This window comes from Paraconexibacter sp. AEG42_29 (assembly GCF_040581415.1).
In the GTDB taxonomy this organism is placed as follows: Bacteria; Actinomycetota; Thermoleophilia; order Solirubrobacterales; family Solirubrobacteraceae; genus Paraconexibacter.
Window position 1 is genome coordinate 3,247,371 of record NZ_CP114014.1, and the last position, 57,197, is coordinate 3,304,567.

The 57,197-nt window shown below is 72.0% G+C and carries 52 protein-coding genes (2 of these 52 cut by a window edge); 13 read left to right on the forward strand and 39 right to left on the reverse strand.

The window, feature by feature from the left end; translation table 11 throughout:
- The 13 genes from DSM112329_RS15830 to DSM112329_RS15890 form a co-directional block, all read right to left on the reverse strand.
- On the reverse strand, positions 1-130 hold the beginning of the coding sequence (locus DSM112329_RS15830) for an amino acid permease (protein ID WP_354697519.1). The gene continues 1,913 nt to the left of window position 1, outside the view; 130 of the gene's 2,043 nt are visible here — the first part of the coding sequence; its start codon is at positions 128-130; the stop codon falls past the left edge of the window.
- A gap of 5 nt (positions 131-135) precedes the next feature.
- On the reverse strand, positions 136-333 hold the full coding sequence (locus DSM112329_RS15835) for a hypothetical protein (RefSeq protein ID WP_354697520.1): 198 nt from the start codon (positions 331-333) through the stop codon (positions 136-138).
- A complete protein-coding gene (locus DSM112329_RS15840; RefSeq protein ID WP_354697521.1) occupies positions 333-2,267 on the reverse strand; it encodes a universal stress protein in 1,935 nt (644 codons plus the stop codon). Before DSM112329_RS15840 ends, DSM112329_RS15835 begins: the two co-directional genes overlap by 1 nt.
- Positions 2,268-2,355: 88 nt before the next feature.
- Positions 2,356-5,667 (reverse strand): MMPL family transporter, encoded by a 3,312-nt coding sequence (locus DSM112329_RS15845; protein ID WP_354697522.1) that lies wholly within the window; start codon positions 5,665-5,667, stop codon positions 2,356-2,358.
- Positions 5,668-5,809: 142 nt separating this feature from the next.
- On the reverse strand, positions 5,810-6,280 hold the full coding sequence (locus DSM112329_RS15850) for a hypothetical protein (RefSeq protein WP_354697523.1): 471 nt from the start codon (positions 6,278-6,280) through the stop codon (positions 5,810-5,812).
- Positions 6,277-7,428, reverse strand: coding sequence for a YbdK family carboxylate-amine ligase (locus DSM112329_RS15855; RefSeq protein WP_354697524.1), 1,152 nt, complete (start codon positions 7,426-7,428; stop codon positions 6,277-6,279). Before DSM112329_RS15855 ends, DSM112329_RS15850 begins: the two co-directional genes overlap by 4 nt.
- A 10-nt stretch (positions 7,429-7,438) precedes the next feature.
- Entirely contained in the window at positions 7,439-8,101 is a 663-nt protein-coding gene (locus DSM112329_RS15860; RefSeq protein WP_354697525.1) for a redox-sensing transcriptional repressor Rex, read from the reverse strand.
- Positions 8,098-8,355, reverse strand: a complete 258-nt coding sequence (locus tag DSM112329_RS15865) for a glutaredoxin family protein (protein WP_354697526.1) — start codon at positions 8,353-8,355, stop codon at positions 8,098-8,100. Before DSM112329_RS15865 ends, DSM112329_RS15860 begins: the two co-directional genes overlap by 4 nt.
- A gap of 5 nt (positions 8,356-8,360) precedes the next feature.
- A complete protein-coding gene (gene tsaD / locus DSM112329_RS15870) occupies positions 8,361-9,368 on the reverse strand; it encodes a tRNA (adenosine(37)-N6)-threonylcarbamoyltransferase complex transferase subunit TsaD (RefSeq protein WP_354697527.1) in 1,008 nt (335 codons plus the stop codon).
- Positions 9,365-9,919, reverse strand: coding sequence for a GNAT family N-acetyltransferase (locus DSM112329_RS15875; RefSeq protein WP_354697528.1), 555 nt, complete (start codon positions 9,917-9,919; stop codon positions 9,365-9,367). Before DSM112329_RS15875 ends, tsaD begins: the two co-directional genes overlap by 4 nt.
- A 13-nt stretch (positions 9,920-9,932) precedes the next feature.
- Positions 9,933-10,700, reverse strand: coding sequence for a tRNA (adenosine(37)-N6)-threonylcarbamoyltransferase complex dimerization subunit type 1 TsaB (gene tsaB, locus DSM112329_RS15880; RefSeq protein ID WP_354697529.1), 768 nt, complete (start codon positions 10,698-10,700; stop codon positions 9,933-9,935).
- The gene (gene tsaE / locus DSM112329_RS15885; RefSeq protein WP_354697530.1) at positions 10,697-11,140 is read right to left on the reverse strand and encodes a tRNA (adenosine(37)-N6)-threonylcarbamoyltransferase complex ATPase subunit type 1 TsaE; all 444 of its coding nucleotides are present in this window, start codon (positions 11,138-11,140) and stop codon (positions 10,697-10,699) included. The genes tsaB and tsaE overlap by 4 nt, the downstream gene beginning before the upstream one ends.
- Positions 11,141-11,152: 12 nt before the next feature.
- Complete coding sequence (locus DSM112329_RS15890) at positions 11,153-11,551, reverse strand: hypothetical protein (protein WP_354697531.1); 399 nt, start codon at positions 11,549-11,551, stop codon at positions 11,153-11,155.
- A 96-nt stretch (positions 11,552-11,647) separates the two neighbouring features.
- On the opposite strand from DSM112329_RS15890, the gene DSM112329_RS15895 reads away from it, so the two are divergent.
- On the forward strand, positions 11,648-12,961 hold the full coding sequence (locus DSM112329_RS15895) for a lipopolysaccharide biosynthesis protein (protein WP_354697532.1): 1,314 nt from the start codon (positions 11,648-11,650) through the stop codon (positions 12,959-12,961).
- 10 nt (positions 12,962-12,971) lie between these two features.
- Positions 12,972-13,850, forward strand: coding sequence for an MYG1 family protein (locus DSM112329_RS15900; RefSeq protein WP_354697533.1), 879 nt, complete (start codon positions 12,972-12,974; stop codon positions 13,848-13,850).
- A 457-nt stretch (positions 13,851-14,307) separates the two neighbouring features.
- On the opposite strand, the gene DSM112329_RS15905 is transcribed toward DSM112329_RS15900, so the two are convergent.
- Positions 14,308-15,525, reverse strand: coding sequence for an MFS transporter (locus tag DSM112329_RS15905; RefSeq protein ID WP_354697534.1), 1,218 nt, complete (start codon positions 15,523-15,525; stop codon positions 14,308-14,310).
- A 56-nt stretch (positions 15,526-15,581) separates the two neighbouring features.
- Here DSM112329_RS15905 and DSM112329_RS15910 point away from each other — a divergent pair, with 56 nt between their 5' ends.
- Positions 15,582-16,580, forward strand: a complete 999-nt coding sequence (locus DSM112329_RS15910; RefSeq protein ID WP_354697535.1) for a DUF5937 family protein — start codon at positions 15,582-15,584, stop codon at positions 16,578-16,580.
- A 59-nt stretch (positions 16,581-16,639) separates the two neighbouring features.
- Here DSM112329_RS15910 and DSM112329_RS15915 read toward each other — a convergent pair whose 3' ends face one another.
- Positions 16,640-17,488, reverse strand: a complete 849-nt coding sequence (locus DSM112329_RS15915) for a uracil-DNA glycosylase (protein WP_354697536.1) — start codon at positions 17,486-17,488, stop codon at positions 16,640-16,642.
- Between the two features lie 204 nt (positions 17,489-17,692).
- Between DSM112329_RS15915 and DSM112329_RS15920 the strand changes: the two genes are divergently transcribed.
- From DSM112329_RS15920 to panB, 4 genes are read left to right on the forward strand one after another with little or no spacing between them, the layout of a single operon-like run.
- Positions 17,693-18,442 (forward strand): DUF2520 domain-containing protein, encoded by a 750-nt coding sequence (locus DSM112329_RS15920; protein ID WP_354697537.1) that lies wholly within the window; start codon positions 17,693-17,695, stop codon positions 18,440-18,442.
- Between the two features lie 3 nt (positions 18,443-18,445).
- Positions 18,446-19,321: a pantoate--beta-alanine ligase gene (gene panC / locus DSM112329_RS15925; protein WP_354697538.1), complete on the forward strand. Its 876-nt coding sequence runs from the start codon at positions 18,446-18,448 to the stop codon at positions 19,319-19,321.
- Positions 19,321-19,713: an aspartate 1-decarboxylase gene (gene panD / locus DSM112329_RS15930; RefSeq protein WP_354697539.1), complete on the forward strand. Its 393-nt coding sequence runs from the start codon at positions 19,321-19,323 to the stop codon at positions 19,711-19,713. The genes panC and panD overlap by 1 nt, the downstream gene beginning before the upstream one ends.
- A gap of 35 nt (positions 19,714-19,748) precedes the next feature.
- Complete coding sequence (gene panB / locus DSM112329_RS15935; RefSeq protein WP_354697540.1) at positions 19,749-20,669, forward strand: 3-methyl-2-oxobutanoate hydroxymethyltransferase; 921 nt, start codon at positions 19,749-19,751, stop codon at positions 20,667-20,669.
- Between the two features lie 6 nt (positions 20,670-20,675).
- Here panB and DSM112329_RS15940 read toward each other — a convergent pair whose 3' ends face one another.
- A complete protein-coding gene (locus DSM112329_RS15940) occupies positions 20,676-22,295 on the reverse strand; it encodes a hypothetical protein (protein WP_354697541.1) in 1,620 nt (539 codons plus the stop codon).
- A gap of 206 nt (positions 22,296-22,501) precedes the next feature.
- Here DSM112329_RS15940 and DSM112329_RS15945 point away from each other — a divergent pair, with 206 nt between their 5' ends.
- Genes DSM112329_RS15945 through DSM112329_RS15955 form a run of 3 tightly spaced genes read left to right on the forward strand, consistent with a single transcriptional unit; the run spans position 22,502 to position 24,533 of the window.
- The gene (locus tag DSM112329_RS15945) at positions 22,502-23,128 is read left to right on the forward strand and encodes a DUF47 family protein (RefSeq protein ID WP_354697542.1); all 627 of its coding nucleotides are present in this window, start codon (positions 22,502-22,504) and stop codon (positions 23,126-23,128) included.
- A gap of 49 nt (positions 23,129-23,177) precedes the next feature.
- Entirely contained in the window at positions 23,178-24,284 is a 1,107-nt protein-coding gene (locus tag DSM112329_RS15950; protein ID WP_354697543.1) for an inorganic phosphate transporter, read from the forward strand.
- A gap of 3 nt (positions 24,285-24,287) precedes the next feature.
- On the forward strand, positions 24,288-24,533 hold the full coding sequence (locus tag DSM112329_RS15955) for a hypothetical protein (protein ID WP_354697544.1): 246 nt from the start codon (positions 24,288-24,290) through the stop codon (positions 24,531-24,533).
- On the opposite strand, the gene DSM112329_RS15960 is transcribed toward DSM112329_RS15955, so the two are convergent.
- The 8 genes from DSM112329_RS15960 to rpsA all read right to left on the reverse strand — a co-directional run bounded on the left by DSM112329_RS15960 (position 24,526) and on the right by rpsA (position 35,664).
- On the reverse strand, positions 24,526-25,122 hold the full coding sequence (locus tag DSM112329_RS15960) for an acyltransferase (RefSeq protein ID WP_354697545.1): 597 nt from the start codon (positions 25,120-25,122) through the stop codon (positions 24,526-24,528). The two genes, DSM112329_RS15955 and DSM112329_RS15960, sit on opposite strands and share 8 nt — an antisense overlap.
- A 421-nt stretch (positions 25,123-25,543) precedes the next feature.
- The gene (uvrA, locus tag DSM112329_RS15965) at positions 25,544-28,468 is read right to left on the reverse strand and encodes an excinuclease ABC subunit UvrA (RefSeq protein WP_354697546.1); all 2,925 of its coding nucleotides are present in this window, start codon (positions 28,466-28,468) and stop codon (positions 25,544-25,546) included.
- A gap of 67 nt (positions 28,469-28,535) precedes the next feature.
- Entirely contained in the window at positions 28,536-29,564 is a 1,029-nt protein-coding gene (locus DSM112329_RS15970; protein WP_354697547.1) for a DivIVA domain-containing protein, read from the reverse strand.
- A 182-nt stretch (positions 29,565-29,746) separates the two neighbouring features.
- Complete coding sequence (locus DSM112329_RS15975) at positions 29,747-30,544, reverse strand: A/G-specific adenine glycosylase (RefSeq protein ID WP_354697548.1); 798 nt, start codon at positions 30,542-30,544, stop codon at positions 29,747-29,749.
- 6 nt (positions 30,545-30,550) lie between these two features.
- A complete protein-coding gene (gene uvrB, locus DSM112329_RS15980) occupies positions 30,551-32,578 on the reverse strand; it encodes an excinuclease ABC subunit UvrB (protein WP_354697549.1) in 2,028 nt (675 codons plus the stop codon).
- Between the two features lie 68 nt (positions 32,579-32,646).
- A complete protein-coding gene (locus tag DSM112329_RS15985; RefSeq protein WP_354697550.1) occupies positions 32,647-33,210 on the reverse strand; it encodes a lytic transglycosylase domain-containing protein in 564 nt (187 codons plus the stop codon).
- Positions 33,211-33,447: 237 nt separating this feature from the next.
- Positions 33,448-34,065, reverse strand: a complete 618-nt coding sequence (coaE, locus tag DSM112329_RS15990) for a dephospho-CoA kinase (protein WP_354697551.1) — start codon at positions 34,063-34,065, stop codon at positions 33,448-33,450.
- Between the two features lie 87 nt (positions 34,066-34,152).
- Positions 34,153-35,664, reverse strand: coding sequence for a 30S ribosomal protein S1 (rpsA, locus tag DSM112329_RS15995; protein ID WP_354697552.1), 1,512 nt, complete (start codon positions 35,662-35,664; stop codon positions 34,153-34,155).
- 71 nt (positions 35,665-35,735) lie between these two features.
- Between rpsA and DSM112329_RS16000 the strand changes: the two genes are divergently transcribed.
- Positions 35,736-36,974: an FAD-dependent monooxygenase gene (locus DSM112329_RS16000; protein WP_354697553.1), complete on the forward strand. Its 1,239-nt coding sequence runs from the start codon at positions 35,736-35,738 to the stop codon at positions 36,972-36,974.
- Positions 36,975-37,235: 261 nt separating this feature from the next.
- Here DSM112329_RS16000 and DSM112329_RS16005 read toward each other — a convergent pair whose 3' ends face one another.
- The 4 genes from DSM112329_RS16005 to DSM112329_RS16020 all read right to left on the reverse strand — a co-directional run bounded on the left by DSM112329_RS16005 (position 37,236) and on the right by DSM112329_RS16020 (position 42,824).
- A complete protein-coding gene (locus DSM112329_RS16005; protein WP_354697554.1) occupies positions 37,236-37,847 on the reverse strand; it encodes a hypothetical protein in 612 nt (203 codons plus the stop codon).
- An 18-nt stretch (positions 37,848-37,865) separates the two neighbouring features.
- Positions 37,866-40,484, reverse strand: a complete 2,619-nt coding sequence (polA, locus tag DSM112329_RS16010) for a DNA polymerase I (protein ID WP_354697555.1) — start codon at positions 40,482-40,484, stop codon at positions 37,866-37,868.
- Positions 40,485-40,550: 66 nt separating this feature from the next.
- Positions 40,551-41,795, reverse strand: coding sequence for a hypothetical protein (locus DSM112329_RS16015; protein ID WP_354697556.1), 1,245 nt, complete (start codon positions 41,793-41,795; stop codon positions 40,551-40,553).
- A gap of 129 nt (positions 41,796-41,924) precedes the next feature.
- Positions 41,925-42,824, reverse strand: coding sequence for an oxidoreductase (locus DSM112329_RS16020; protein ID WP_354697557.1), 900 nt, complete (start codon positions 42,822-42,824; stop codon positions 41,925-41,927).
- Positions 42,825-42,916: 92 nt separating this feature from the next.
- Between DSM112329_RS16020 and DSM112329_RS16025 the strand changes: the two genes are divergently transcribed.
- The gene (locus DSM112329_RS16025; protein ID WP_354697558.1) at positions 42,917-44,383 is read left to right on the forward strand and encodes an NAD-dependent malic enzyme; all 1,467 of its coding nucleotides are present in this window, start codon (positions 42,917-42,919) and stop codon (positions 44,381-44,383) included.
- Positions 44,384-44,482: 99 nt separating this feature from the next.
- Entirely contained in the window at positions 44,483-45,385 is a 903-nt protein-coding gene (locus DSM112329_RS16030; protein WP_354697559.1) for a TIGR01777 family oxidoreductase, read from the forward strand.
- A gap of 26 nt (positions 45,386-45,411) precedes the next feature.
- Here DSM112329_RS16030 and DSM112329_RS16035 read toward each other — a convergent pair whose 3' ends face one another.
- The 11 genes from DSM112329_RS16035 to trpA all read right to left on the reverse strand — a co-directional run.
- Positions 45,412-47,043 (reverse strand): S8 family serine peptidase, encoded by a 1,632-nt coding sequence (locus tag DSM112329_RS16035; protein WP_354697560.1) that lies wholly within the window; start codon positions 47,041-47,043, stop codon positions 45,412-45,414.
- A gap of 386 nt (positions 47,044-47,429) precedes the next feature.
- Entirely contained in the window at positions 47,430-49,340 is a 1,911-nt protein-coding gene (ftsH, locus tag DSM112329_RS16040) for an ATP-dependent zinc metalloprotease FtsH (protein ID WP_354702485.1), read from the reverse strand.
- 224 nt (positions 49,341-49,564) lie between these two features.
- Positions 49,565-49,801, reverse strand: a complete 237-nt coding sequence (locus tag DSM112329_RS16045) for a hypothetical protein (RefSeq protein WP_354697561.1) — start codon at positions 49,799-49,801, stop codon at positions 49,565-49,567.
- Entirely contained in the window at positions 49,798-50,508 is a 711-nt protein-coding gene (locus DSM112329_RS16050) for an ABC transporter ATP-binding protein (protein ID WP_354697562.1), read from the reverse strand. The genes DSM112329_RS16045 and DSM112329_RS16050 overlap by 4 nt, the downstream gene beginning before the upstream one ends.
- Before the next feature lie 3 nt (positions 50,509-50,511).
- Entirely contained in the window at positions 50,512-51,270 is a 759-nt protein-coding gene (locus tag DSM112329_RS16055) for an ABC transporter ATP-binding protein (protein ID WP_354702486.1), read from the reverse strand.
- 95 nt (positions 51,271-51,365) lie between these two features.
- Entirely contained in the window at positions 51,366-52,583 is a 1,218-nt protein-coding gene (locus tag DSM112329_RS16060; protein ID WP_354697563.1) for a branched-chain amino acid ABC transporter permease, read from the reverse strand.
- Positions 52,583-53,662, reverse strand: a complete 1,080-nt coding sequence (locus tag DSM112329_RS16065; RefSeq protein ID WP_354697564.1) for a branched-chain amino acid ABC transporter permease — start codon at positions 53,660-53,662, stop codon at positions 52,583-52,585. The genes DSM112329_RS16060 and DSM112329_RS16065 overlap by 1 nt, the downstream gene beginning before the upstream one ends.
- A gap of 90 nt (positions 53,663-53,752) precedes the next feature.
- On the reverse strand, positions 53,753-55,060 hold the full coding sequence (locus tag DSM112329_RS16070) for a branched-chain amino acid ABC transporter substrate-binding protein (RefSeq protein WP_354697565.1): 1,308 nt from the start codon (positions 55,058-55,060) through the stop codon (positions 53,753-53,755).
- Between the two features lie 244 nt (positions 55,061-55,304).
- Positions 55,305-56,540: a branched-chain amino acid ABC transporter substrate-binding protein gene (locus DSM112329_RS16075; protein WP_354697566.1), complete on the reverse strand. Its 1,236-nt coding sequence runs from the start codon at positions 56,538-56,540 to the stop codon at positions 55,305-55,307.
- A gap of 108 nt (positions 56,541-56,648) precedes the next feature.
- Entirely contained in the window at positions 56,649-56,825 is a 177-nt protein-coding gene (locus tag DSM112329_RS16080; protein ID WP_354697567.1) for a hypothetical protein, read from the reverse strand.
- 22 nt (positions 56,826-56,847) lie between these two features.
- Positions 56,848-57,197, reverse strand: partial view of a tryptophan synthase subunit alpha gene (trpA, locus tag DSM112329_RS16085; protein ID WP_354697568.1) — the final stretch only. The gene runs 463 nt beyond the window's last position; only the last 350 of its 813 coding nucleotides appear in the window; its start codon lies beyond the right edge, outside the window; its stop codon occupies positions 56,848-56,850.

Genomic DNA, 57,197 nt, shown 5'->3' on the forward strand with positions numbered 1-57,197 from the left:
AGACCACCGCGAAGAGGACCGGCGAGCCGACCGTCCCGCGGACGCGGTCGATCGCCGCGTCCGCGACGCCGGCCGCCGCGTCCGCGGCCTCGCGCGCTGCCTCGGTCGCGCGTTCCTGGGCGTCGGGCATGGCGGCTACCCGCTCCGCAGGGACACGTAGAGCCGCCCGCCGCCGGCGCCGACGAACAGCACGCCCATCACCAGCCCGATCGCGAGGGCGCCGCCCCCGCGCACGAGTGTGGACACGATCATCGCGACGCCGAGCACGAGCATCAGCGCGGACAGCAGGCGCGTGCTGGAGCGGTGCAGGTTGCGGGACTCGGGCTCGGGCATCAGGTGCGCTCGGCGGCGGTCGGAGCGGGCTCGGACTGGATGATCACGCGGCAGGGACGCTTGGCCAGGACGGTCTCGAGGGTGCGGCCGAAGACCGTGTTGGCGGTCGTCCGCGGCGGCAGCGGCATGACGATCGCCCGGGCGTGGATCGCGGTGGCCGCCTCCACGATGACGGTCCCGGCGGCGCCGGCGCGGACCCGCTGGGTCCGACCGGTGACGCGACGCCCGCCCTGCAGCCTCGCCTGCTCGATCATCGCCTGCGCCGCGGCCTCCATCTCGGGCAGGTCGGCGTCCAGGGGCGAGGAGGTCGGCACCGGGATCGTCACCAGGACGTAGATGCCGCGGCGGCGGATCGCCGCGACCTTCACCGCGGTGGCGAGCGCGCCCGGGGCGTACGGCCTGGAGGAGTCCAGGGCGACCAGCACGGACTCGTACTCGGCCTCGCGGTCGGTGACCGGGAGCGGGATCGCGATCTTCGTGGTCGTGGTCAGGTCGAGCCCCTGCCGGCGCCGGTACACCGGGTAGAGCAGCATCCCGAGGCCGATCCAGGCGACGCCGGCCGCGGCCACGTCCAGGTGCAGGAACGTCACGACGAGGAACGCGAGGCCGGTGAAGGCGCCGCCGAAGACCGCGAACAGCGGCAGCGAGCGCCCGCGGAACGGGATGTTGCCCGGCCCGCGATACGGACGGTGGACGTCCGGCTTGGACATTCGCAGCCAGACGACGGACACGTGGGCGATCGTGAACGAGAGCATCGCGCCGAACGCGTACATGTTGCCCAGGAACTCGGCCTTGCCCGGGATCATCGCCACGCAGGCGATCGCGCCGAACAGCAGGATCCCGATCCACGGGGTGCCGTACTTCGGGTGCAGCTGGCGCAGCCCGTCGGGGACCTGCCGGTGCAGGCCCATCGAGTAGACCAGCCGCGAGACGCCGATGATGCCGGCGTTCGTCGCGATGAACAGGATCGTCGCCGCGAGCAGGCCGACGTAGATCTCCCCGGGGGCCTGCAGGAACCCGAGGTTCATCGCCTTGACCACGCCGAGGATCGGGTCCCCGGCGTACCCGCCCGCCGCCTCCGTCAGCCCCAGCAGCGTCACCTGGTCCCCGACCTGCGCCTCGCCGGACGCCACGGCCTCGCTGCCGGCGGTCGCCGTGAAGACGGGCAGCGCGCTGAGGGCGACCGCGGGCAGCGCCGCGTAGATCGCGAAGACGGCGATCACGACGCGGTTGATCGCGGCGGGGATCGTCTTCGTCTCGTCCTTGGCCTCCTCGGCCATGTTCGAGATCGTCTCGATGCCGGTGTAGGCGATCATCCCGACCGGGATCGCGAGGAAGAAGTCCTTCCAGCTGGGGGTGACGCCGAGGTCGACGTTGTCGATCAGGGTGTCGGGGCTGAGGACGAGGACGAAGCCGACGATGACGAGCAGCAGCTGCGTCAGGAAGTCGGTGACGGCGAGCGCGATGTTGACGCCGGCGGACTCCTCGGCGCCGCGGACGTTCACGAACGCGAGCAGCCCGACGACGGCGATCCCGACGAAGATGTCGGCCGGGCTGCTGCGGAAGGCGTCGATGCCGAGGACGCCGCCGAGGTAGTGCGGCACGAAGAACGCGGAGATCGCGATCGTGATCGTGTAGTTCAGCATCTGCGCCCAGGCGGCGAAGAAGCTCCAGAACTCGTTGAAGGCGTGGCGGGCGAAGGACGAGGACCCGCCGGCCTCCGGGTACATCGCGGTCGCCTCGGCGTACGTGGCGGCCGTCAGGTAGAAGATGAAGCCGGTGATGATGAACACCACCGGCGTGAGGCCGAGCGCGAAGCTCGCGACGAGCCCCAGCGCGTAGTAGATCGACGACCCGACGTTCCCGTAGGCGGTGGAGAAGAGCGCGTTGACCCCCAGCACGCGCTGCAGGCCGTGGAGGCGGCGTTCGGCCATGGGCGGTGCGGGAGTCTATGGCCCGTCCCGCTCGGCCGGAGTCTGCGACGCGCCAGATGTGCGGACCCTCATCCGCCGGGCGCGGACCTCACCCCTCGGAAGGGCGCAGGCGGGGCCCGACGCGCACGGCCGGCTCCTCCCGCACACGGCGCGGCGGATCCGGGCTGGTCGGTCCCGGCGGCAGGTTCATTCCCGGCCACCACGCGGCACGGCCGCACAGCGCCAGGACGGCAGGGAGCAGCACCAGCCGGATCAGCGTGGCGTCGAGGGCGACCGCGACTGCGAGGCCGACGCCGAACTGCTTCAGGCTCGCGACGTCCGCCGTGGCGAACGCGAGGAATACGGCGACCATCGAGAGCGCCGCGCCGGTCACCACGCGGGCGGTGCTGGCGAGCCCGGCGGCGACCGCGTCGCGCGGGCTGCGGCCGGCGACGACCTCCTCCCGGATCCGGGTGACGACGAACACCTGGTAGTCCGTCGCGAGCGCGAACATCACCGCGAAGACCGCTGTGAGCGCCGTCGCGTCGAGCTGGCCGGGGCCGCCCAGGATCGGGTCCGAGCCGGTGAACAGCTTGTCCATGATGCCGAGCGTCGCGCCGACGGCCAGCAGGCCGAGCGCGACGCCGAGCACCGCGACGAGCAGGGACCGCAGCACGACCGCGAGCAGCAGGGCGGTCGCGAGGGCGAGGACCAGGACGATGGTGAGCAGCCGGTCGCTCGTCGCCTGCTGGTAGTCGGCGAGCACCTGGGCCGGGCCGCCGACCGCGGTCTCGGTCTTCGTCGCGGCGGCGAAGTCCTTCGAGAGCGACGCCAGGCGGTCGCCGAGGGCACGGGTCTTCGGGTCGTTCGGGCCGGTCTTCGGGATGACGACGATGTGGCCGGCCTGGCCACCGCTCTCGACGTTCAGCCCGCTCCGCGCCCCGGAGACGCCCTGGGCGTCGAGGGCCGCGAGCAGGAAGTACCCGGAGGTGATGGCGCCGCTGGCGGTCGCCGACGAGTCGTCCTTCTTGCCCTTGCCGCCCGACTGCTGCACGCCGGACAGCGCCTCGCGGGCGCCTTCGAGGCCCTTTGCGAGCTCCTCGGTCTGGGCCTTGCCCTCCTTCGCGCCGCCGCGCAGGCTGGCGATGCCCTCGTCGAGGGCCTTCAGCCCACCGGTCAGGGTCTCGGTCCCGCCCCCGAGGCGCTCGAGCGCGGCACGCAGCGTCCCGATCGAGCCGGTCAGCTGCGAGATGCCCTTGTCGAGGTTGCCCTGCTGGGACTCGGCGGCGCCGAGGATGGCGGACAGCGCCCGGGCCTTGGCCGCCAGGTCGCCGAACTTGATCCCCGCGAGCACGCCGGCGATCTGACCGGCCGTCCGGGCGTCGGAGTCGAGCGTGTCGGCCACCTGCGTCAGGGGTGTCGTCGGGTCGCTCTGCAGGCGGTTGCGGGCGCGCTGCAGCGCGGCCAGGGCGGCGATCGTGCCGACGGTCTGCCGCTGGGTCAGCAGCGCCTGCCGGGCGGTGTTGATCGCGGTCAGCGTGTCCGAGCGCTGCCCGCCGGACTCCGAGATCACGCTCTTGATGGTGTCGCGGGACGCGGCGTTGTTGTCCTGCATCTTCCGGATCGCCGGCGGGATCGCGGCCGAGCCGCGCCCGAGCGTCGACAGGGCGCTGGCCAGGTCGGACGCGTCGTTCTTTGACTTCTTGACGGTGGCGGCGATCGCGCCGGTGTTCGCCGTGGCCGAGTTGACGGTCTTGTCGAGGTCCTTGGCGCCGTTCGTCGCCGACAGCAGGCCGCTGCTGAGCTTGCCGACGCCGCTCTTCAGGTTGCTGCCGCCGCTCGAGAGCTTGTCGGCCGACGTGGAGGCGCTGTCGAACGCGCCGGACAGCTGCTTCGCGCCGCCGGTCGCCGAGCCGACCTGGCTGCCGAGCTTCTTGATCTGGCCCTGCTGCTTGGGGATCGCCGCCTCGAGCGCCTTCTGCGTCTTCAGCAGGTCCCGCCCGGACTTGCGGAGCTTGGCCGCCTTCTTGGCGAGCTGCCCGGGGCCGAGGACGACCGCGACGTCGGGGTCGCGCTCGATCTGGCGCTGCAGCTTCTCGAGCGCGGCCAGGCGCTTGGGCGTCGTCATCGTCCCCGACGGTGCGACGGCGACGATGTCGAAGCCGGCACCCCAACCGGGGCCGACCGCGGCGCTGATGGCCTCGTAGTCGGCGCGGGCCGGGCTGGACTCGGGAAGCTGCGCGACGTCGGGCGCGCTCGGGTCCGGGGACAGCGCGGGAATGGCCAGGACGAGCAGGCCGACCGCGGTCACGGTCGCGGCGAGCGCGGGACGGCGCAGCACGGCGGCGACGAGCACGGGGGCGCGGCTGGGACGATGCGCGTCGGCGTCCGCGTCGTCCTGCGCCTGCACGCCGGCGGCGACCGGCACGGCCAGCCGGTCGCCGGCCAGGCGGAGCACGGCCGGCAGTGCCAGCGCCGCACCGGCCATCGCCAGCAGCCCGGCGCAGGCCACACCCAGCGCCGCCGACGCGACGGCCTGGCCGGCGGCCAGCGCGGCGGCAAGGCCCATCGCGACGACCACGGCCGCCCCCGCGACGGCCACCGCATGCGCGGACGTCCGGGTGGCGACGGCGATCGCGGTGTCGTTGTCGGCCCCTCGCCGCCGCTCGTCGCGGTAGCGGGACACGATCAGCAGGGAGTAGTCGACGGCGAGCGCGAGCCCCATCATCGAGGCCAGACCGGTCGCGAACGCGTCGACGGTGGTCATCTCCGTCAGCAGGCGGATGACCCCGCCGGACGCGAGAACCGTCGCGCCGCCGAAGGCGACCGGGATCGCGGCGGCCGCGAACGAGCGGAAGACGAGCAGCAGGACGATCAGTAGCAGCGGCAGCGCGATCAGGTCGGCCTTGCCGGCGGCGTCGATCGAGGCGGTGCGCAGGTCGCGGGCGACCAGCGGCACGCCGGTGACGTGGACGTCGACCGGCCCGGAGACGTTCTGCTGGGCGGTGGTGCGGACGAGCTCCGACACGCGCTGCTGGTCGCGTTCGGCGCCGGCGACCGAGGCGAGGATGAGCACCTGATCGGCGCGGGGTCGCAGCAGTTTCAGGTGGACGCGGTCGTTCCACGGGGAGAGGACGCTGACGCCCTCGAGCTTGTCCAGGCGGGTGCCGAGCGCCTTGCCCTGGGAGCGGACCTGCTTCGACGGGCCGGTCAGCAGGATGGGGAGCGTCGCGGAGTCGGCGAAGTGCGCCGCGGTGAGCGCACCCGCCGTGGCGGAGGTGCTCCCGTCGATCCTGGCGCTCGTCGGCTGCAGGTGACGGCCGACGTCGTGGCCGTAGATCGCCAGCACGGCGACCAGCACGAGCCAACTGCCGAGGGCAGCGCGAGGGCGTCCCGCCGCCCATATCGATATGCGCTGCATGTCCGACAACCTCCCGATGGGCCTTCAGTCAGCGGCGCCGAAATGCTCCCCAGCCACGGCGCCTGCAGCGTCTATCGGTCGCTTGCTCCCCGGTCTTGAGCGGGGGAGCATACGCGGGGGATCGGGCCCCGGCCAGCGGTCGCTACTGACCGGGCACCCAGAGCTTGCCCGCGCCGGGGGGCGCGAGGGGGGACTCCTTGGGCGGCGCGGGCTGCGCGGGGCCGCCGGGGCCGGGACCGGGACCGCCCGGCCCGCCCTCGACCTGCCCGCCGAGCTGCACGTAGGCCATCTGCAGCTGGGAGATCGCGTCCTTCAGCTGGCCGGCGTCCTCGCCGAGCGCGGGCTCGACGAGCGGGAACAGGCGCATCGCCGCTTCGATCGCCAGGCCGAGCTGGCCCAGATCGCGCTCGTCCTCGGTGCCGGGGACGAGGCCCGCCTTGCGGCCGGCGAGGTTCAGCAGCGAGACGACGGTCTGCAGCACGACGTCCTCGACGCGGAGCGCCTTGACCTGCGCCTCGTAGGCCGCGGCGAGCTGCTCCTCGGTCATCGGGGTGCCGTCCTCGTTGAGGGGCATCTCGGGGTTCTGGGGATCCTGCTGGGGCTGGTCGCTCATGGGGCCGTGGCCTCCTGGCCGTAGGTCTGCTGGGTCTCCTGCACGGTCTGGGCAAAGACCTCCTGCATCGATGCGCCCTCCTGCAGTGCCCGGCGCTGGCGCTGCGCGCCGTTGACGTCCGGGAGCTCCGGCTCGCCGAGGCCGAGCTCGCTGCGGACGGGAGCGGTCCACGTCAGCAGGCGCTCGATGGCGGCCTTCGTCGGCACTTCCCGCAGGGAGTCGAGGTCAATCATCCGCTCGTCCTGGCCGAACCGGATCGCGCGCCAGAAGTTCTCCTCCAGCAGCCGCCGCGAATGGTCCGGCAGCGCGACGCCCTCGTCCTCGTCGCGGGCGGCCTGGGCGACGCAGGCGACGATCAGGGCGGCCAGCGCGTCGCCCTCGGCGGCGGTGCTCTGGGCGTCGCAGATCCGGACCTCGACCGTCCCGAACGCGAAGTGCGGGCGGACCGACCACCACACCTGCGTGTACTCGACGATCGAGTTCGTCGCGACGAGCAGTTCGATGTAGCGGCGGTACTCGGCCCACGAGCCGTAGGCGTCGGGGATGCCGCAGCGCGGGAACGACTTCGTGAACGACTGCGAACGCGCGGAGTGCAGGCCGCTGTTGCGCGCGTCCAGGAACGGCGAGCTCGCGCTCAGCGCCAGGAGCTCCGGCAGCACCGAGCGCAGCCGGTCGCAGACGCGGATCGCGCGGTCGGCACCCTGGACGCCGACGTGCACGTGGAGGCTGAAGGTGTTGTTGCGGCGGGCCGGGTACTGCAGGCCCTCGACGACGCGGCGGTAGTGCTCGGTGTCGATGTTCGGCTGCTCACGGTAGTCGGCCCACGGGTGGGTGCCGGTGCTGGCGAGCGTGAGGTCGTGGGCGCGCGCGAGGGCGAACAGGCGGACGCGGGCGTCGCGCTGGCTGGCGACCGCGTCGGCCAGGGTCTCCCCCCGGCCCGACCGGATCTCGATCTCGCTGCTGATGAGCTCGCCGGCGACCGCGACCTGCAGCACCTCGTCGTCCTGAGCGGCGGCGTGGAGGTCCTCGTAGCGGGGGACGAGGTCGAGCGTCGCCGGATCGACGATCGCGAACTCCTCCTCCAGCCCGACGGTGAAGTCCGTCGACGTCGCGAAGATCTCGTCGACGCCGTCGCAGGTGAACGTCATCGGCCTTGGATCACGTGAGGTAGAAGTACAGGGCGTACAGGAGGTCGACCGCGGGGCTCGAGGTGTGCACCGTGACCTCGGGCGGGACCTTCAGCAGCGCCTCGGAGTAGTTGAAGATGATCTTCACACCGGCGTCGACGAGGACGTTCGCAAGCTCCTGGGCGGCGTGGTTGGGGACGGCGAGGACGCCGACGACGATGTCCTCCTCCTCCACGGCCGCCGCCAGGTCGCTGACCGGGCGGACCGTGAGGTGCCCGACGGCGCTGCCGATCTTGTCCGGCGCGCTGTCGAAGACGGCCACGACGCTGAAGCCGTGGTCGGCGAAGATGTCCGAGCTCGCGATCGCGCGGCCCAGGTGGCCGGCGCCGAAGAGCGCGATGTTGTGCGGGCCGGCGGTCCGCAGGATCTTGCGGATCTGGCCGACGAGCGCGTCGACGTTGTAGCCCACGCCGCGCTTGCCGAACTTCCCGAAGCCCGATAGGTCGCGGCGGATCTGCGTGGAGTTGACCTTTGTCCACGTCGACAGCTCCTGGGAGCTGACGGTCTCCTTGCCCTCGCGCTTGGCCTGGGTCAGGACCTGCAGGTAGCGGGCCAGGCGCGCCGCCACCCCCATCGACAGCCGTTCCGGGGTGGGTGTGGCCGCACCCGCGCTCGTGAGGTCTCCGACGCTCATCCGAGGCCAGGACTGTAGTGGTTCGGGGCGGTGGACAGCCGTGCGCGCAGGTCGGCCTCGTCCACGAAGAAGTCGTACAGCTCCTCCCCGTCGAGCACCAGCACGGGAATGCGCTCGAGATACCGCTTGTGCAGGGCGTCGTCCGACTCGATGTCGACGTCTTGCAGGTGGAAAGGGACCTCGGCGTGGATGCGCCGCACAATGTCGCGCGCGTCGTCGCACAGGTGGCAGCCGGGGCGGCCGTACAGCGTCACGGTCCTCACAGCGAGCGCCGGTCGGTCGCGTAGACGTCGAGGCCGGGGACGTCCGCCGGGTCTGCGGCGGGCTGGTGCAGGGCGGCGGCGCCGATCATCGCCGCGTTGTCGGTGCACAGCGCCCGGCCGGGGATGTGGACCGTCCCGGCCGCATCCTGCAGCCGGGCCCGGAGCGGCCCGTTCGCCGCGACGCCGCCGCCGATCGCCAGGCGGTCCAGGCCGGTCTGCTCGAGCGCGCGGACGGTACGGCGCGCGAGCTGGTCGACGACGGCGTGCTGGTAGGACGCGGCGAGGTCGGCGCTGCGGGCTGCAGCGCCGCCGTCGTGCGCCGCGTCGAGGTCCCGGACGGTGTAGAGCAGCGACGTCTTCAGCCCCGCGAACGACATGTCCAGGCCGGGGACGCCGTGGGCGACCGGGAAGCTGAACGCCGCCGCATCGCCGCCCGCCGCCAGGCGCTCGACGTGCGGTCCGCCGGGGAACGGCAGCCCGAGCAGGCGCGCGCCCTTGTCCAGCGCCTCCCCCGCTGCATCGTCGAGCGTCCGGCCCAGCACGGTGAACGACGCGTGGTCGTCGACGCGCGCGACGAACGAGTGCCCGCCGCTGGCGACCAGGCAGACGAACGGCGGCTCGAGGCCGGGGGCGCCGTCCTCCCCGACGAGGAAGTTGGCGGCGACGTGGCCCTGCAGGTGGTCGACCGGGATCAGGGGCAGCCCGCGGGCGACGGCGATCGCCTTCGCGGTCGCGAGGCCGACGAGCAGCGCCCCGGTCAGCCCCGGGCCGCGGGTGACAGCGACGGCGCGGAGGTCGTCGAGCGTCACGCCGGCCTGCTTCAGCGCGTCGTCGACGACGAGGTTCATCAACTGCAGGTGCTGGCGCGAGGCGATCTCCGGCACCACGCCCCCGTAGGCGTCGTGGACCTCCTGCGAGGAGATGACGTTCGACAGGAGCCGCCCGTCGTCGGTCACGACCGCTGCGCAGGTGTCGTCGCAGCTCGTCTCCAGCGCGAGGATCATGTGCGCGGCATCGAGCTGGTCGGCGGGACCGGCCAGGCGTTCGGGACGTCGTCCAACCGGCCCTGGAGGGTGGACGGCGTCCGCCACATGATGAGCGCGTCCTCGCCGTTGTCCTGGTAGTAGCGGCGTCGCATGCCGGCCGTGATGAACGAGAAGCGCTCGTACATGGCGATCGCCCCGCCGTTCGACGGCCGGACCTCGAGCGTGTACTGGCCGAGCGGGTCGTCGACGCGCTCCAGCAGCCCGTTGATGAGCGACGTGGCGACGTGCTGCCGGCGGACGTCCGGGTCCACCGAGACGTTCATCACGTGCCAGACCGTGTCGTACTTGCTGCAGATGAGGTAGCCGCAGATGCGCTCGCGCGGCTCGCCGTCACCGCCGGCGATGGCCGGCCGGTGCCAGGCCGCGAGGCAGATGCCGCTCGGCTTGGAGAGCTCCAGGACGAACATGGCCAGCGACCACGGCGTCGGGAACGCGCGCCGCTCGATCGCGATGACCTGCGGCAGGTCGGCGTAGGTGAGGCGGCGGATGTCGAAGCCGGGCGGGGTCATGGCACGTGCGCCCTCAGATCCTCGCGGCCGCAGCGGCGGCAGCGGCCGTGGCGGCGTTGGCGGCAGCGGCGCGGTCCGCGGTCGTCACGGCGTCGGGGGCGCGGACGTAGTCGGGCAGCAGCGCGTCCCGGTCGGCCGCCGGGGCGTAACGGGCCAGGCGGCAGAGCGCGAGGCCGTCGACGTGGTGCCGCGTGTCCGCGTCGGCCGGGACGTCGGCGACTGCGGTCAGGTGCTCGCGGTAGCGGATGGCGCCGTCCCCGACCGCGACCGGTGACCGGCCGTCCACGGCCAGCGGCGCCAGGAGGTCGGCGAGGGCGGTCGGCGGCACGGCCCGGGTCTCGAGGACCTGCTCGCCGGCGAGCCAGGCGCCGACGAAGACCTCGCCGCGGCGGGCGTCGATGCAGGCGACGGCGGCCCGCTGGGCGGTCTGTCTGTCCGTGGCGGCGGCGTGGAGTCCGTCGGCCAGCACGGCGAGCGTGGACACGGCGGCCAGCTGGCACCCCGAGGCCTGGGCGAGGGCGCGGGCGGTCGACACGCCGATGCGCAGGCCGGTGAACGTGCCGGGGCCGACGCCGACGGCGATGCGGTCGACGGCTCCCCAGGTCAGCGACGCCTCGTGCAGGACGTCGCCGGCCAGCGCGAGGAGCTGCTCCGCGTGGCCGGGGCGCTCCCCGGTTGCCGGCTCGTGGCGCCGCGTCAGGGCCAGCGGCAGCCCGTCGGTGTCGCTGAGCAGTCCGACGCAGGTGTCCGCCGTGGCCGTGTCCAGGCCGAGGACGATCACGCCACGATCCTCACCGAGCGCTGCTCGGGCGACACGTGCTCGAGCCGGACCCGGGCGGCGACCCGCACGCCACGGACGTCGCTCAGGAGGCCGTCGTCGTCGGCGATCTCGGGCCACTCGACGAAGGCGATGCCGTCCGGGCGCAGGTGGTCCGCGAGCAGGCCGGGGTCCTCGTCGGCGAGCGAGGTCAGTCGGTGCAGGTCCAGGTGCGCGACCGGGAGGCGTGCGTCGTAGTGCCGGGCGATCGTGTAGGTCGGGCTCGTCACCGGCCCGTCGTGGCCGAGGGCGCGCAGCGCACCCCGGACGAACGTGGTCTTGCCTGCCCCCATCTCGCCGTACAGCAGGACGACGTCCCCGCCGTGGAGCTCCCCGGCGAGCGCGGCGCCGAGCGCCTCGGTCTGCCCGGGCGAGGCACTGTCGTGGGTGACGGGCGTGCTCACGCTGCCGACAGACTAGAAGCGCTCGCGCGCGGTCCGCAGCCGCAGGCCGATCCCGCACAGCAGCAGCCCGATGCCGACGGCGCCGAGCACGCGGCCGTCGAGGCCGGTGTCGGCCAGCGCCGACGGCTGCGCCTGTTGCGGCGCGGGGGTCGTCTCCGCTGGGGCGGGTGGCGTGACCGGCGCCGGGGTCGACGTGGTGGTCGTCGGCGTCGTGGTGGTCGTCGGCGTCGTGGTGGTCGTCGGCGTCGTGGTCGTGGTAGTCGTCGGCGGCGACGTGGCGGTCGTCGTCCCGGGCGTCAGCTGCGGAAAGTCCTCCGGCGCCGTCTGGGCCGTGGCCAGGCCGGGAAGCGACAGTGCCAGGAGTGCGACGAGAAGGGCAGCGAGGGCCTGGCGATGGGCGCGGACGATCACGGGCGGGCCATTCTACGGCTCGGCCGTGCGCGGTGACCCGTCCCCGAGGGCGGCCGCGGCGGGCCGGAAAGCGGACCTCCGGTACCTTCGCGGGGCGTGCCCGGGAGCCCAGACCACTCGCCGGCGGCCCGGTTGCGTGCCGGTCTGCAGGGCCTTCGCGGCTCGGATACAGGCACCGCCGGCGCCCTGGCCGGCGCGAGCCTGGCCAGCAACGCCATCCAGCTCGTCTTCACCGTCGCAGTCACCCGGATCCTAGGGACTGACGACTACGGCGCCCTCGCCGCGCTCGTCTCGGGCTTCCTCGTGCTGTTCGTCGCCGGGCAGTCGCTGCAGGCGGCGGCGGCGCGCGAGGTCGCCCTCGGCCGGCTCGGCACCGGGGCGGAGCTGGCGGCCACGGTCCGCGGCTGGACGCGGACGACGCTCCTGGCCACGGTCGCGCTCGCGGTGTTCGGGGTGGCGGTGAGCGCCCCGCTCGCGGACCTGGTCGGCACGCCCGAACATCGCTGGGGTGCCGCGGCACTGCCGGCCACCGGTGCGCTGTGGCTGCTGGTCTGCGTCCAGCGCGGCGTGCTGCAGGGCCTGCACGCGCTGCGGCCGGTCGGGATCAGCATCATCTGGGAGGCGGGCGTGCGCCTTCCGGTCGGCCTCGGCCTGGCGGCGGTGGCGGGCGTCACCGGCGCGTTCGCGGCGTCCCTCGTGTGCTTCGCGGCGGTCGCGATCGGGCTGGCGCGGGCGCTCGAGCACCGGCTCGGCGGCGAGCGCCCGCCGGCGTCGTCGCGCCCCCTGCCGACGCTGCGCGGCCTGGTCGGCAACGGGTGGATGGCGATCGTCGGGCTGTTGCTGCTGGCCGTGCTGCAGAACGTGGACGTGATCATCGCGCGGCACCAGCTGGGCCACGACCGTGCCGGGTCCTACGCGGTGGCCGCCGTCGCCGCGAAGTCCATCGTCTGGGTCGCGGTCGGGGTCGGGCTGCAGCTCCTCCCCCAGGCGACGACGCGGGCGGCCGCCGGCGAGGACCCGCGTCCCGTGCTCTTCCGCGCGCTCGGCGTCCTGGTGGTGGTGGCCCTGCCGGCCCTGCTGATCTTCGCCGCCGTCCCCGAACCGCTGCTGCGGACCGCGTTCGGGCCGGACACGGTCGACGCCGCGCCGGCCCTGATCCTGCTGGGTCTCGCGATGACGCTGCTCGCCGTCGCGTACCTGACCGTGCAGTTCCTGATCGCGCTCGGCCGGATCCGGTTCCTGGGCGTGCTGACCGTCATCATCGCCGCCGAGCTGACGGTGCTGTTCGGCACGGACCTCGGGATCACCGCGTTCGCGGCGGTGGTCGCCGGAGTGCAGGGGACTGCGGCGGCCGCGTTGCTGGTGCTCGCGCTGCTGGCCGCGCCGAGCCGTGCCCGCGCCGACCGATAGCTTGCGGCCGATGAAGGTCGGCACCCATCCGGGCAACTTCCACGCGGACGACGTCTTCGCCGTCGCGGTCCTTGGCCTTGCGGCCGGGCCGGTCGAGGTGGTCAGGACGCGCGATCGCGACACGCTCGCGGCGTGCGACGTCCGTGTCGACGTCGGCGGGCGATCGGACCCGGCGAGCGGCGACTTCGACCACCACCAGCGCGGCGGCGCGGGCGAGCGCGCGAACGGCATCCGCTACGCGTCGTTCGGCCTCGTCTGGCGCGAGCACGGTCCGGCGCTGGCCGGCGACGACGCAGCGGCGGCCTCGATCGACGAGCGCCTGGTGCAGGGCGTCGACGCGAACGACACCGGTCAGACGATCATCGAGTCGCTCGTCGACGGCGTGCGGCCGATGGCGGTCAGCGGGGTGATCGCCGGGCTGAACCCGGCGTGGGACGAGTCGCTGACGGCCGCGGAGGAGGACGCGCTGTTCGCCCAGGCCGTCGCGCTCGCGACCGGGATCGTCGAGCGGGAGCTTGCGGGCGCCGCCGCGTTCGGCCGGGCGCGCGACCTCGTCACGGCGGCGATGGCCCGGGCCACCGACCCGCGCCTGATCGAGCTGGACCGCAACATGCCTTGGCGCGAAGCGGTGATCAACGGTGCGCCGGACGCGCTGCTCGTCGTCTACCCGAAGTCCGACGGCTGGGGCATGCAGGCGGTCCCGCAGGCCCTGGGCGGCTTCGCGAACCGCCGCGACTTGCCGGCCGAGTGGGCCGGCCTCGAGGGCGACGCCCTGATCGCAGTGACCGGGGTCCCGGACGCGGTCTTCGCCCACAGCTCGCGCTTCTACGCGTCGGCCGCGTCCCGCGACGGGATCCTGGCGCTGGCGGCACTGTCGCTCGCGGACTGACGCCGTCCCGCGCGGGCGGGACTGACGCCGTCCCGCGGGGGCGGGCCCGCGGCTCGCCGTGTCGCGGTGGCTGGGACGGCCCGGACGCGCGCCTTGGCGACGACGGCCGCTGCGGGCCGAACGTCGGTTCTCCCACATCACACGACGGGGAAACCGACGCTCGAAAACGGAGGCGCCGGGTCCTCGCCCGCCATCCGATGGCCGTCCCGCGGCCGAACGTCGGTTCCCCCACGCGACACGACGGGAAAACCGACGCTCGATCCCGCTCAGCCACCCCGCCACCTCGCACGTCGGTTCCCCCACACCACACGATGGGGAAACCGACGCTCGAAGGCGGAGGCGCCGGTCGTCGTCACCCGCCATCCGATGGCCGTCCCGCCGGCCGAACGTCGGTCCTCCCACGCCAAACGACGGGGAAACCGACGCTCGATTTTCCCAGGTGTCCGGCCGGCCGGGATCAGGCCAGGGCCAGGCCCGCCGGCTCCGTCATGCCGTCCGGGCCGAGCGTCCTTACCCGCACCTGCGCGGACAACGCTGCCGCGACGACCGCCGCGGCGCCGACCGCGAAGCACGCCGACGGCCCGAGGTCGGTCGACGCGAGCGCGCCCGCGACCGCAGACCCGGCCGCCACACCGGCGCTGATCCCAGTGCCCAGCCAGGTGAACGCCTCTGTGACCGTTCCCGGCAGCGCCAGGTCCCCGGCCAGGCCGTAGACGATGGTGAAGAGCGGGGCGATCGCCGCACCGCACAGGACCAGGACGGCGCCGATCGCCCAGACGGACGACGCGGCGCCCACCAGCAGTGCGTCGCAGGCGCTGAGGACCGCGAGCAGCAGGACCACGGCCGCCGCACGATCGGCGGGCGCGCCGTGACGGGCGGCGGCGATGCCGCCGAGGATCGAGCCGACGCCCCACACGGCCAGCAGCGCACCAGTCGCCGCGCGGCTCCCGGCGGCTTCGGCGCTCGCCGCGATGCCGACCTCGATCGCGCCGAACGACGCGCCCATGCCGCCGCCCACGATCAACAGCGTCCGGACGCCCGGGGCGCTCAGGGCCCGGACACGCACGGCGCCCGGTGCCGGCGGTGTGCCCCGCCAGTCCCGCGACGCCTGCGCGCCCACGAACAACGTGGTGCCCACCACGAGGATGACGGCGGCGACGACCAGGGCCGCAGCCGGGTCGTGCACGGCCAGGAGGCTCACGAGCACCAGCGGGCCGAAGATGAAGCAGAGCTCCTGCGAGGAGGCCTCCAGCGCGAACGCCGCGTGGCGCGCGTCCGCGTCCGGCAGCACGGTCCCCCAGAGCGTCCGCAGGCAGGCCGACAGCGGCGGGTGGGTGGCGCCGATCACGAACGCCAGCGCCATGACGGGCCACAGCGGCCAGTCGTGCGGCAGCAGCGCGACGGCGACCAGCGCGGCGCCCGACGTCCAGGCACCGAAGCGCAGGACGCCCGTCTGACCGCGGGCGTCGATCGCCCGGCCCAGGAGCGGTGAGCTGGCCGCCAGGCCGAGCGAGAAGACCCCGGCCGCCAGGCCGCCCGCCGCGTACGACCCGCCGAGGTCGCGCACCTGCAGCAGGAGCAGCAGGCCGATCGCGGTCGCCGGCACGCGGCCGAGCAGCGACGCGCCCAGGAGGCGGGCGACACCGTGGGTGCGGAGGACGGCGACCGGGGACACGCCGACGATGATGCGGCCGGCGACGTCCAGACCTGCAACGATTCGGTCCCACCCGAATGATTGAGTACCGCTTCTCCAGCCACGACCTGCTGCGCACGCGCTTCGCTATCTCGCCGCTGTGCGAGGTGTGCTGGTCGACCAACGCGCTCCTGCACCCCGAGAAGCACGCCCTGCACGCGCCGTGGGCCCGCCGCGCCCAGGACCGGCTCCGTGGCCTGGACGGGCTCGAGCTCCTGCAGGAGTTGAACGTCAGCCGCGGCGGCTACGTCCCGGATTTCGGCGCGCCCCCACCGACGACGCCGGTGGCCGACCTGCGCGAGGAGCTCGAGCGCGTCCGCTCTACCCCGCACGACCGGGTCGCGCAGGAGGTCGCCTGGCGCTACGCCGGGCTCGGCAGCGAGATCCCCGCCGTCGTGCGGACGTTCCTCGCCGACCTCGATCGCGGGCTCGCGGGCCTCGTGGAAACGGTGGCGCACTACTTCGACCGGGCGATCGCACCGTGGTGGCCCGAGATGCGCCGTGTCCTCGAGGACGACATCTCCCACCGGGCCGAGCGGCTGACGACCGGCGGGACGGGCGACGTCTTCGCCGACCTGCACCCGGACATCGTGTGGCGCGACGGCTCACTGCGGGTTCGCCGCCGGCACGAGGCGACGGTGGACCTCGGCGGGCGCGGGCTGCTCCTGGTCCCGGCCGTCTTCGCCTGGCCGGAGGCGTTCACGCTGATCGACGAGCCGTGGCAGCCGACGGTCGTCTACACGCCGCGCGGGGTCGGGGACCTGTGGGCACCTCGCGCACCGCGCGACGGCCGCGCGCTGGCCGCTCTGCTCGGGTCGCGGCGCGCCCAGATCCTGACGGCGCTCGACCGTCCGGCCACGACGTCGGCGCTGGCCGCGGCGCAGCGGCTGCCGCCGTCTAGCGTGTCCGAGCACGTCGCCGTGCTGCGGGCCGCCGGCCTGGTCCGCTCCCGCCGCAGCGGACGGCTGGTGCAGCACGCGCGGACGACCGCCGGGGACGTGGTCGTCGAGGGCGCCGCGCCCTCCGGCACCACGTGAGTGGCTGCGAACCCCACGTATTTCGTGGGGTTCGCAGCCACTCGGCGCCGGCGTCCAGCTCAGAACAGGCCGAGCTGGTGGTGCTCTGGGGCATCGTCCGCGACGTCCGCCGGCGCGCCCTCGTCCGCGGGTGGATCGGCCGCCCGCGGGTTGGCCGGGGACTTCTCGTCCGGCTGCTGCGGCGACGGCGGTGCCTCCACTCCGGTCCTCCCGGCGCCCGCGCTCGGCAGCCGCGTGCCGGCGTCGTCGATCGGGTTCGCGTCCTCGTCCCCGGCTTCGACGTCGACCACGACCTCCGGCTGCGGCGGCGGACCGAGCCGCAGCAGGCCCGGCAGCGCCGCGATGTCACCCCGGAACTGGTCCACGCTCGCGGGCGTGTACAGCGCCGCGGCCGGATGCAGGACCGGGTAGAGCCGGACCGCGCGCGCCCCGAGTGTCCGGACCTCCGGCGTCCCGCGCAGCGTCCGCAGCGGGACGGCGTCCCCGCGCAGCACCCGTGTGGCGAAGCTCCCGAGCGGACAGACGACGACCGGGGCGATCAGCGCGATCTGCTCCAGCAGGTACTCGCGGCAGTGGTCGATCTCCGAGCGCAGCGGACTGCGGTTCTCCGGGGTCCGGCACTTGACGACGGTGACGATCGCGACATCCGCCCGCGACCGGCCGATCGCGGCCAGCGCGTCGTCCAGGAGTTGCCCCGACGGACCGATCACCAGGACGCCGTCCCGGTCCTCGACCAGACCGGGTGCCTCGCCCACCAGCAGCAGGTCGGCGTCGGCCGGGCCGGTCGCGAACACGACCTGCGACCGTGCCCGCACGAGCTCGGGACAGCGCGTGCAGCCGGTCGCCCGGGTGCGGAGCGCCGCCAGGGCGCACGCGCGCTCGGCCGGGCTGGGTGCGGCGGACGACACCGCTCCGAGCCTATCCATAAACACGGTGGGTTCTTCGTCGCACCGCCCGCCGAACTCCACCCGTCCGGGTGTTGCGTTCCGCCCTCGGCGGAGTATCTTGTTGACGAGGCCGTCACCTTCGCCGGGACGGACCTCCCCCAAGCCGCCACACCTGTCCCACGCCACACGTCGCGCCGGCATCCGTCAGGAGCTGGACCCGAAACCATGACCACTTCCCCTGTCCCGGGCTGCGCCATCGTCGGCGCCGGCCGCCTCGGCACCGCGCTCGCCGCGGCACTGCCTGCTGCGGGCATCGCCGTGGCCGGCCCGTTCGGCCGCGGCTTCGACGGGGCCGGACACGACATCGTGCTGCTGTGCGTCCCCGACGCGCAGATCGCCGCCGCGGCGGCGGCCATCGCCCCGCGGGACGGCCGCCTGGTCGGTCATACCTCGGGTGCGACCGGACTCGCTGTGCTCGCCCCCCACGCGGCTTTCGGCCTGCACCCGCTGATGACGGTGCCCGCCGCGGGGGCCGTTTTCGCCGGCGCCGGGTGTGCCACCGCGGGGACCACCGACCGTGCACGGCAGGTCGCGGCCGACCTGGCCGCCGCCCTGCACATGGTCCCCGCCGAGATCGCCGACGCCGACCGTGCTGCGTACCACGCGGCCGCGTCGATCGCCTCGAACTTCCTGGTCACGCTCGAGGACGCCGCCGAGCAGCTGCTGGCGACCGCCGGCCCTGACCGAGCCGTCCTCGTCCCGCTCGTCCGCGCCGCCGTCGAGAACTGGGCCGCCCACGGCGGGTCACAGGCGCTGACCGGCCCGATCGCCCGAGGCGACGAGGCCACGGTCGACCGTCAGCGCGCGGCCGTCGCCGAGCGCACCCCGGACCTGGTCCCGCTGTTCGACGTCCTCGCCGACCGCACCCGCGCGCTTGCCGCGCGTACCCCCCGCACGCCGGCCGGGGTCGCCTGAGCCATGCGCACCCTGCGGACCGTCAGCGAGCTGCGCACCGCCGTCCGGGCCGCCCGCCGGCAGGACCCGCAGGCCCAGATCGGCCTCGTGCCGACGATGGGCGCGCTCCACGACGGTCACCTCGAGCTGATGCGCCAGGCGCGGCTCGAGTGCGAGCACGTCGTCGTCTCGCTGTTCGTGAACCCGTCGCAGTTCAACGCGGAGGCTGACCTCGCCGCCTACCCCAGGGATGAGCTCACCGACGCGGGGCTGGTCACCGACGCCGGGGCCGACTTCCTCTTCGCCCCCGCCCTGGAGACGGTCTACCCGCCCGGGTTCGCGACCAGCGTGCAGCTGTCCGGCCCGCTCGTGGACTCGCTCGAGGGTGCGCACCGCGGCGCCGCACACTTCCACGGCGTCACCACGGTCGTCACGAAGCTGCTGAACATGGTCCAGCCGGACGTCGCCTTCTTCGGGGCCAAGGACGCGCAGCAGGTGCTGGTCATCCGCAAGCTCGTCGCCGACCTCGACCTGCCGGTCCGCATCGAGGCGGTGTCCACCGTCCGTGAGCCGGACGGCCTGGCGCGCAGCTCGCGCAACGTCCGGTTGACCCCGGACGACCGCCCGCAGGCGATCGCCCTCCACGCCGCACTGACGGCCGCCGAGCAGGCGTACGCCGCGGGCGAGCGCGACGCCGCCGTCGTGCGCGCCGCCGCGGCGACGGAGATGACCCGTCGCGGGATCGCACCCGAGTACCTGGCGCTCGTCGACCCCACCACCCTTTCCCCCGTCACCACCGTCGCCGACGGCACCCTGGTCGCCGTCGCCGCCCACGTCGGCGGCGTCCGCCTGATCGACAACACCACCCTCCAAAGCCCCTCACCCAACGGGAGACGCTGATGCAGCGCACGATGCTGAAGTCCAAGATCCACCGCGCCACGGTCACCGACTGCGACCTGCACTACGTGGGGTCGATCACGATTGATCCGGACCTCCTGGAGGCCGCGGACATCCTCGAGCACGAGCAGGTCGCCATCGTCGACGTCGACAACGGCCAGCGCTTCGAGACCTACACCATCGCCGGCGAGCGCGGCACGGGCTGCATGAAGGTCAACGGCGCCGCCGCTCGCCTCGTGCACCACGGCGACACGATCATCGTCATTTCCTACGGCCAGTACGACCGGCAGGACATGGAGACCTACGAGCCCCGCGTCGTGCACGTGGAGGCCAAGACCAACCGGATCATCACCGTGGACGACGCGGTGGCGACCCTCCTCTCCGAGCCGCGTTAGCGCGCCCGCACCCTCATCACGTCAGGAGCCCTCTGATGTCCACGATGCCTACGACCATGCACCTGCCGCAGGACGCCTCGCGCCTGCCGATGACGCTCCCCCGCCTGCTCGAGAAGCGCGAGCTCGGCGAGCCGATCGTCATGGTCACCGCCTACGACTACCCGAGCGCCCGCGCCGCCGACCGTGCCGGTGTCGACCTCGTCCTGATGGGCGACTCCGGCGCCATGACGGTGCTCGGCTACGACTCCACGGTCGCGGTCACGCTCGACGAGCTGCTGGTGCTGGCCCGCGCCACCCGCCGCGGCCTGCAGACGCCGTTCCTCGTCGGCGACCTGCCGTTCGGCAGCTACGAGGTCTCCGACGAGCAGGCGGTCATCACCGCCTTCCGCTTCGTGAAGGAGGCCGGGTGCGACGCGGTCAAGCTCGAGGGCGGCGGCGAGACGTCCGTCCGGCGTGCCCGCGCGATCGTCAACGCCGGCATCCCGGTGATGGGCCACGTCGGCCTCACGCCGCAGACGGCGACCGCGCTCGGTGGCTACAAGGCGCAGGGCAAGAACGCGGGCGCCGCGGCGAAGATCGCTCGTGAGGCCCTCGCCCTGCAGGAGGCGGGCTGTTTCTCGATCGTCTTCGAGGCGATCCCCAGCGCCGTGACCGAGGCGATCATGCCCCGGATGGGCATCCCGGTGATCGGGATCGGCGCCGGCCCCGCGACCGACGGTCAGGTCCTGGTGTTCCACGACCTGCTCGGCATCCGCGAGGGACGCGGGGCGAAGTTCGTCCAGCGCTACGCGGACCTGCTCGACGACATGGCGGGCGGCGTCGCCGCCTACGCGGACGACGTGCGGACGCGGCGCTACCCCGGCCCGGAGCACGGCTACGCGATGGACGTCGCGGAGCTCGCGGCATTCCGCGACGAGCTGAACCACAGCATCGCCGTCGAGGGCGCCCCCGTCTGACCGCCGTCAGGACTTGCTGTCGGTCCCGGCGGCCTCGCCCGGACCGGCGTCCTGCAGGATGCGCACGACCTGCGCGGCGATCGCGGTCGCGGTCGCGTCGAGGTCCGGTGTCTCGGCGCGATGGCGAGCCTGCACCGACTGCAGCGAGGTGCGCTCGCTGATCTGCCGCTGCGCCTGGGTGACGTCGGCCTCGAGGCGGCGGCCCAGGTCGCGGAGGCGATCGGTCAGCGCCTTCACGGTCTTGCCGAGCTCGGCGCTGTCGGCCTGGGCCGTGTCGGACTCGGCACGTGCGATCGACAGCAGCGCGGCGGCCTGCTCGCGGGCGGTGCGGATCTGCTCGCGGACCTCGGCGCGGGCGGCGGCGAGCTCGGCTTCGGCCTGGCGGCGGACCTCGGAGGCCTTGGTCCGGCCGGCCTCGACCAGCAGCGCCGCTTCGACGTTCGCCTCGTCGAGCTTGGCCTGGACGCCCGTCAGCGCTTCCTCCTCGCGCTCGGCCAGACGGCTGGCGACCTCGGACTCGAGCTGCTCGCGGGCCTGCTCGATCTCCTCGCGCGCCTGCCGGCGCTCGCCCTCGATCGTCGCCCGCAGCGCCTTCGCGGCGGCCTCGGCCTGGGCCTGCAGCTCACCGCGCTCGCGATCGAGCCGCGCCTGGGCCTGTTCGCGGTCCCGTGCGCGGCGCTCCTGGAGCTCGAGGCGCTGTCCGTCCAGCTCGGTCCGTAGGTCGGCGCGCTCCTGCGCGGCCTCGCGCTCCAGCTCGGCGCGCTGGCGCTCGAGCTCGGCGGCATGCGCCTCCACGGTCTCTTCGGCGCGGGTCTGCGCCTCGTCGGCCACGCGGGTGGCCTCCGCCCGGGCCGCGGCGATCTTCGCGTCGGCCTCCGCCGCCAGGTCGTTGCGCAGCGACTCCGCCTCGGTGTCGAGGTCACGGCGGGCACGGGCCGTCTCGGCTTCGAGGTCGGCCCGCAGCGCGGCGACCTCCGCCTGCGCTGCCTGGCTCGCGGACGACGCGGCCTGCGCCTGGTCGCGAGCAGCGTCGGCTTCGTTGCGCAGCGCCTCGGTCTGCTCGCCGGTGGCGGCGACCTCGGCCCGCAGGGCGTTCGTCTGGCGCCGGAGCGCCTCGGCCTCGCGGCGGGCGGCGTCGGCCTCCGCGCGCGCGGCACGCGTCTCGGCCTGCGCGGCCTGGAGCTGGGCACGGACGGCCTCGACCTCCCCGCGCTCGCGCGCTGCCGCCTGCTGACTGGCTGCGGCCGCGGCGGCTTCCTCGGCTCGCTGCGCGGCCTCGGTCTCGGCGGCGCGGCGGTCGTCAGCGGCCTGGGCGGCCGCCTGCTCGGCGGCTGCACGCTCTGCGGCGACGCGCTCGGCCTCGAGCGCAGCGGCCTCGGCGCTCTCGCGCGCGGCGATCTGGGCGGCCGACGGACCCACCGGCTCCACCGGCTCGGGGGCCGGCGGGGGCGCCGGTGCCGGCGGCGCGATCGGCTGTGCGGCCGGGGTCGGCGAAGGCGCAGCAGGCTGAGCCCGCGCCGACGGCGTCGACGAGAGGTTGCTCACGAACGGCCGGTGCTCGACGGTCAGCTCCCAGCCGCTGCCGCCCCCGGGGAGCGTCACCTGCCGCTCGGAAACGACCTCCACCCGGCCGAAGCGCACGGTGAGATTCGCCAGCAGAGCACCTCGGTCAGGCCCGGTGACGGTGACGGTAGACGGCGAGGCGCTCACAGACGCAAGACCGTACCGGCATCCGGTGGAGCATGGTGGGACGGGGATTGCGGAGGCCTCGGCACCACCACCCGCGACCCCACGATCTTTCACACGGCTTTCACAGTAGGCTGGCCCGCGCCATGGCTCGCCTCTCCCAGGTCTTCGCCCCCAAGGACCGTGAGTTCTTCGACCTCTTCGAGGAGGCGGCGGGGAACACCGTCCGTGCTTCCGATCTGCTCGACCAGATGCTCCGTTCGTGGCCCGACAAGCCGGAGCTCGCGCGGGAGATCCTGATCTGCGAGCAGGACGGCGACCGGATCACGCACGACATCATCAAGCGGCTGAACAACACGTTCGTGACGCCGATCGACCGCGAGGACATCCTCGGGCTCGCGAGCGCGCTCGACGACATCGTCGACTTCACCGAAGAGGTCGCCGACTACCTCGGCCTCTACAAGATCGAGGCTCCGATGGAACAGGCGCAGCGGCTGGCACACGTGCTGCTGCAGGCCTGCCGGCAGCTGGCCGAGGCGATGCCGCGCCTGCGCGACTTCCGCGACCTCAGCCACTACACGGTCGAGATCAACCGACTCGAGAACGACGGCGACCGCATCGTCCGCGAGGCGATCGCCTCGCTGTTCGACAACGGCATCGACCCCATGGTCGTGATCCGCTGGAAGGACATCTTCGAGCGGCTCGAGGACGCGATCGACGCCACCGAGCACGCGGCCAACGTGCTCGAGGCGATCGTGATCAAGAACGCCTAGCCGCGACCCCGCGCCGCGCCGCCCCGCCTCCCCCGACGCACCCAGCACCTTGGAATCGGACATCATCCTCGTCATCGTCGTCGCGACAGCGCTCGGCTTCGACTTCACCAACGGCTTCCACGACACCGCGAACGTCGTGGCGACCGGCATCTCGACCCGGGCGCTGCCGCCCAAGCTGGCCGTCACGCTTGCCGCGATCCTGAACTTCATCGGGGCGTTCCTGTCGCTGAAGGTCGCCGCGACGGTCGCGAAGGACATCGTCGACCCGTCGACGATCACGATGACGATCGTCTTCGCCGGCCTCATAGGCGCGATCGCGTGGAACCTCATCACCTGGTACTTCGGCCTGCCGTCGAGCTCGTCCCATGCCCTCGTCGGCGGCCTGGTGGGCGCGTCGTTCGTCGCTCACGGGTTCAGCTCGATCTCCGGCGAAGGGCTGCTCGGGAAGGTCATGGTGCCCGCCGTGATCGCGCCGGTCCTCGCGTTCCTGGTCGCCGGGGTCTCGATCATCGTCATCTACCGCATCGTCGGCCGGCTCCGGCCGGGCCCGGTCAACCGCGGCTTCCGCGTCGGGCAGTGGGCCTCGAGCGGCCTGCTCGCGGTGTCGCACGGCACGAACGACGCACAGAAGACCATGGGCATCATCACGCTGGCGCTCGTGGCCCACGGGTCGCTGGACGCCGACAACTTCGAGGTCCCGACGTGGGTCATCTTCGCGTCGGCCAGCGCCATCGCCCTCGGCACCTACTCGGGCGGTTGGCGCATCATCAAGACGATGGGCAGCCGGATCATCAAGATGGACCCGGCGCAGGGCTTCGCCGCCCAGGGCGCCGGCGCCTCGGCGATCCTCGCCGCGTCCCACGCCGGGTTCCCGCTGTCGACCACGCACACCATCTCGGGCGCCGTCATGGGCGCCGGCGCGGCCAAGCGCCTCAGCGCCGTCCGCTGGGGTGTCGCCGGCAACATGATGATCGCCTGGCTGCTCACGATCCCGTGCGCGGCGGCCATCGGCGGCATCGTGTACGGCTTCACGTCGATCTTCGGCGACGGGGCCGCCGGACCGCTGATCGTGTCGGTCGTGTCCGTCGGCCTGCTCCTCGCCGTCTATCTGCGCCGGCTGCAGCGCGGCTCCGTCCTGACCGCCGCGGAGGCCTGAGCGATGCCCGTCCTGCTGGGCTTCATCGACGGCCAAGCGCTGTGGCAGACCATCTGGACCGGTGCGGTCGCCGGCATCGGGGTCTGCATCATCTTCGCCTTCACCATCCTCGGCGCGGCGCGGTCCACGGACATGCGCCTCGAAGACCGCGCCGTTGCGGCGACGCTGTACGCGGTGCTGGCGGTGCTGGGGACGCTCGCCAGCTTCGCAGTCGTGATCTACGCCGTGGTGCTGATCACCACTAAGTAGCAGGCACGCCCGGGTACTCGATGGTGCGCAGCACGCGCGCCGGTGAGCCCGCGGCGATGCTGAACGCGGGGAGATCCGTCGTCACCACGGAGTTGGACCCGATCACGCAGCGCTCCCCGATCGTCACCCCACTGGTGATGACCACGTTCGCGCCGCACCAGACGTTGTCGCCGATCCGGGTAGGGCCCTTCGTGGTGAACCCCTGCCACGGCACCGGCTTGACCGGATCGTCGAAGCGATGGTTGCCGTCGGTGACGAAGCATCCGTTGGCGAACATGCAGTGCTGCCCGATCTCCACCAGGTCGACCGCGGCCACCTGCACTCCCAGGTTGAGGAAGCTGCCGCCACCGATGCGGATCCGGCCCGGATCGGGGCAGGTGAGCCAGACGCCGGGCTCGAGGACGACCTGCGGCCCGATCTCCAGGCGGCCGGCCCGCAGTGCCTCCAGGACGTTGCCGTGCACCGGCCAGCGGGTGAACGCCTCACGCCGGGCGAACTCCCAATGGATCTGCGCCCGCACCCACGGCAGCGACGAGCGCTCGTACCAGCGCCACTTCTGCAGCCATTGGCGGGCCTGCGCAGCGGTCATGCCCGAACCCTCTCAGACGAGCGCGCACGGACGTCCAGCGACCGGCCAGCACCCCATCCCCAGAAACGTCGAAACTCGACTGGACGGATGTCCCATGGGGTGAACACCCCACGCGGCCGATGATGTCCATGTCCCCAACAGGACTGATCCGGGGCCCTACATCCGGATCTTTCGAGCCTCGCCCGCGGCCTGCCCGCGGGCACCGAACGTGTTCGCTCTCGGGGTGGGAGCGAACCGATCAGCGGCCGGAGCCTCCCGTGGCACCGGCTGCGACCCGTCGGTGGTTGCGTGGGCCCGTACGGCATCCCGTGTCCGTACGGCGCCCACGTACCCCGAGGGTCTGACCGGCAGCCGCCGTCTCGCGGCCGCCGGATCAGCCCGGACCGGAGCCACGGGCGTGGCACGTCGTGCGGCGCGGCGCTCAGGCCGCTGCAGCCTTCGCCTTGCGCGCCCGTGGCTTGGCCGGCGCACGTCGCTTCTTGGTGGCGGGTGCCGCCGCGGGCACGACGAGGTCGCGGAGGAACGCGCCGGTGTAGGACGCCGGAACCGCCGCCACCTCCTCGGGAGTGCCGACGGCGACGACGGTGCCACCCTCCTCCCCGCCCTCGGGGCCCATGTCGATCAGGCGGTCGGCGGTCTTGATGACGTCCAGGTTGTGCTCGATGACCACCACCGAGTTGCCCTGGTCGACCAGGCGGTGGAGCACCACCAGCAGCCGCTGGACGTCCGCGAAGTGCAGGCCCGTCGTGGGCTCGTCGAGGATGTAGAGCGTCCGGCCAGTCGCGATCTTCGACAGCTCGGTGGCGAGCTTGATCCGCTGCGCCTCGCCGCCGGAGAGCGTCGTCGCGGGCTGCCCGAGCCGGATGTAGCCCAGCCCGACGTCGTTCAGCGTCTCCAGCCGGCGGCGGATCTTCGGGATGTTCTCGAAGAAGACCACGGCTTCCTCGACCGGCATCGCAAGGACGTCGGCGATCGACTTCCCCTTGAAGCGGATGTCGAGCGTCTCCTTGTTGTACCGCTTGCCGTCGCACTGCTCGCACGGGACGTAGACGTCCGGCAGGAAGTGCATCTCGATCTTGATCTGGCCGTCGCCCTTGCAGACCTCGCAGCGGCCGCCCTTGACGTTGAAGGAGAAGCGCCCGGCCTTGTAGCCGCGGGCGCGGGACTCCTGCGTCTTGGAGTAGATGTCGCGGATGACGTCGAACAGGCCGGTGTACGTCGCGGGGTTCGATCGCGGGGTGCGGCCGATCGGCGACTGGTCGATCGCGATGATCTTGTCGACCGCGTCGAGGCCCAGGACCGCCGTGTGCGCGCCGGCCCGGCTGCGGGCGCGGTGCAGCTTGTTCGCGACGGCCTTGTAGAGGACCTCGTTGACCAGCGACGACTTGCCGGAACCCGACACCCCCGTCACGCAGGTCAGCGTCCCGAGCGGGATCCGGACGTCGACGCCCTTGAGGTTGTGCTGCTTGGCCCCGCGGATCTCCAGGTGGCCGCTGGGCTTGCGGCGCCGCTCCGGGACGGGGATGACCGCCGTGCCGGCCAGGTGCTGACCGGTCAGCGACGCCTTGACCTTCGCGATCTGCGCGGCGGTCCCCTGGGCCACCACGCGGCCGCCGTGCTCGCCGGCGCCCGGCCCCATGTCGATGACGTGGTCGGCGGCGCGCATCGTCTGCTCGTCGTGCTCGACGACCAGGACGGTGTTGCCGAGGTCGCGCAGGCGCTCGAGCGTGGCGATGAGCTTCGTGTTGTCCCGCTGGTGCAGGCCGATCGACGGCTCGTCGAGGACGTATAGGACGCCGACCAGCGCCGAGCCGATCTGCGTCGCGAGCCGGATGCGCTGCGCCTCGCCGCCGCTCAGCGTCGCGGAGGCGCGGTCCATCGACAGGTAGCCGATGCCCACGTCGTTCAGGAAGCGCAGGCGCTCCTCGATCTCGCGGAAGATCAGCCGCGCGATGTGGCGCTCGGTGTCGGACAGCTGCACCTCCTCGAGCCAGATCCGGGCGCGCTTCACCGACAGGTTGCAGAACTCGTGGATCGCGGTCCCGCCGACCAGCACGGCGCGGGATTCGGGCCGGAGCCGCGAGCCCTTGCACGCCGGGCACGGGACGACCGCCATGAACTCCTCGATCCGCTCGCGGATCGCCTCGGAGTCGGTCTCCCGGTAGCGGCGCTCGAGGTTCGGCATCACGCCCTCGAAGCGGGCGTTGTAGGACCGGGTGCGGCCGTACCGGTTCTTGTAGGTGACGGGGACGCGGTCGTCGCCGAGGCCGAACAGGTACAGGTCCTGCTCGCCCTGGGGCAGGTCGGCGAACGGGATCGTGCGGTCGATGCCGTACGAGTCGCTGATCGCCTCCCCGATCTGGTCGTAGTACTGCGAGCTCGAGTTCGCCCACGGAGCGATCGCGCCCTCGTCGAGGGACAGCGACGGGTCCGGGACGACCAGACCCGGGTCGATCTCCATCATCGAGCCGAGGCCGGTGCAGCGCTCGCACGCGCCGTGCGGTGAGTTGAACGAGAAGATCCGCGGCTCGAGCTCGGGCATCGAGGTGCCGCAGTTGAGGCAGGCGAACTTCTCGCTGAACGTCAGCAGCTTGCCGGCCGTGCCCTCGGGCGCGCCGCGCTCCGCCAGGATCTCGACCTCGATGATGCCGTCCGCCAGCGCGATCGCCGTCTCGATCGAGTCGGCCAGGCGCTTGCGGACCTCGCCACGCATCACGAGCCGGTCGACGACCAGCGAGATGTCGTGCTTGAACTTCTTGTCGAGGACGATCTCCTCGTCGAGGCCGCGCAGCTCGCCGTCGACCTTCGCCCGCGCGTAGCCGTCCGCACGCAGGGATTCCAGCATCTTCCCGTACTCGCCCTTGCGGCCCCGGATGATCGGCGCCATGACCATGAAGCGCGTGCCCTCGGGCAGCTCCATCACCTGGTCAATGATCTGCTCGACCGACTGGCCGGCGATCGGCGCACCGCACTTGTGGCAGTGCGGATGGCCGATGCGCGACCACAGCAGGCGCAGGTAGTCGTAGATCTCGGTGACGGTGCCGACCGTCGACCGCGGGTTCTTCGACGTCGTCTTCTGGTCGATCGAGATCGCCGGCGACAGGCCCTCGATCGAATCGACGTCCGGCTTGTCCATCTGGCCGAGGAACTGGCGCGCGTAGGCGCTCAGCGACTCGACGTAGCGGCGCTGTCCCTCGGCGTAGATGGTGTCGAAGGCCAGGGACGACTTCCCCGACCCAGACAGGCCCGTGATGACCGTGAGCGCGTCCCGCGGGATCGTCAGCGAGACGTCCTTCAGGTTGTGCTCCCGGGCACCCGAGACGACGATGCTGTTGGACGGCGGCATGTGCACATAAGCCTAGCCGTCCGAACAGACGTTCGACCGTTCGAATGCCCGCAATCTGCGGGTTCTGCTACCCCTCGACTGTCGCGTACGCCTCATCGACGAGCGCGCCGCGGTCCGGAAGGTCGAAGTTGTCGCGCAGGTAGGCGTCGGTCTCCTCGCGGCTGGCCCCGTTGAGCGCCATGTTGAGCGCGATCAGGCGGGCACCGTCGATGTCCCCGTCCCCGGCACCCTCGTCGTGCGTCGGGGCGGGAGCCGGCTCGGCCGCGGGCGGGGCAGGCTCGAAGGCCGGCGCCTCCTCGACGGCGGGCACGATGCTCGCCTCCGGGTAGGGCTCGTCGAGGACGGACCCGGTGCGCTCCTTGGCGGCGGGGACCGGCTCGGTTGCGGTGAACAGGCCCGGCGGCACGATCGGCGCCTCGGCGTGCGGCGACGGGTCGGGTGCCTCCTCCGGGATCGGCGGCAGCGCGCGATCGGGCACGTCGGCAGCACCAGCAGTCGGCTCGGGCCGCCGCTTGGCGAGCGGCATGCTCTCGATCGGCGCGGGCGCGGCGGCGGGAGCGGCAGCGCCGGCCACGTCGTACAGCTCGCCCATGTTGCCCTTCAGCAGCGACAGATCGGCGCCGAGCCGGTTCGCGCCGGTGCGCAGGCTCTCCATCAGCGCGCCCAGCTCGCCCTCCATCGCGTCGACGCGCTGCAGCATCCCCGAAGTCGACTCGGCGACGGCGCCCACGTGGTCCTGGCTCTTCGCGACGGCGTCGTCGCGGATGTCGGCGGCATTGTCCTCGGCCTCGCGGACGATGCGGGCGGCCTCCTCGCGGGCACCGGCCTCGATCTCGGCGGCGCTGGACTCCGCGGCCTCGACGATGGCGCGGACGTGGTCGCTGGCAGCGATGGCGATCGACGCCGGAGTCGCGCGGGCGGGCGCCGGGACGGGCGCGGCGGCCACCGGGCTGCGCGAGCTGCTCGAGGCCTGACGCTGCAGGCCCTCGATCTCGACGGCGAGCTGCTCCAGGTGAGCGTCGACGGCCTCGGGGTCATACCCCCGCCGGGCGATCGGGAAGTCCTTCTTCTCGATGGATTGGCGATCAAGGGCCACGGTTCCTGCTCCTCGTACGATGGCCCGGGCGGGTCCGCGGCGGCGCCGCACCCGTCCCGGGTCAGGGTCAACTCGGGCAACCCTACCGAACGACCTGCGGCCGGTCGCCGGGGGTGCTGTTCGGCCGGCGACCCCGTGTCCGCGGTCGCTCGGCGTTTCGGAGCGGCACGGCGCGGCGCCGCTCAGCGCGCCAGCGCGACCTCGCCGTCGCGGACCTCGACCAGCCCGTCCCGCACCAGCCCGTCGAGTGCCGCCCGCACCCGGGCCGCGTCGATGTCGCCCGGGACTGCGTCGCCGGCCGCCAGCGCCGCCACGATCCGGCCCCTGACCCAGCGGTTCGTGTCCTCGAAGCGGACGGCGGTCCCCGCCGCCCGCCGCGCCGGGGCGACCACGGCGCCGCGCGAGGCGCACCACGGCGCCGCCGGGCACGCCTCGCAGTCGGCGCGCCGCGCGCCGCAGACCAGCGCGCCCAGCTCCATGGCGGCCTGGTTCCAGGTGGGAGCGCGCTCGATCGACTCAGGGAGCAGCACCTCCGGACCGCCCAGCCCGATGCGGTCGGCGATCCGCCGCACGTTGGTGTCGACCGCGGCGACCCGCTCGCCGAACGCGAACGACGCGACCGCCGCCGCCGTGTACGGCCCGACGCCGGGCAGCGCCCGCAGGCCGGCGGCGGTCCGCGGCCAGCCGTCCCGCGCGACCACCGCGCAGGCGGCCCGCAGCCGCAGCGCCCGCGAGTTGTAGCCCAGGCCCACCCACGCGGCCAGGACGTCGGGAACGGCCGCCGCAGCCAGGGCGTCCTCCGTCGGCCACTGCGTAAGCCAGGCCTCGAAGCGCGGCACGATGCGGGCGACCTGCGTCTGCTGCAGCATGACCTCGCTGACCAGGATCGCGTAGGGGTCCGTCGTCCGGCGCCACGGGAGGTCGCGGCGGACCTCCTCGTACCAGGCCAGGACGGCGTCCTGGAGCGCCGGAACCGACACCGGCGGTCAGTCCGACGCCATCCCGGCCTCCTGCAGCCCGCGCAGCTCCCGGTTGAGGTCGCGGATCTCGTCGCGCAGGCGGGCCGCATACTCGAAGCGCAGCTCCTCGGCCGCGGCGAGCATCTCCTCCTCCAGCGACACGATCGCCTTCTGCAGGTCCTCGGGCGCCCCGTCCCCCACGTCGGTCCGCTTGCGCTCGCTGCGCCGGCGGCCCTTGGGCGTCTTGCCCTCGGCCTGGAGGAACTCGGCGATGTCGCTGACGCCCTTGTTGATCGTCGTCGCCGTGATGCCGTGCTCGACGTTGTACGCGAGCTGGATCGCCCGGCGGCGGTCGGTCTCCTCGAGGGCCGCCGTCATCGCCGCGGTCTCCTTGTCGGCGTACATGATCACCGCGCCCTCGGAGTTCCGGGCGGCACGGCCGATCGTCTGGATCAGCGACGTCTCCCCGCGCAGGAAGCCCTCCTTGTCGGCGTCGAGGATCGCGACGAGCGACACCTCGGGCATGTCCAGGCCCTCGCGCAGGAGGTTGACGCCGACGAGCACGTCGTACTCGCCGAGGCGCAGGTCGCGGATGATCTGGATGCGCTCGAGCGTGTCGATCTCCGAGTGCAGGTAGCGGACGCGGAAGCCCATCTCCAGCAGGTAGTCGGTGAGGTCCTCCGACATCTTCTTCGTGATCGTCGTGACCAGGACGCGCTCGCTCTTGTCGGTCCGCTTCCTGATCTCGTTCATCAGGTCGTCGATCTGGTTCTTCGTCTGCCGGACCTCGACGGACGGGTCCACGATGCCGGTCGGTCGGACGATCTGCTCGACGATCGTCCCGGAGTGCGCGCGCTCGTACTTGCCCGGCGTGGCGGACACGAACACGATCTGCGGGGTGATGGAGAGGAACTCGTCGAACTTCTGCGGGCGGTTGTCCATCGCGCTGGGCAGCCGGAAGCCGTAGTCGACGAGGGTCCGCTTACGGGCCTGGTCCCCCTCGAACATCGCGCCGACCTGCGGCACGGTCTGGTGGGACTCGTCGAGGAAGCAGACGAAGTCGTCGGGGAAGTAGTCGATCAGGCAGTAGGGGCGGTCACCGCGGGCGCGGCCGTCGAGGATCCCCGAGTAGTTCTCGATCCCGTTGCAGAAGCCCATCTCCTTGAGCATCTCCATGTCGTACTGCGTGCGCTGCCGCAGCCGGTGGGACTCCAGGAGCTTGCCCTCGGCGTCGAGCTCGGCGCAGCGGTCCGAGAGCTCGCGGCCGATGGCGGCGACGGCGTTGTCGATCGTGCCGTCCCGGACGTTGTAGTGCGACGCGGGCCAGATCGCGACGTGCTCGAGGTCGTCCTTCACGAGCTCGCCCGTCATCGGGTCGAACTCCTGCAGGCGCTCGATCTCGTCGCCGAAGAGCGTCGCCCGGTAGGCGGTCGAGTCGCTGTAGGCGGGGAAGATCTCGAGCGCCTCGCCGCGGACCCGGAAGGAGCCGCGGCCGAGGGCGACGTCGTTGCGGACGTACTGGATCTGGACGAGCTTGCGCAGCAGCCCGTCGCGGTCGACCTCCTCCCCCTTGCGCAGCGTCTGCAGGTTGTCGTCGTAGGTCTCGGGCGAGCCGAGGCCGTAGATCGCGGACACCGACGCGACGATGATCACGTCGCGTCGCGCGAACAGCGCGGCGGTCGCGGCGTGCCGCAGGCGGTCGACCTCGGCGTTGATGGCCGAGTCCTTCTCGATGTAGAGGTCCTTCGACGGGACGTACGCCTCGGGCTGGTAGTAGTCGTAGTAGCTGACGAAGTACTCGACGGCGTTGTCCGGGAAGAAGGTCCGGAACTCGTTGCAGAGCTGCGCGGCGAGCGTCTTGTTGTGGGCCATCACCAGCGCCGGCTTCTGCAGGCGCTCGATCGACGCCGCCATGGTCATCGTCTTGCCCGTGCCGGTGGCGCCGAGCAGCGTGGTGTAGCGGTCGCCGTTGTTCACCGCCTCCACGATCGAGTCGATGGCCTTCGGCTGGTCGGCGGCGGGGCTGTAGACGCTGTCGAGGCGGAACGGAGGCACCGAGCCAGATTAGCGGCGGCCCAGGACCGCTCCGGCTCGCTGCGGTCAGCCGGTGACCGCGTCCGCCGTCAGTCGATCCCGAGCTCGGCCGCGTAGTTCGCGCGGTAGTCGCGCCGCGCGTCGAGGACCTTGCGCACGTAGGCGCGGGTCTCCGGGAACGGGATGTCGTCGGCCGTGAAGTCGCGGTCGGCCTCGCGCGCCTCGATCAGCCACTTGCCGACGTTGCCCTGCCCGGCGTTGTACGCCGCGAGCACCAGGACGTCGTTGCCCTCGAAGTTCCGCTCGAGCTCCCGCAGGTAGTAGGCGCCGTAGCTGATGTTGACCTGCGGGGTGCCGAGGTCCTTCACGTCGAAGGCCAGGCCACCGGACCGGCGGGCGATCTCGTGGGCGGTGTCCGGAGTGATCTGCATCAGGCCGAGCGCGCCTGCGCTGGACTCCTGGCCGTCCCGGAAGTGGGACTCCGCGTAGATCACGCCGGCGATGAGCGCCGGGTCCAGGCCCTTGTCCTTCGCCTGCTGGCGGATGATGTCCTCGTGCTTGAGCGGGAGGGTGATCTCCTTGACCGCCTCGTGCAGGTGCGGGAGGACGGCGGCCGCAGCCGCCGCGCTACCCGCCAGCACGAGCACGAGCACCAGCAGGCGGCGGCGGGCCTGTGCGGCCCGGCTGCGAGCGCGTGGTGCCGGGTCGCGCCGGCTGTTGCCCGCGCCGGCTCGCGACGGCGGCCGGCCGGCCGGTGGCCGTTTGGCGGTGGTCCCACGGGCTGCGGCCGATCGCGGCGCGCGCTGCGTCCCCGCGCCCGTGGCCGCCGGCGATGCGGGGCGGGGACTGCGCTGCTTGGCGGGGCGTGCACTCAAAGGGTGAGGGTGCTGTCAGGCGGGAGGGGCACTGCGCAGTCTGCCGAGGACGGTGGACAGCTCCCGCTCGAGGTCCTCGACGGTGCCGGAGTTCACGACCACATACGTCGCGCGGTCCGCCTTCTCCTGCTGGGTCAGTTGGCGGGCTGCCCGCTCGTCGACCGAGTGGTGTCCGCGCGCCGCGGCGCGCTCGGCGCGGACCGCCTCGTCGGCGATGACCGCGATCGTCGCGTCGTACGCCTTGTCCATCCCGGCCTCGAACAGCAGCGGCGTCTCCACCACGGCCGCGGGGGGCGGCGGATCGGCGGTGGCCGACGCAGCCCGGAAGTCGATGACGGCCTGGGCCACGCGCGGCCAGATCTGCTCCTCCAGCCACTTGCGCTCGGACGGGTCGGCGAAGGCGTGCTTCGCGATCTGCGCGCGGTCGACGGTGCCGCCGGGCGCGACGTCGTCCCCCCAGCGCGCCACGACGAGCTCACGGAGCTCGGCGTCGTCGACGTAGAGGTCGTGCACCACCGCGTCGGTGGACAGCGTCATGGCTCCCAGGCGACCGAGCGCGGCGAGCGCGGTCGACTTCCCGGAGCCGAGGCCGCCGGTCAGGCCGACGAACGGGACTGGGGCCTGGGAGGGCATGGGCACTCGAGCCATAACCTGCCCGTCGCGACTATGTTGCGGTCGCGACGGGCGGGTGGCGGGACGCGCTGCGTCCCGGGCTGCTCGTTACTCGGCGGCGGGCGCCTCGTCGGCGTCGGCCTCGGCGGCCGGAGCCTCCTCGGCGGGGGCCTCGGCCTCGGCGGCAGGGGCCTCCTCGACGGGCGCCTCGGCCTCAGCGGCCGGAGCCTCCTCGACGGGGGCCTCCAGCGTCTCGTCGGCCGGGACCTCCTCGGCGGGCGCGGCGTCGGCGACCTCGGGGGCCTCCTCCGCGACAGCGGCCTCGGACTCCGGGGCCGCTGCCTCGGCGTCCGCAGTCGCGGGGTCGGTGACCTGGCCGAGCTCGTCGACCGGCTGCAGCGTCGGCGCGACGGGCGGGTAGACCTCGTCGAGGTTCGTCACGTCGTCCAGGTCGGAGTCCAGCAGACCCTCGATCGGACGCAGCGGCAGCACCTGGCCGTCGACGCGCTTCACCGACAGCGAGAGGCGGCGCCGCTCGGAGTCGATCTCCAGGATCCGGACGCGGACCTCGTCACCGGGCTGCACGACCTCACGCGGGTTCTCCACGTGGTGGTTCGCGAGCTCGGAGATGTGGACCAGGCCCTCGACCCCGTCGAGGATCTCGACGAAGGCACCGAACGTGACGACCTTGGTGACCTTGCCGGCCAGCTCGTCGTTGACGTTGTAGGTGTCGACGACACGCTGCCACGGGTCCTCCTGCGTCTGCTTGAGACCCAGGGAGATCCGCTGACGCTCGCGGTCGATGTCGAGGACCTTGACGGCGACGGTGTCGCCGATGTTGAGGATCTCGGACGGGTGGTTCACATGCGACCAGGACAGCTCGCTGATATGGATCAGGCCGTCGATGCCGTTGAGGTCCACGAACGCGCCGAAGTCGACGATGTTCGAGATCTGGCCCTCGACGACGAGGCCGGGCTGCAGGCGGTCCAGGATCTCCTGGCGCTGCTCCTTGCGCTCCTCCTCGAGCACCGCGCGGCGGCTGAGCACCACGTTGTTGCGCGAGCGGTTGAGCTCGATGACCTTGCACTCGATGGTCTGCGACATGAACTCGTCGAGGTTCGCCACGCGGCGGATGTCGACGAGGGAGGCCGGCAGGAAGCCACGGACGCCGAGGTCGATGATGAGGCCGCCCTTGACGACCTCGATGACCAGGCCCTCGACGGGCTCGCCGCTCTCCGCGGCGGCTTCGATGCGGCGCCAGGCCTTCTCGAAGCGGGCGCGCTTCTTGGAGACGATCAGGCGGCCGTCCTGATCCTCCTTGGTGAGGACGAGGACGTCGACCTCCTCGCCCATCGTGACTTCTTCGTTCGGATCCACGTTCTTGCGGATCGAAAGCTCGTTGGAGGGGATGACCCCCTCGCTCTTGTAGCCGATGTCGACGAGGACCTCGTCCTTGTCGATGCGGACGACCTTGCCGCTTACTACTTCACCCTCTTCGAACAGGGTGAACGTTGCGTCGTAGTTGGGGACGATCTGCCCGTCGATTTCGAGGAGCAGGCCATCAGAGCCGGGAACGATCTTGGCTTCTGACGGAGTCGTAGAGGTGATGGTCTGGGTCATGAACCGTTCAGCGTAACGGTTGGACCCCTCTGGGCGCCCTGCGGTGCGCCCCCCGGATAACCTGCAGCGAGATGGCACTTCGAGCGACGAAACGAGGCGAGGAGCGGACGCCCCTCGCAGGCGACTACGACGTGCTGATCTGCGGCGCGAGCTTCGCAGGCCTGACGGTCGCGCGGGAGCTGTCCGGCAGCGGCGCCCGCGTGCTGCTGATCGACCGCTACGAGATCGGCGAGCGGCAGACCTCTGCGTGCGCCGCGCCGACCGAGTGGCTCGACAACATGGGCCTCTCCGAGTCGATCCTGCAGACGTTCGGGGACCTCGTCGTCCACCGCCTGCAGGCCAAGGGCGGCCCCAAGCGCTCGAAGACCTACCGCTGGGCGCTGCCGTGGACGTTCTCCACGTTCGACTACCGCAAGCTCTGCGCGCTGCTGAAGGAGCAGTCGCCGGACGTCCCGTTCGAGACGGCGAAGGTCGACGGCATCACGCACGGCGGCGCGATCCACACGGTCCACACCGACCGCGGTGACCTGACCGCCCCGCTCGTCGTCGACGCCCTCGGCTGGCGCCGCAACCTGGGCACGGACCCGGACGGCATCGACATCCCGACCGCCCGGCTGTCGCGTGGCCTGGAGGTCCATCCGCCGGACGCGGGCGCGGCCGGCAAGGACCTCGAGCTGTGGCTCGACACCGACTACATCAAGCCCGGCTACTCGTGGTCGTTCCCGGCGGGTCACGAGACGCGGGTCGGCGTCGGCTCGTTCGACCCGAAGATCAAGGTCAAACGGCCGACCGACGAGCTCGCGCACAACATCGGCGTCGGCGTCGAGGGCGGCTACCAGGGCAACTGGATCCCTCACGTCCTGCGCCCCGCGACCGAGGCGAACGTCTTCTTCGTCGGCGACAGCGCGGGCCACTGCCTGCCGACGACCGCCGAGGGCATCCGCACCGCGCTGTACTTCGGCCTCGCGGTCGGCCGCGAGCTGCGTGCCGTGGTCGACGGGCGCCAGTCCCGCGGCCAGGCCCTCGAGCGGTACCACTCGTTCTCCGCCGACCACGAGTTCGCCTTCTCGTGGCTGTGGCGCGTGCAGACGATCTTCAGCGGCATCAACAAGCTGCCGCTGATGGACTCGGCGCTGGACGTCTTCCAGCGGCCGTCGCTGATCAAGTGGGCGTTCAACCACTACCTGGCGATCGCCCCGCCGTCCTACGCGCTCGAGCCGTCCTGGCCGGACGCGCGGTCACGGCAGGACGCCGGCCCGTCCGTGGCGGTCGAGTCCGCCCCGGAGCGCGGCGAGCTCACTGCCGCCTGACGACGTCTCAGGCCGGGCGGCCGCTTCGCGACGCAGTCGGGCATGTGCGGACGTCCGGGGGCCGACAGCCCGGCTGGGCGGTGGGACGCGTGGAGGGTTTGGGGGGCATACCCCGCCAAATCCGCCGAGGGGAGACGGCCGCCCGGCCGTGCCCCGGACGCGTGGAGGGTTTGGGGGGCGTACCCCGCCGAATCCTCCGCGGACCCGTGCGAGCGCCCACTCGTCCCGCCCGGCCCGCCGCCTGCCCCATGCCGCTGCCGGTCAACGCGCCTGGAGGGCGTCCATGCCGACCGTCGCCGCCAGCAGCAGACGCCGGTCCAGCGCGCGGCCGGTGTCCCCGGACGCGTCGATGTCGTAGACGTCGCGCCACTTCCAGCGCCGGCGGACGTTCGTCGCGAGGACCTGGTCGCCGCGGACGAACTCGAAGTCGTAGGCGATCGGCAGCCAGTCCGCGAAGTCGCCGATGTACGGAACGATGCCGACGACGCGACGGAAGATCGCCTTCGGCATCGACACCTCGCGCGCCTGGCAGATCTCCTGGCCGTCGGGCGCGAAGATCGCGTAGGTCGAGCGGAACAGCGACTTGCCGAAGACCTTCTGGATCGCGCCGAGCTGGACGCCGTCCGCCGTCGCGATGTCGTACGTCGCCCGCGGGTCGAACCGCTGGCGCGCGAGGATCCGCATCAGGTCGACCGACTTCGAGTCGTCGGTGTAGAAGCGCACGTCCTCCTTGAACTTGAAGCGCTTCTGCTCGACGAAGCAGAACTGCTCGCCGTCAGACTCGCCGTCCGGAACCGAGAAGACGTACTGGTTGATGACGAGCTTGACCCGCTGGCGCAGGACGAACCTGTCGTAGGCGGTGATGTCGATCACGCCCGGGAGCCTACCTCGCTACTTGGCGTCCATCCACGAGACGCCGAAGCCGACGTCGACCGCGAGCGGCGGCTCGTGGCCCCACGGGGCGACCATCGTCGTCCGGGCCAGGTCGGCGACCGCCTGCGCCTCGGACTCCGGCGCCTCGAAGACGAGCTCGTCGTGGACGGTCAGCACCATGCGCGCCGTCAGGTCCGACGCCGCCAGGGCCCGCGCCGCCTCGATCATCGCGAGCTTCATAACGTCGGCCGCGGTGCCCTGGATGACGGTGTTGACCGCCAGCCGCTCCCCCAGCATGCGGACGTTCCAGTTGCGCGCCCGGATCTCCGGGATCTGGCGGCGCCGGCCGTAGAGCGTGTGGACGTGGCCCTGGTCCTTGGCCTGGTCGATCGTGTCCTCCATGAACTGCGCGACCTTCGGGAAGCGCTCGAGGTACGTGTCGATGAAGGCCTTCGCCTCCTCCCGCGGGATGTTCAGGCGGTCCGCGAGGCCGAAGTCCGACAGCCCGTAGACGATGCCGTAGTTGATCATCTTCGCCTTCGAGCGGTCCATCGGCGTCAGCTCGGACGCGGGCTTGTCGAAGACGGTCGAGGCGGTCGCGGTGTGGACGTCCTCGCCCGCGACGAAGATCGCCTTCAGGACGGGCTCGTCGGCGACGTGGGCCAGGATCCGCAGCTCGACCTGGGAGTAGTCGGCGCTGACGAGGACGTTGCCGTCCCCCGCCCGGAAGCAGCCGCGGATCTCGCGGCCGAGCTCCGTCCGGACCGGGACGTTCTGCATGTTCGGGTTGGTCGAGGACAGGCGACCGGTCTGCGCCACCGCCTGCAGGAACGTCGTGTGGATCCGGTCCTCGTCGTCCGTCATGTGCGGCAGCGGATCGAGGTACGTCTTGGAGAGCTGGTTCAGCTCCCGCCAGCGCTCGATCTTGGGGATGATCGGATGCTCGTCGCGGATCGCCTGCAGGACGCGGGCGTCGGTCGAGAACCCCGTCTTGCCGCGGCGCTTGCGCGACAGGCCGAGCTTCTCGAACAGGACCTGCCCGAGCTGCTGCGGCGAGCCGAGGACGAACTCCTCCCCCGCCAGGTCCCAGACCTCGCGCTCCAGCGTCGCGATCTCCTCGTCCACGCGGGTCTTGATCAGCGCGAGCCGCGGCTTGTCGAGCCGCATCCCGGCGTCCTCCATCGCGGCCAGCACGCCGACCAGCGGCAGCTCGACGTCGTCCATCAGCCCCTGCAGCCCGCGGTCGGCCAGCTGCTCGCGCTGCCACGTCGCCAGCGCGTTCGTCAGCAGCGCCGCGCGCGCGGCCGGGTCCTCGATCTTCGTCGCGAACCCGCGCTCCTCGCACAGCTCGTCGAACGGATAGCCGCGCCGCGCGGGCTCCAGCAGGTAGGCGCCGAGCAGCGTGTCGTGGGCCAGGCTGACCGGGACGGGGCCCGCGGCCTTCGCGTCGTGCATGACGACGGGCCGGTCGCCGAGCGCCGCGATGACCTCCGCGGCGTCCTGGCACGGACCGGTCAGGACGCCACCGGTGCCCGCGTGGACCCCGAACCGTGCCTGCGCGTCGAGCGTGAAGAGCTCGCCCTCGGGCGCCTCGGGGATCGAGAACGCGACGGACACCTCGAGGCCCGGCGGCAGGACGCGCAGGTCGGTGATCGCGGCCTCGCGGACGCGAGCGGTCAGCTGGACGTCCCCAGTGAGGTTCGCCCCCGGGACGGCGTCCGGCCCGTCGGCCTCGCCCTCGTCCCCCGCCAGCGCGTCCTCCAGGCGCGACAGCGGCGCGCGCAGCTCGAACCGGCGGAAGACCTCGCGCAGCTTCGAGCGGTCGGGTGCGCGGGCGGCCTCCAGCGCGGGGTCGATGTCGGTCGGGACGTCGCGCAGGATCGTCGCCAGCTGCTTGGAAAGCCGTGCGTCGTCCGCGTGGTTGGTCAGGTTCTCCTTGCGCTTGGCGCCGGAGATCTGGTCGACCGACGCGAGGACGGTGTCGAGGTCGCCGAACTGCTGCAGCAGCGCGGCGCCGGTCTTGTCGCCGATGCCGGGGACGCCGGGGATGTTGTCCGACGTGTCGCCCTTGAGGCCGTAGAAGTCGGGGATCAGCTCGGGGGCGAGGCCGTAGCGGTCGATGACGGCCTGGCGGTCGTAGAGCTTGGTGTCCGTGATGCCGCGGCCGGTGGCCATGATCGCGACGAGGCCGTCGTCGTCGATGATCTGGAAGGCGTCGCGGTCGCCGGTGACGACGACCGAGCGGATCGGCGGGTCGGCGACCCGGGCCTTCTGCGCGATCGACGCGATCACGTCGTCCGCCTCGTAGCCGTCGACGTGCGTGTTGCGGTACCCGAACGCGTCGACGATCTCCAGCAGGTGCGGCCACTGCTCCTTGAGCAGGTCGGGCCGGGAGGTGCGCGTCGCCTTGTAGTCGGCGGACATCGCCTTGCGGCCCGAGTTGCCGGCGTCCCAGACCACGATCGTCGGCTTGACCCCGTACTCGGTGAGCAGCTTCACGAGCATCGACGCGAAGCCGAAGATCGCGTTCGTGGGCTGGCCGGTCGACGTCGCGATGGACTCCGGGAGCGCGAAGAACGCCCGGTAGGCCAGCGAGTTGCCGTCGATCAGGAAGAGCTCGTCAGGACGTTCGGCCATGGAGGGGTGACCCTAGCGAGGAACGCGCCGCCGCCCGGCGCGCGGCCCGGGCCGACCCGGCCGCGCTCAGATGAAGATGCTGAGCAGCATCACGAGGAGCAGCAGGAAGCACGTCGCGGTGGCGAGCGCGAGGACCCGCAGGACCCAGCGGTCGAAGCCGCCCAGGGCAGGCTTGCCGCCCTCGCGCGCGCCCAGGAGGTCCGCGGGGACGGCGCGCGCCGCCGGGACGGCGCGGATGCCGAGCGGCGCGTCGTCGTCGTCGTCGTCGTCGACCAGGTCTGTGGTGTCCCCGGACACGACGGCGGCCGGCGCGGGCGGGTCGGCCGGTCCGCTGCGGCGGGGCGCCGGAGCGGCCGGTGCGGGACCCGCCTCACGGCCGCGCTGGGCACGTTCGGCGTCGAGCAGCTGCTGCAGGCTGCGGTGGGCCAGCAGCGCCTCGTCGCGCTGGGCCTTCAGCGTCGCCGCCTGCTGGCGGGCCTCGTCGCGCTGCCCGGCGGCGGTGTCGCGTTCGCGCTGCGCGGCGGCCACCTCCTCGCGGGCGCGTCGCTCGGCGGCGCGTGCTGCGGCCATCGCCTCCTCGCGCTGCTCGTCCAGGCGGTCGCGGGTGCGCACCGCCGCCTCGCGGTCGCGGACGGCCTCCTCGAGCTGGTCGCGGGCCCGCTGCAGCGACGCCGCCGTGCTGCGGGACTCGCGCGCCTCAGCGTCGCGCGCGGACTCGACGGCGCGCAGGTCCCGCTTGAGCTCACGGATGAGCTCGGTGCGGTGGTCGTCGGGCTGTGGGCGCGCGTCGCTGCCGGCCGTGACGGGGTCAGGGTCGTCGGACCGGGCCGAGGTGGCGGGCGGGGCATCGACAGCGGGAGCGGGCGCCGGGTCTCGGTCCGTGACGACCTCGGCGGCGGGCTCGGGCACGGCGACAGCGTCCTCCACCGGCGGAACGACCGCTGCGACGGCGGGCAGCGGCTCGAGCGGACGGGGACGCAGGTGCTCGAGGTCGCCGTCCGCGCGTGTGCTCGCCGGACTGGGCTTCAGCACCGGGTCGCGCTGCTCCTGTGGCCGGTTGGAGCGAAGGCCAACCCGCCGCGCTTCGGCGCCCACGGGCACCAGGACCCTCGGGGCGACCTCCAGGCTCGCGCCGGCCAGCTCGCGCTCGTCGCCTGCCCAGGGGAACTCGGCGACCCACGAACTGCCCTCGATCGGAGCCCACGGCTTGTGCTCCAGCGTCGCGAGGACCTGATGGTCGCCGGCGACCAGGGTCGGCCGCAGGAAGCGCAGCCCGCGGATGCCGGTCCAACGACCCCGCAGATGCACCACGCCGTCTCGGAGGCGGAGTTCCTCGACGTCGAAAGCGGCGATTTGCGGGGAGTCTGAGAGTCGGGTTGCAGTTGCGATGGGGGTTCCGTACCCCTGGCGCCCGTGCGGCGAACCTCGGACGGGTCCTCGTCAGGCGGCCGGCACACCAGCGCCGAACGAGTACGTGACGCCCGTCAGCTCCTCCGAGAGCTCCCACAGGCGTGCCGCGACGGCGGTGTCCTGCGCGGACGACGTGCACCCGACGAGATGCGGGTGGCCGCGCTGCTCCATGAAGCCGCTGGGCCCCACGTACGCGCCACCGGGAATGTCCTGCGTGGCGGCGAAGAGCGTCGGCAGCGCGCCCATGTCGGCGCTCTGCGCGAGGACCTTGTTGCCGACCGCCATGATCTTGTCCTGGATCGACGCGGTGTGGAACTGCAGGTTGGTGGACGCGTACCCCGGGTGTGCAGCGGTCGCCCGGACGTCCGAGCCCGCCGCGGCGAGCTTGCGCTGCAGCTCGAACGTGAACAGCAGGTTCGCGAGCTTGGACTGCCCGTAGGCCGGCCAGCGCTTGTAGCTGCCGGACTGCCAGTTGAGGTCGTTCGTGCGGATCTTGCCGATGCGGTGGGCCCCGGACGACACCGTAACGATGCGGTCGGTGACGCGGTCCAGGAGCAGCCCGGTCAGCGCGAAGTGACCGAGGTGGTTGGTCCCGATCTGCATCTCGAAGCCGTCCGCGGTCTGCGACTGCGGCACCGCCATCACGCCGGCGTTATTGATCAGGAAGTCGATGGGACCCTCGACCCCGGCCGCGAACGCCCGGACGGAGTCGAGCGACGCCAGGTCGAGCTCGCGGACGGATGCGTTGGCGCCGATCTTGGCCGCCGCGTCCGCGCCCTTGCCGGTGTTCCGGACGGCCAGCGTCACCTGGGCGCCGGCGCGCGCCAGCTCGCGGGCGGCGACGAAACCGATTCCGCTGTTGCCCCCGGTCACGATCGCGGTGCGGCCCGAGAGCCCGGGAAGGTCGGCGGCGGTCCACTTTGCGCTCATGTCCCGCACTGTAGAGCGACCCTCCACGGTCTGGCCGGCTGACCAGGACGAGCACCGGTCCGCGCCCGCCCGCGAGATATGTTTCCGCGATCGTGTCGACCACCCCTTCAGCCCAGTACTCACTGACGATCCGCGTCGCGATCGACCACAAGCCCGGCATGCTCGGGCAGGTCGCCTCCGCCATCGGTGGCGCCGGCGGCGTCATCGGCGCCGTGGACCTCGTGGAGGTCGGCGACGACAAGCTCGTCCGCGACATCACGGTGGACGCGGCCGACCAGAGTCACTGGACCGACATCACGGACGCGATCGACGCGCTCGACGGCGCCCACGTGGTCGACACCACCGACCGCACGTTCCTGCTCCACGTCGGGGGCAAGATCGAGCAGCACAACAAGTCGCCGCTGCGGACCCGCGACGACCTGTCGATGGCCTACACCCCCGGCGTCGCGCGCGTCTGCATGGCGATCCACGAGGACCGCGACAAGGCGTTCCAGTACACGATCAAGCGCAACACGGTCGCCGTCGTCTCCGACGGCACCGCGGTGCTCGGGCTCGGCGACATCGGGCCCGAGGCCTCGATGCCGGTCATGGAGGGCAAGTGCATGCTCTTCAAGGAGTTCGCCGGCGTCGACGCGTTCCCGATCGTGCTGAACACGAAGGATCCCGAGGAGATCATCGAGACCGTCAAGCGCATCGCGCCCGGTTTCGGCGGCATCAACCTCGAGGACATCAGCGCGCCGCGCTGCTTCGAGATCGAGGACCGGCTGAAGGCCGAGCTCGACATCCCGGTCTTCCACGACGACCAGCACGGCACCGCCGTCGTCGTCCTCGCTGCCCTGCTCAACGCGTGCAAGCTCACGGGCCGCGACCTGATGGACCTCAAGGTCCTGGTGACAGGGCTCGGCGCCGCGGGTGTCGCCGTCACGAAGATCCTGCAGTCGGCGGGCGTGCGGGACATCATCGGCGCCGACTCCAAGGGCTTGGTGTCGACGGACCGCGAGGACTACCTCGACGGCTCGATGAACAGCATCAAGCGCTGGTACGCGGAGACGAGCAACCCGGAGAAGATCAGCGGCCCGCCGGTCAACGCGCTCGACGGCTGCGACCTGTTCATCGGGCTGAGCGGCGCGCGGATCTTCCCCGCCGAGGCGCTGCAGGCGATGAACAAGGACGCGATGGTCTTTGCGATGGCGAACCCGAACCCGGAGGTCGCCCCCGAGGAGGCGGCCAAGTACGCGCGCATCATCGCGACCGGCCGCTCGGACTACCCCAACCAGATCAACAACGTGCTGTGCTTCCCCGGTGTCTTCCGCGGCGCGCTCGACGTCCGCGCCTCGCAGGTCACGGAGGAGATGAAGATGGCAGCCGGTCGCGCCATCGCCCAGATCGTCGAGGACTCCGACCTGCGCGAGGACTACATCATCCCGTCGGTCTTCAACCGCGATGTGGCGCCGGCCGTCGCGGAAGCGGTCGCGGCCGAGGCACGCGCCTCGGGCGCCGCCAAGGCCGACGACCACTCGATCGGCTTCGCCGCCGGCGACCGCGCGACGCTCGCCTGAGGATCGGCGTGCGGCGCAGAGCTCCTCATGGGAGCTCTGGACCACACGCCGCCCGCGGAGACCTTGATCCTGGCGCAGGGGCATGGTCGTATGACTCGTATGAACGTCACCCTGACCGGCGCGACCGGCCTCATCGGACAACGACTCGTGGCAGCGCTGAAGGCCCGCGGCGACGAGGTCACCGTCCTCTCGCGCAACGCCGAGAAGGCCACGGCCGCCCTCGGCGTCCCCGCCGTCGCCTGGGACGCCCTGAAGCAGCCGGCCCCCGTCGAGGCGCTGTCCGGCCGCGACGCCGTCGTGCACCTCGCCGGCGAGCCGGTCGCCCAGCGCTGGAACGCCGCCCGCAAGCAGGCGATCCTGGAGTCGCGGGAGACCGGCACCCGCAACCTCGTCGCGGGCATCGAGGCGGCCTCCCCCAGGCCGTCCGCGCTGATCTCCTCCTCGGCGGTCGGCTACTACGGCAAGCACGGCGACGAGCGCGTCGACGAGTCCGCGCCGGCCGGCGATGACTTCCTGGCCGACGTCTGTGTGCGGTGGGAGCGCGAAGCCGACGCCGCCGCCGCCCACGGCCTGCGCGTCGCGCACATCCGGACGGGGATCGTGCTGGACAAGACCGGCGGCGCCCTGAAGACCATGCTGCCGCCGTTCAAGATGGGCGTCGGCGGCCCGGTCGCCGGCGGCAGGCAGTACATGCCGTGGATCCACCTCGACGACCTCGTCGGCCTCTACCTGGCCGCCCTCGACGGCGACTGGTCCGGGCCCTACAACGGCTCGGCACCCGAGCCCGTGACGAACAAGGAGTTCTCCAAGGCACTGGGGAAGGCGCTGCACCGCCCGGCGTTCTCGCCCGTCCCGGCGTTCGCCATCAAACTGCTCTACGGCGAGATGAGCGAGATCGTGACCGAGGGTCAGCGGGCGGTCCCGACCCGTCCCCTCGCCGCCGGCTACAGCTTCAAGCACCCGGAGCTGGCCGAGGCGCTCACGAGCGCACTCGGGAAGTAGGGCAACCCCCGGTTCCCCGGCGCGCCTCAGCGCCGGGGGGCGCGGCGGACGGTCAGCCGGTAGGCCGCGTCCAGGTCGTCAACCGACCCGTCGATCTCGACGGCCACGAAGACGACCGCGGCCTGCGGCGTGCCGTTGCGGACCACCGCGCTGTCGATCCGGGTCCCGTTCCGCCGGCTGGTGACGATGGTCCGTCCCGGGTCCGAGGTGCTCCTCGCCCCGGGCCGCAGCACCTGCAGGTCCGGGTCGCCGAACGACGGCGTCAGGGTGATCCTGACGCTCTGCCGCGGCAGGATCCGCACGCGGTACACGTCCAGCGGGTCCTCGACCTGATCGACCGATGCGGACACAGTCCGCGGGTTCACGCCGGTGAAGATCGGCGGGTCGGGCGTGTCGAACGCGACGCCGTTGACCCACATGACCTCGTCGTTAGGCTCGCCTGGATCCTCCTCCGGCTGCCGGAGCGCCAGCGCGGCGCGGACGTCGAGCAGACCGAACCCGGTGTCGTAGTCGTAGTCGCTGTCACCGATGTCCCGGGCGCTGAAGCGCAGCGCGTCCGCGAGCTGCCCGGCGCCCCAGTCCGGGCGGGCGGCGGCCAGGATCGCGGCGGCGCCGGCCACCGCCGGGGCGGCGAAGCTCGTGCCGTCCACGCGTGAGAACCCGTCCTGGATGCCGTCGCTCGTGTCGAACGCGAGTGGCCGGTCGACCGGGACGCCGGCGCCCGGAGCGGAGAGGTCCACCGCGGCGTTGGCCGTCGAGAAGTAGGAGCTCGTCAGGTCGCGGTCGACCGCGGCCACGCTGACGACGTGCGGCAGCGCCGCCGGGTAGGTGACCGGGTTGCCCTCCTCGAACTCGTTGCCGGCGGACGCGACCGCGACGATCCCGGCGGCGAACGCGTACTGCAGCTCGCGGTACTCCGAGTAGCACCGGTAGGTCGACCCGTAGCTCATGTTGATCGCCGCGACGCCGGCCCGGCGGGCCGCATCGATGCCGGCCGCCGACTCCGCGCAGCCGAACTCGTCGGGGACGCCGAACGAGGCGATGCGGACGCCTGGGAAGGTCCCGAGGACGCCCTGCCCGTCCGCCGCCGCCCCGACGACCGACGCGACCTCGGTCCCGTGGGGCCCGGTCACCGCGGCGGTGGACCCGGGCAGGAACGTCGTGTTGACCAGGTCGGGCATGGTGGCGTCGACGCGGTCGTCGATCACCGCGACCGCAGTCGACCCGATCGGCGGAAGCGCGAGTGCCGGCGCGGCGATCGCTCCGCGCGACCAGCCGGCCGGGTCCGCCTCGAACGCGCTCGGCCGCTTGCGCACGTTCGGCTCCGCGTAGTCGAGAGCGCCGATCCGGCGCAGCTCCGCGGCGAACCGCGCCGCACGCCGTGTGGGCACGAGGTACGTCCCGAGGCGCGACATGCGGCGGGCGCCGTGGCGCGCCGCGAGCGCAACGGTACGGGCGCCGGGTCGGGCCCCGACGATCCAGCCGGCCGCGAGCCCGTCCGGCCCCGTCGCCGCCGCGCGCGCGGTATGGGTCCCGGGCAGCACCATCGGGGGCACGGCGAGGTCGCTGGCCTGTGCGGGGGCAGTAGCCGGGATGAGCAGGGACAACGACGCCGCCGCGACGAACAGCGACCGGCAGCAGGCACGGGGGAAGAGCACCCGCACAGTTTCGGCGAGTCCACGTCCACCGTCCACCTGTCCTTCGTCTCTTTGGCGCGGCCGGGTCGTGCCTGCGACCCCGACGGCTCTTCGCGCGGAGAGGGTGGTCGTGGTCGGTGGCGCTGTCGCCGCGGGCCTGGTGGCCGGCCGCTGTCAGGTTGTGCACCTCATCGTGGGTAGAACCTGACAGCGGGTGTGGCGGGGCCACCGGCCAGCCGCCGAGCGTCGGTCCTGCCCCCACTGGCAGGGCACGACGGATGTTCGACCCTGCGGGGCAGGCCATGACCAGACCGCCCGCCACCCCCGGCACCACATCCCCACTTCGCACCGAAAGAACGCGGGTGCCCGTCGCAGCCGGGGCCGCCACGGACCCCAAGCCCGCTGCCCTAGACCTCCGACGGCTCCGGCAGCGGCGCCGTCGGGCTGACGCCGGTCGGCGGCGCCTGCTCGGCTTCGCGCTCGGCCCGGCTGGCGCGCGGGACCCCCGCCGCCAGGTAGGCCTCGACCTCGTCGAGCGTCTCCTCCTTCAGCAGCGCCGCGGTCAGGCCCTCGAGCTGGTCGCGGTGCGCGGTGAGCAGCTCGACGACCTCGTGATGGGCCTCGTCGACGATGCGGCGGACCTCCTGGTCGATCAGCTCCTGCGTCGCCTGCGAGACCTGCTCGGAACCGGGCAGCAACATGCCGTTGCCCTGCGACGGCTCGACGGCGATCGGTCCGATCGCCTCGCTCATGCCCCAGCGCACGACCATGCCGCGCGCGATCCGCGTCAGCTGCTGGATGTCCGACTCGGCGCCCGAGGTGATCGTGCCGTAGATGACCTCCTCCGCCACGCGCCCGCCGAGCGCGACGAGGATCTTGCCGCGCAGGTAGGCCTCGTCGTAGTTGAAGCGGTCCGCCTCGGGGGCCGAGAGCGTGACGCCGAGCGCCATGCCGCGCGGGATGATCGAGATCTTCCGGACCGGGTCGGCGCCCTCGGTGAGCATGCCGACGAGGGCGTGCCCGGCCTCGTGGTAGGCGGTGCGCTCGCGCTCGGCGGCGCTCATGACGACCTTGCGCTCGGCGCCGAGGATGACCTTTTCCAGGCCGTCGGTGAAGTCCGCCAGGCGCACACGCTCGTGGCCCCGCTTGGCCGCGAGCAGGGCGGCCTCGTTCACCAGGTTCGCCAGGTCCGCGCCGACCATGCCGGGCGTCGAGGACGCGATCGCGTCGAGGTCGACGTCGGTGTCGATCGGCACCGAGCGCGTGTGCACGGCGAGGATCTGGGCGCGGCCGACCTTGTCCGGCGAGGAGACGACGACACGGCGGTCGAAGCGGCCGGGACGCAGGAGCGCGCTGTCGAGGATCTCCGGGCGGTTCGTGGCCGCCAGGACGATGACGCCGAGCGACGGGTCGAAGCCGTCCATCTCGGTGAGGACCTGGTTGAGGGTCTGCTCGCGCTCGTCGTGACCGCCGATGCCGCCGCCGCCGCGGGCACGGCCGATGGCGTCGAGCTCGTCGATGAAGATGATCGCGGGGGCCGCCTTCTTCGCCTCGTCGAACAGGTCACGCACGCGCGAGGCGCCGACGCCGACGATCATCTCGATGAACTCGCTGGCGGACGCGCTGAAGAACGGCACCTCGGCCTCGCCGGCCATGGCGCGGGCGAGCAGCGTCTTGCCCGTGCCGGGCTGGCCGGACAGCAGGACCCCGCGCGGGATCTTCGCGCCGAGCTTCTTGTATTTGTCCGGGTTGCGGAGGAAGTCGACGACCTCGACCAGCTCCTCCTTGGCCTCCTCGATCCCGGCGACGTCGTCGAACGTCGTCCGCGTGGACCCGACCTCGACCCGCTTGGCCTTGCTGCGGCCGAACTGGGCGCCGAGCCCGCCACCTGCACTTGCCGCGGCGCGACGGGCGAGCCAGACGAAGGCGCCGATCAGCAGCAGCGTCGGCAGCAGCGAGATCAGCAGCGTCGACATCAGGCTGCGGCCGCGCGTCGGGGACTCGGCGTTGACCTCCACCGAATACTTCTCGAGCAGCCTGGACAGCGTGCTGCCGTTGCTGGCGAACGTCGGGATCTCGGTGATGAACTTCGTCGTCTCGCCGCGCTTGCCGGGCGGGTCGACCGCGACCTTGAACTTGCCCGAGACCGTCTCGCCGCGCGAGGAGATCTCCTTGACGTTGCCGGCCTTCACCTGGTTCAGGAAGTACGGGGCGTAGGAGATCCGTGCCGGACGCTCGCCACCGGGGAGCAGCGTCGTGAGGAAGAAGTTCAGGGCGAACAGTGCGAGCAGCAGCAGGCCGAACCGCTGCCAGCTCATCCCGGCGGGCGAGCGCTTCTTCTTGCCGTCCTTGTCCGGCGTCCCCCGGCCGTCAGGAGCGGGCTCCACCCGCCACGGCGTCCGCGACTGGTCCGACGGCTTCGGCTTGGGCCTGGGACCCTGACTCGAATCGTCCGCCGACTGTCGCGGCTGGTCCTCGCTCATCGCCTCAGGGTAGAGGGTCGCCCGGAGGTGGGTGCCGCCTGGCGCCTAGGCGCGGGCCGTCAGACAGCAGACGAGCGCTTGGGCAGCGGGCCCTGCGTCTTCCACCGCGAGTCCGCCTTCGCCGGGATCAGCAGCCAGATGAGCGGCCCGATGAAGGTGAGCAGCAACCCGCTCGCCAGGCCGGGCTTCTCGCCGTAGCCCTTGCGGTCCGAGAGCCACGCCCCGGCGATGGCCGCGGCCAGCCACACGAACAGCAGGTACAGGGCCTTGACCCCGATGAGTGCGAGGACGGTCATGTTCCGAGGTATGCCTTCTGGACGTCGGGGTTCGTGCGCAGGTTCTCCGACTTGTCGGTGAGCGCGATGGTGCCGGTCTCCAGCACGTAGCCGCGGTTCGAGACGCCGAGCGCGTAGTTGGCGTTCTGCTCGACCAGCAGGATGGTCATCCCCTGCTTGTTGATCTCGACCACCGTCTCGTAGATGCGGTCCACGAGGATCGGGGCGATGCCCATCGACGGCTCGTCCAGCAGCAGCAGCTGCGGCTTGGACATCAGCGCACGGCCGATGGCGAGCATCTGCTGCTCACCGCCGGACATCGTTCCCGCCTTCTGCTTCTCCCGCTCCTTCAGGCGCGGGAAGAGGTCGAAGATGCGGTCCATGTCGGCTGCGATCCCGGGCTTGTCGTTGCGCAGGTACGCACCGAGGTCCAGGTTCTCGCGGACCGTCATCCGCTGGAAGCACTTGCGTCCCTCCGGCGACTGCGAGATGCCGCGGGCGACGATCTGCTGCGGCGCGACGGCCGAGATGTCCTTGCCCTGGAAGCGGATCGCCCCGGACCGGATCGGCGTCAGGCCCGAGATGGATCGCAGGGTCGTCGACTTGCCGGCGCCGTTGGAGCCGATCAGCGTGACGATCTCGCCCTCCTCGACCGTCAGCGAGACGCCCTTGAGCGCTTCGATGTTGCCGTAGTAGGTGTGGATGTCGTCGACTTCGAGGTAGGCCACGGGTCAGCCCTGCTTTCCGAGGTATGCCTCGACGACGGCGGGGTCCGCGCGGACGGCCTTGGGCAGGCCCTCGGCGATCTTCTCGCCGTGGTCCAGGACGGTCACGTACTCCGAGACGCCCATGACGACCTTCATGTCGTGCTCGATGAGGAGGATGGAGATGCCCAGGTCGTCGCGGAGCTTGCGCATGAACTGCGTGAGGTTCTCCGACTCCGACGGGTTCATGCCGGCGGTCGGCTCGTCGAGCAGCAGCAGCTGCGGCTCGGAGGCGAGTGCCCGCGCGATCTCGACCCGGCGCTGATCGCCGTAGGACAGGTTGATCGCCATCTCCTCCACGATCTGCGGCCGCAGCCCGACGTAGTCGAGCATCTCGCGCGCCTTCTCGCGGACGCGGGTCTCCTCCTTGCGCTGCCACGGCGGGCGGAGGATCGATCCGACGAGCCCGGACTTCATGCGGGCGTGCTGCCCGACCATGACGTTCTCGAGCGCGCTCATCGTGCCGAACAGGCGGATGTTCTGGAACGTCCGGGCCATCCCGAGCGAGGTGATCTTGTCCGGGCGGGTGCCGGTGATGTCCTTGCCGCCGAACGTGATCGTGCCGTACGTGGGCCGGTACAGGCCGGTCAGCAGGTTGAAGAACGTGGTCTTCCCCGCGCCGTTGGGCCCGATGATCGACACGATCGACTTCTCCGGGATGGAGAACGACACGTCGTTGACCGCTACCAGCCCGCCGAAGATCTTCGACGCGCCGTCGACGACCATCAGCTTCTTGCCCTCCGGCGGCGGCGTGATGGTGCCGGTCGCCGATGCGGGCTCGGCGGCCGGGTCCGCGTCCTTCTTGAGGTTCGGCTCGTCGCTCATGCGCGGCTCCCTTCGAGCGACTGGTCGGTGCCGACGCCTTCGGTGAGCTCGATCTTCCGTCGTCGCTCCGGCAGCAGGCCTTCGGGCTTGAGGACCATGCCGATGACCAGCAGGAACCCGAAGATGCCGAACGACAACTGGTCGAGCTGGAAGTCCAGGCCGATCTTGCCCGGCACCGTGTTCAGGACGTCGGGGATCAGCCAGTAGTTGATGAAGCTCAGCGCGACCGCGCCGAGCACCACCCCCCAGATCGACCCCAGGCCGCCCAGGATCACCATCGAGAGGACGAAGATCGAGAACGAGAACTTGAACGAGTTCGCGTTGACGGTGGTGGCGAAGAAGCCCAGGAACGCGCCGGCCATGCCGCCGAGCGCGGCGCCCATCGCGTAGGCCAGCAGCTTCGTCTTGACGAGCGGGACGCCCATCGAGGCGGCGGCGACCTCGTCCTCGCGCAGCGCGATCCACGCACGGCCGAGCCGCGAGTCACGGACCATGACCACCGCGAGGACCGCGATCGCGACCATGCCGAGTGCGACCCAGTACCACGGTCTCAGCTCGAGCGGGGTGAGTGGCTCGCTCATGAACGGCAGCTGCGGCTTGTCCAGCGGGCCGATGCCCTGCTGGCCGTTCGTGAGCGGGTAGGCGTCGCCGAACGGCGTGATCTCGTCGCCGTTGACGGCGAAGCGGTAGATGATCTCGCCGAACGCGAGCGTGACGATCGCGATGTAGTCCCCGCGCAGGCGCAGCGTCGGCAGGCCGATGAACACGCCCGCGATCGCGCACAGGATCATCGCCAGCAGGATCACCAGGAAGAAGTTCAGGTGGACGCCCGGCAACTTGTCCAGGAAGTCGTTCACCCCCACGTGGACGCTCGCGTCGGAGTAGAACGTCGACGCGAACCAGCCGACCGAGTAGGCGCCGACCGCGTAGAACGCGACGTAGCCGAGGTCGAGCAGGCCGGCGAAGCCGACGACGACGTTCAGGCCGAGCGCCATCACGACGTAGGCGAGCGCGAGCACGCAGTCGTTGATGAAGCCCGAGGTGGGGTCGAACAGGAACGGCAGCAGCACGGCGAACAGCAGCGCCAGCACCACGGCGCCGCGGTTGGCGTTCTTCGACAGCCCGCCGCCGCTGCCTCGCAACGCGAACTTCTTGGAGCCGCCGGCGGCCGGAACGGGGGCCGTGGCCCCCTTGGTCAGGTCGGGAGTGCCCATTACCCTGCCTCCCTCGTCTGCTCGCCGATGAGCCCTTGGGGCCGGAAGACCATGATCAGGATGAGGTAGCCGAAGACGACCGCGGAGACCCACTGGCCGCCGATGCGGTTGTCCGCGAGCTCCTGGATGACGCCGATCACGAGGCCGCCGAGGACGGCGCCCTTGAGGTTGCCGATGCCGCCCATGACCGCCGCGGTGAACGCGATCAGGCCCGCCTGGAAGCCCATGTTGTAGGAGACCGACGTCTGGTAGAGCGCGTAGATCAGGCCGGCCGCGCCGGCCATCATGCCGCCGATCAGGAACGTCAGCGAGATCGTGTGGTCGACGTTGATGCCCTGCAGGCGCGCCGCGTCCGGGTCCTGCGCGGTGGCGCGCATCGCCTTGCCGAGGCGGCTCTTCGTGATGAACGCCGTCAGGACGACGACGAGCGGGACCGTCACGCCGATCGCCAGGAGGTCGCCGTTGCTGATCGGCACCCCGAGGACGTGGAAGATCACGTTGTCGTAGTCGATCAGGTTCGGCACGCTCTTCTGCGAGCCGCCGCGCCACAGCAGGCCGACGTTCTGCAGGATGAAGGAGAAGCCGACGGCCGTGATGAGCGGGGCGAGCTTGGGCGCGTTCCTGAGCGGTCTGTACGCCACCCGCTCGATCATCACGTTCATGGAGCCGGTCACGACCATCGTGATCAGCAGCGTGAGGAACAGGCCGAAGACGAGGCCCAGCGGCCCGGTCGTCAGCGTCAGGCCGATCGTCCCGGTGAGGGAGAACGCGGTGAAGGCGCCGATCATGAAGACGTCGCCGTGCGCGAAGTTGATGAGCTCGATGATGCCGTAGACGAGCGTGTAGCCGACGGCGATCAGGGCCCAGATGGAGCCGTTGGAGAGCCCGCGGACGAGGTTCTCGCCGAGCCGGCTCAGGTCGCCCTGGTCGCCGGTGAGGTCGTGGATCGCGAAGTAGAGCGGGAGCGCCACGAGGGTGGCGAGCAGTCCGTACTTGGAGAGCGTCTCGCGCAGCGCGTCGTTCGTGCGCCGCGTGCGGGGCTTCCCGACTGCGGTGGGTGGGACTTCGGTGGTAGCCAAGATGCCTGGGGGCTCAGCGGCGGGATCGGCCGTCCGGGGGCGGGGCGCTCGTCGCGCCCCGCCCGCCGGTCGTCCGTCCGGGCCTCTGGACTAGCCCGCCGCCTTGATGGTCGAGTCGTACGTCGGGTTGCCGTCCGACGCCCCGACCTTGTACAGGCCGTAGTCGGTCAGCGTGGTGTCGCCGTTCTCGTCGATCGAGTACTTGCCGAGGACCGAGTCACGGTCCTTGGTCTCGAACAGCGCCTTGAGGAAGCCCTCGCGGGTGGTCCCCTCCTCGCCGGCCGCCTCGATCGTGTCGAGCACGAGCTTCATCGCCTCGTAGCCGTAGATGGCGTACGGGTCGGGCTTCGGGTTGTTGTACTCCTTGTTGAAGGACTCGATGAACGCCTTGCCACCCGGGTAGGAGGGCAGGTCGAGCGTCGCGACCGTGCAGGAGAACAGCTTGCCGACCTTGGCCGGGATGCCGTCCTTCGACGGGTTCGTGAAGCCGGACTCGCAGACGCCGTCGCCGCCGTACAGCTTCGCCGTCGGGATCGCCGAGTTGACGTCCTTGTACAGCTGAATCGCGCCGTTGGCGGTCACGCCGCCGAAGAAGAAGCAGTCCGCGCCCTCACCCTTGATCTTCGAGGCGAAGCCACGGAAGTTCGCGGCGTCCGGCTGGATGCCGGTGTCGCTCAGGATGCTGAGGCCCTGCTCCTTGGCCTTGATGCCGATGACCCGGGTCAGGCCCGCGCCGTACGTGTCCTTGTCGTTCGCCATCGCGACGGACTTGCAGCCGTCGTTCTTCATCTGCGTGACGAGCGCGCCACCCTGCACGGTGTCCCGGGGGACGATGCGGGCGTAGGTGCGCTTCTGCGACGGGTAGTAGATCGCCGGCTCGCCCTTCTCGGAGCCGGGCTCGTCCGTCGTCAGGCCGACGTAGGTGTTGGCCGGCGAGATCTGCGCGATGCCGACCTCGTTGAGGATCGGGAGCGAGACCTTGGTCGCGCCCGAGTTGAACTCACCGATCAGCGCGACGGACTTCTTGTCCTGCGCGACCTTGCGGGCGTTGGCGCCGACCTGCTGCTCGTCCCAGTTGCCCGCCTGTGCGGTGGAGTCGTCGAGCGACGTGTACTTGACCGTCACGCCACCGGCCTTGTTGCCAGCTTCCTTGAGCGCCAGCTTGATGCCGTCGACCATCGCGTTCGTCTGGTCCTTCGAGGCGCCCTGGAGGGGCAGGCTCGAGTAGACGTTGGCTGTGCCGCTGCCGGCGGACGTCGCCGTGCTGGTGGTGCCAGCGGGCGTGGACCCCGCAGCCGGGGTGCTCGACGAGTCGTCGTCGTCGCTTCCGCAGGCCGAGATGCCGATCGCCAGGGTGCCCAGCAGGCACCCAACCATCACCTTCGGGTGAGACCGCAAGTGTTGTTCCTCCTCTTTGGAATCGCTACTTATGGCCATCATAAGCAGAAGCCCTGCGCCCCCGTCAAAGACTTTTGTCCATACCCGTTCGACTCCCGGTCGGAAAAAGGACGGATCGGCACACCAAATCCGGAATCCGGTGACGAGCAGGGCAAATCGACAGACCCGGACGGGTGCTGCGCGCCGTATCACGCTCGGCGGCTGCGGTGCGGCAGGGCGCGTCGCGGCCGGCCGCGACCGACGCTCAGGTGGGCGCGATCACGCGCTCGAAGACGAGCTTGCCGCCGGCGACGCGGTAGGACCCGTAACCGCCGAGCGAGGTGTCGCCGTCCTCGCCGATGGAGTAGTCGCCCAGGGGCGAGACGCGATTGCGCACGGCGAAGAAGGCGTCGATGACCGCCTCCTTCTGGTTGCCGTCCTCGCCGGCCTCCGCGACGGCGTGCAGCGCGAGCCGCATCGCCTCGTAGCCGTACATGCCGTACGTGCCCGCGTCCCGACCGTAGGCCTTGCGGTAGCTCCGCAGGAACCGGCGGCCGGCCAGGCCGTACCGCCGCGCGGCGAGCCGCGGGTTCGTCAGGAAGGTGACCTTCGCCACGCCCTGCGGGAGTCCGGCCGCGAACGTCTCGGTGGCCAGGCCGTTCGGCGCGAACAGCTTGACCGCCGGCAGGGCGGTGTGGATCTGGGTGAACAGGCGCGTCGCCGCGGCCTCGTCCATTCCGCCGAGGAAGAAGCAGTCGGCCCCGGACTCCGCGAGCTCCCGGACCTGCGCCTCGTAGTCGTCGGCCTCTGGGTCGATTCCCTCGTCGCCCGACACGAGGAGGCCGGCCTTGGGGCCGAGCAGCGTCAGCAGGTCGGTCAGGCTCTTGCCGTAGGCGGCGCTGTCGTGGAGGACGTAGGTCCGCTTGCAGCCCTGCTGCTTCTGGAGCTGGATCTGCGCGCCGACCTGGACGTTGTCGGCCTGGATGACCCGCCCGAAGGTGCGCTTGCCGGTGGGGTAGTACTTGTCCGGCTCGCCCTTGTCGGCGCCCTCGGCCTGCGTGAGGCCGACGAGCGTCGTTGCCGGGCTGATCTGCAGGATCCCCGCCTCGTTGAGGGTCGGCAGCGTGATCGCCGTCGCGCCCGCGTCGAAGTCGCCCAGGTACGCGATCGTGGTCCGGTCCTGCGCGGCGGTGCGGGCGTTGCGCGCCGACTGCCGGGCGTCCCAGCCCTTGCTGTCCGCCGTGGAGTCGTCGAGGCTCGCGTACTTGACGGTGAACTCGCCGACGCGCCCACCGACCTCCGCGAGCGCAAGCTTCTCCCCCGCGATGATCGACTGCGACTCCTCGGCGTGCGGGCCCTGGAGGGGCAGGCTCGAGTAGATCGTGAGGGTCGTGCCGACGAAGCTCTTCCCGGGATCGTCGTCGTCGCCCCCGCAGCCGGCGACGCCCAGGGTCAGCGCAGCCGCCAGACACAGCCGGATCGCCACAACCCTCGGACGCAACAGGACCCTCCTCACAGAACCACGGAACACAAGGGGGGCGAGTCTAAGGAAGCGAGCGGCATCGCGACCCACCGTGCCCCAGCCGGTGGTGCGGTGCCCGGAGAGCGCTCAGCTGGGGCGCTTGCCGCCGCCCGCGCCGGGCAGGAACGGCGCGACCATCCGCACCGTGCCGGCGAGCAGGACGATGACGACGGTGATCATGAAGCCGTCGATCGCCTTCACGTCGAGCGACCAGAGCACGATCCAGACGATGAGGCCGGCGGTGGTGGCGAGGACGATTCCCATGGCGGGGAGATTACAGGAGCGTTCAGCGAAGGCCGTCTGCCAGCGCGGCCACGACGGTGCGGACGGCCTTCGCCGGATCCTTCGCCTCGGCGGCCTCGCGGACCAGCCGGCTGCCCACGATGACGCCGTCGGCGCCGGCGTCGGCGGCCTCGGACGCCTGCTCGGGCGAGGTGATGCCGAAGCCGAGGGCCACGGGGACGTCGGTGCAGGTCTTGGCGCGTCCGACGACGGCGGCCACCTGCTCGCCGAGCGGCGCGTGGCGCTCGCCGGTCGTCCCGGTCACCGACACGGTGTAGAGGAAGCCGCGCGCCCGGGACCCGATCGCGCGCAGGCGCTCGTCCGGTGTGGTGGGCGCCACGAGCGGGACGAGCG

Excerpts from the sequence above, each read along its gene's own strand:
- DSM112329_RS15835 (WP_354697520.1), bottom strand. The coding sequence starts at position 333 with ATGCCCGAGCCCGAGTCCCGCAACCTGCACCGCTCCAGCACGCGCCTG.
- DSM112329_RS15840 (WP_354697521.1), bottom strand. The coding sequence starts at position 2,267 with ATGGCCGAACGCCGCCTCCACGGCCTGCAGCGCGTGCTGGGGGTCAAC.
- DSM112329_RS15845 (WP_354697522.1), bottom strand. The coding sequence starts at position 5,667 with ATGCAGCGCATATCGATATGGGCGGCGGGACGCCCTCGCGCTGCCCTC.
- DSM112329_RS15850 (WP_354697523.1), bottom strand. The coding sequence starts at position 6,280 with ATGAGCGACCAGCCCCAGCAGGATCCCCAGAACCCCGAGATGCCCCTC.
- DSM112329_RS15855 (WP_354697524.1), bottom strand. The coding sequence starts at position 7,428 with ATGACGTTCACCTGCGACGGCGTCGACGAGATCTTCGCGACGTCGACG.
- DSM112329_RS15860 (WP_354697525.1), bottom strand. The coding sequence starts at position 8,101 with ATGAGCGTCGGAGACCTCACGAGCGCGGGTGCGGCCACACCCACCCCG.
- tsaD (WP_354697527.1), bottom strand. The coding sequence starts at position 9,368 with ATGATCCTCGCGCTGGAGACGAGCTGCGACGACACCTGCGCAGCGGTC.
- DSM112329_RS15875 (WP_354697528.1), bottom strand. The coding sequence starts at position 9,919 with ATGACCCCGCCCGGCTTCGACATCCGCCGCCTCACCTACGCCGACCTG.
- DSM112329_RS15900 (WP_354697533.1), top strand. The coding sequence starts at position 12,972 with ATGAAGGTCGGCACCCATCCGGGCAACTTCCACGCGGACGACGTCTTC.
- DSM112329_RS15910 (WP_354697535.1), top strand. The coding sequence starts at position 15,582 with ATGATTGAGTACCGCTTCTCCAGCCACGACCTGCTGCGCACGCGCTTC.
- DSM112329_RS15920 (WP_354697537.1), top strand. The coding sequence starts at position 17,693 with ATGACCACTTCCCCTGTCCCGGGCTGCGCCATCGTCGGCGCCGGCCGC.
- panC (WP_354697538.1), top strand. The coding sequence starts at position 18,446 with ATGCGCACCCTGCGGACCGTCAGCGAGCTGCGCACCGCCGTCCGGGCC.
- panD (WP_354697539.1), top strand. The coding sequence starts at position 19,321 with ATGCAGCGCACGATGCTGAAGTCCAAGATCCACCGCGCCACGGTCACC.
- panB (WP_354697540.1), top strand. The coding sequence starts at position 19,749 with ATGTCCACGATGCCTACGACCATGCACCTGCCGCAGGACGCCTCGCGC.
- DSM112329_RS15945 (WP_354697542.1), top strand. The coding sequence starts at position 22,502 with ATGGCTCGCCTCTCCCAGGTCTTCGCCCCCAAGGACCGTGAGTTCTTC.
- DSM112329_RS15955 (WP_354697544.1), top strand. The coding sequence starts at position 24,288 with ATGCCCGTCCTGCTGGGCTTCATCGACGGCCAAGCGCTGTGGCAGACC.
- DSM112329_RS15960 (WP_354697545.1), bottom strand. The coding sequence starts at position 25,122 with ATGACCGCTGCGCAGGCCCGCCAATGGCTGCAGAAGTGGCGCTGGTAC.
- uvrA (WP_354697546.1), bottom strand. The coding sequence starts at position 28,468 with ATGCCGCCGTCCAACAGCATCGTCGTCTCGGGTGCCCGGGAGCACAAC.
- coaE (WP_354697551.1), bottom strand. The coding sequence starts at position 34,065 with ATGCCCTCCCAGGCCCCAGTCCCGTTCGTCGGCCTGACCGGCGGCCTC.
- rpsA (WP_354697552.1), bottom strand. The coding sequence starts at position 35,664 with ATGACCCAGACCATCACCTCTACGACTCCGTCAGAAGCCAAGATCGTT.
- DSM112329_RS16000 (WP_354697553.1), top strand. The coding sequence starts at position 35,736 with ATGGCACTTCGAGCGACGAAACGAGGCGAGGAGCGGACGCCCCTCGCA.
- polA (WP_354697555.1), bottom strand. The coding sequence starts at position 40,484 with ATGGCCGAACGTCCTGACGAGCTCTTCCTGATCGACGGCAACTCGCTG.
- DSM112329_RS16020 (WP_354697557.1), bottom strand. The coding sequence starts at position 42,824 with ATGAGCGCAAAGTGGACCGCCGCCGACCTTCCCGGGCTCTCGGGCCGC.
- DSM112329_RS16030 (WP_354697559.1), top strand. The coding sequence starts at position 44,483 with ATGAACGTCACCCTGACCGGCGCGACCGGCCTCATCGGACAACGACTC.
- ftsH (WP_354702485.1), bottom strand. The coding sequence starts at position 49,340 with ATGAGCTGGCAGCGGTTCGGCCTGCTGCTGCTCGCACTGTTCGCCCTG.
- DSM112329_RS16045 (WP_354697561.1), bottom strand. The coding sequence starts at position 49,801 with ATGACCGTCCTCGCACTCATCGGGGTCAAGGCCCTGTACCTGCTGTTC.
- DSM112329_RS16055 (WP_354702486.1), bottom strand. The coding sequence starts at position 51,270 with ATGGTCGTCGACGGCGCGTCGAAGATCTTCGGCGGGCTGGTAGCGGTC.
- DSM112329_RS16060 (WP_354697563.1), bottom strand. The coding sequence starts at position 52,583 with ATGGGCACTCCCGACCTGACCAAGGGGGCCACGGCCCCCGTTCCGGCC.
- DSM112329_RS16080 (WP_354697567.1), bottom strand. The coding sequence starts at position 56,825 with ATGGGAATCGTCCTCGCCACCACCGCCGGCCTCATCGTCTGGATCGTG.